Here is a 55,702-nt window from a genome sequence, read left to right on the forward strand (position 1 = left end):
GCTCGGCCCCTCCAAGCGGGCCGTGACGCCCGTGTGGTCCGGGGGCCGGGTGCGGGCCCTGGTCAGCGCGGGCATCACGATCGACCGGATCAGCGCCAGGCTGCGCGACCAGCTCGCCTGGAGCGGCCTGGTCGCCGCACTGGCGCTCGGCCTGGGCGCGGCCGGGACGTGGCTGGTCACCGTACGGCTGCGCCGCCAGACCCACGGGCTCGGCCCGGTGGAGCTGGGCCGCATCCACGACCACCACGACGCCGTCCTGCACGCCGTGCGGGAGGGCCTGCTGCTGGTCGGCGGCGACGGCACGCTGACGCTCTGCAACGACGCCGCCCGGCAGCTCCTGGACCTGCCGCCGGACGCCGAGGGCCGGCACGTGGCCGAGCTGGGCCTGTCGGCGCTGCTGGAGGGCCACGAGGAACGCGTGCACCTGGCCGGCGACCGGGTGCTGGCCGTCAACATCGCGGCCAGCAGGCTCGGCACGGTGGTGACCGTACGCGACCACACCGAGCTGCAGGCGCTGGCCGGGCAGCTCGACGCCGAGCGCGGCTTCGCCGACTCGCTGCGCTCGGCCGCGCACGAGGCCGCCAACCGGCTGCACACCGTGATCACGCTGGTCGAGCTGGGACGCACCGAGCAGGCGGTCGCGCTGGGCACGGCGGAGCTGCGCGCGGCGCAGGAGCTGACCGACCGGGTGGTGGGCGCGGTGCGCGAGCCGGTGCTGGCCGCGCTGCTGCTCGGCAAGAGCGCCGAGGCGGCCGAGCGCGGCGGCGAGCTGGTGCTGACGCCGGACAGCGACCTGGACGACCTGGGCCTGGACCCGCGCGACCTGGTGACGATCGTCGGCAACCTGGTCGACAACGCCCTCGACGCGGCCACCAGGGTCGAGGTGCGCCTGAGCGCGGACCGGGACGGGGTGGTGATCAGGGTGGCCGACGACGGGCCGGGGCTGACCGCGCCGGAGGCGTTCGCGAAGGGCTGGACCACCAAGGGCGACGGCCACGGGCTCGGGCTGGCGCTGGTCGGGCAGGCGGTGCGCCGCCTCGGCGGCACGATCGACGTGGCCGGATCGGCGTTCACCGTGCGCCTGCCGGTCCCGGAGCGGGTGCGATGAGCGGGCCGGGTGGGGCGGTCTCCGTGCTGATCGTGGAGGACGAGGGGATCACGGCCGAGGCCAACCGGGTCTACGTCGAGCGGGTGGCCGGCTTCGAGGTCGCCGGGGTGGCCCGCTCGGGCGGCGAGGCGCTGCGGTTCCTGCGCGGGCGGCCCGTCGACCTCATCCTGCTCGACCTGTACCTGCCCGACATGCACGGCCTGGAGGTGTGCCGCGCGGTGCGGGCCGGCGGGCTGCTGTGCGACGTCATCGCCGTCACCTCCGCGCGCGACCTGGCCATGGTCCGTTCGGCGGTGTCGCTGGGCGTCTCGCAGTACCTTCTCAAGCCGTTCACCTACGCGACCCTGGCCGAGAAGCTGACGCGTTACGCCCGGTTCAGGCAGGACACCGGCGTGATCGTCGCCCAGGGCGACGTGGACCGGGTGCTCGGCACCCTGCGCGGCCCCTCCGAGCTGCCCAAAGGGCTGGCCCGCGACACCCTCGACGCCGTGTCGGCCCGGCTGCGCGAGCGGCCCGGCGGCAGCTCCGCGCAGAGCGTCGCCGAGGCCGTGGGGGTGTCGCGGGTGACCGCCCGCCGCTACCTGGAACACCTGGTCGAGCTGGGGATGGCGGTGCGCGTGCCGCAGTACGGCGGGGTCGGCCGGCCAGAGTTGCTCTACCGGATCCCCATGGAAAGTTAATGGCGGTGACGCTGCCCGTTCAATCCCGGCCTCTAGCTTCTGGGTGCGATCCCACGCACTGAGGAGAAGACACTTGCGAGTCTTGGCCGTTGTTCCCGCCCGCGGAGGTTCGGCGGGCGTACCCCTGAAGAACCTCGCCCTGGTCGGGGGCGTCCCGCTGGTCACCCGCGCGGTACGGGCGTGCCTGCGGGCCGAGCTCGTGGACCAGGTCGTGGTCAGCACCGACCACCCGCAGATCGCCGAGACCGCCCGCGCGGCGGGGGCGGTCGTGGTGGAGCGGCCCGAGGAGCTGAGCGGCGCGACCGCCTCCAGCGAGTCGGCCGTGCTGCACGCCCTCGACGCCCTGGGCGAGGACCCCGAGGTGGTCGTTCTCGTGCAGTGCACCAGCGCGTTCATCGACCCGGCCGACCTGTCGGCCGCCGTGCGCAGGGTCCTGGACGGCGAGGCCGACTCGGTCGTGTCCGGGCTGCCCACTCACGAGTTCCTGTGGACGGCCGCGGGCGCGGGCGTCAACCACGACCCGGCCGTACGGCAGCGCAGGCAGGACCGCGAGCCGCAGTTCCGTGAGAACGGCGCGTTCTACGTCATGCGCACCGCCGGCCTGCGCGAGCACGGCCACCGCTTCTTCGGCGAGGTCGCCGTGCAGCCGGTGCCGCCGCAGCACGCCATCGAGGTCGACGACCCCGGGGACCTGGAGCTGGTGCGCGCCCTCGCGCCGTTCATCGACCAGCCCGAGCCGATCGACGTGGACGCGGTCATCACCGACTTCGACGGCGTGCACACCGACGACCGCGCCTACATCGACTCCGACGGCCGGGAGATGGTCCTGGTCAGCCGCTCGGACGGGATGGGCGTCTCGCTGCTGCGCCGCTCCGGGGTCAAGGTGCTGGTGATGTCCACCGAGCAGAACCCGGTCGTGGCCGCCCGCGCCCGCAAGCTGGGCGTGCCCGTGCTGCAGGGCCTGGCCGAGAAGCGCATCGTGCTGCGCGACTGGCTGGCCATCGAGGGCCTGGACCCGGCGCGCGTGGCCTATGTCGGCAACGACGTCAACGACCTGGGCCCGATGGCCGAGGTCGGCTGGCCGATCGCCACCCCCGACGCGCACCCGCGCGTGCGCGCCGCCGCCCGCGTGGTGCTGACCAGGCCCGGCGGCTCCGGCGCGGTGCGCGAGCTGTGCGACCTGGTGGTGGCGGCCCGCCCCGAGCCGCCGGTCGCCGAGGCCAAGGCCCGTCCGCGGCTCGGCCCGGTCGCGATCGGCGACGTGCTGGTCGGCGACGGCGAGCCCGTCTACATGATCGGCGAGATCGGCATCAACCACAACGGCGACCTCGACCTCGCCCGCCGGCTCATCGACGTGGCGGCCGAGGCGGGCTGCCAGGCGGTCAAGTTCCAGAAGCGCACCCCCGCGATCTGCGTGCCCGAGGAGCAGAAGGGCCAGATCAGGCAGACTCCGTGGGGCGAGATGACGTACCTGGAGTACAAGGAGCGCACCGAGTTCGGCTACGACGAGTACCGGCAGATCGCGAAGTACTGCGACGAGCGTGGCCTGCACTGGTTCGCCTCGCCGTGGGACGTGCCGTCCGTGGAGTTCCTGGAGAACATGGACGTGCTGACCCACAAGATCGCCTCGGCCAGCGTCGCCGACCACGAGCTGCTGCGCGCCCTGGCGGCCACCGGCAAGCCGCTCATCCTGTCCACCGGCATGTCCACGCTGTCGGAGATCGACCAGGCCGTCGAGATCCTCGGCACCGACCGGCTGATCATGATGCACGCCACCTCCACGTACCCGCTGCCGCCGGAGGAGGCCAACCTGCGCACGATCACCACGCTCAAGGAGCGCTACGGCGTGCCGGTCGGCTACTCCGGGCACGAGCGCGGCCTGCAGATCTCCCTGGCCGCGGTCACCCTGGGCGCGGTCTGCGTCGAGCGGCACATCACGCTCGACCGCACCATGTGGGGCTCCGACCACGCCGCCTCGCTGGAGCCGTCCGGGCTGGAGCACCTCGTCCGCGACATCCGCATCATCGAGCAGGCCATGGGCGACGGCGTCAAGCGCGTCTTCCCCGGCGAGGAGGCGCCCAAGGCCCGGCTGCGCCGGGTGACCGTCTGAGCCATGACGCCGACCACTCTCTCCGTCGTCGTGCCGGTGCGTGACGGCGAGCGCTTCATCGCCGACGCGCTCGCCTCGCTCGCCCGCAACGCCCGGCACGACTTCGAGTTCATCGTCGTGGACGACGGCTCCGTGGACGCCACCCCGGACATCATCGCCGACTTCGCCCGCGACCTGCCCGGCCTGGCCGTGCTGCGCAACCCCGCCCCCGTGGGGCTGGCCGACGCCCGCAACACCGGGCTGTCGGCCGCCTCGGGGCGGTTCGTCACGTTCATGGACGGCGACGACTGGCTGGCGCCCGGCTACCTGGCCGGGCTGGTGGCGGCCATCGACGGGCTCGGCTGCGACTTCGTCCGGGTGGACCACGTCCAGGTGGAGGGGCGCAAGCGGGTGGTGCACCGGGCCCCGCTGTCGCGCCGCGGCGTGGTGCTCGACCCCCGTGCGGCGATCCTGCCGGCGGGGGTGCGGACCATGGTGGACTACCCGTACGCGTGGGCCGGGGTCTACCGGCGTTCGCTGCGGGACCTGCTGCACTTCCCCGGCTCGCTGCACACCGCCGAGGACCGGCCGTGGATCTGGCGGCTGCACCGGGAGGCGGCCACGTTCGCGGTGGTGTCGATGGCCGGGGTGTTCTACCGGCGCCTGGTGTCCGGCTCGCTGACGCAGATCGGCGACGAGCGGCAACTGCACTTCTTCGACGCCTTCGAGCTGGTCCTCAAGGACCTGGAGCCGGAGTTCCTGCCCAAGGCGGCGCGCAACTTCTGCGCGCTGCTGGCCCACCACCTGGAGCTCGCGGGCCGGTTCACGCCCGCGCTGCGGGCCCGCTTCGAGGAGCGCGGCGCGCAGATGGTCCGCGGGCTGCCGTCCGCGCTGGTGGCCGACGCGGTGTCGCGGATGGCCGTCGAGCGGGAGGCCCTGCTGCGCGCCCTGGTGCCCGACATTCCCCCCAGCCCCCACGTCCGGATCCGCCGGGATCGGGAGGACTCCTGATGAAGGTCTTCTACGCCTCGACGCTGTTCGGCGCCATGTCGCTGGCCGCCGCGATCGACGACGGCCGCTTCGGCACGGGCCGGCGGGTGCTGATCGTGTCGAACAACGCGGCGATCCCCGAGGTGTCGGTGCCGCTCGACGCCGCGCCCGGCTTCGCCGTCCTGCGCTCGCGCTTCGACGAGGTGCACTCCTGGAACGACCTGATCGCCCCGCTGCACCCCTCCGACTGGCGGGCGCGGGTCATCGAGGTGCCGATGTTCGAGCGGCTGATCCGCTCCCACCTGGCCCTGGACGACGTCGAGGAGCTGGTGCTGGAGTCGATCGCGGTGCCGCCCGCGCGCACGATCGCCGGTCTGGTGCGCGACTGCCCGATCACCGTCTACTCCGACGGCCTGATGAGCTACGGCCCGACCCGCGACCCGCTGCCGGCCGAGATCTCCCGCCGCATCGAGCGGCTGCTGCACCTGGACCTGGTGCCCGGCCTGACCCCGCTGCTGCTCAGCGAGTACGGCGTGCCGCCCGTGGTGCTGCCCGAGGAGCGTTTCCTCGCGGTCGTGCGCGAGGTGGCCGCCACCGCGCCGGACATGCTCTCCGGGCAGGCGGTCATCCTCGGCCAGTACCTGTCGGCCCTGGAGATCGTCACGCCGGAGGAGGAGGCCGGGCTGCACGCCTCGATGCTGGGCGCGCTGGTCGCCCGCGGCTGCACCAGCGTGGTGTTCAAGCCGCACCCGGCCGCCGGACGCCGGCACGCGCAACTGCTGCGCGCGGCGGCCGAGCCCCTGGGGGTACGGCTGACGGTGGCCGGGGAGAGCGTGCCGGCCGAGGTGTGCTTCGCGGCGCTGCGGCCCGAGCTGGTCGTGGGCTGCTTCTCCACCGGCCTGGTGACCGCCATGCGCTACTTCGGCCTGCCGGTCGCCACCTTCGGCACCGGCCTGGTGCTGGACCGGCTCACGCCGTACGAGAACAGCAACAGGATCCCGGCCACGATCGTGGACGCCCTGCTGCCCCGGCTGGGCGCCGACGGAGTGATCGACCGGCCGCCGCGCACGGACCTGCCGGCGCTGGTGCGCGCGGTCGGCTACTGCATGCAGGCCGACGCCTATCCCGAGCTGCGCCCGTCGGGGGTCGCGTTCGACCCGCGCTACTTCAAGCGCAAGCGCCTGGAGACGCTGGGGCTGGCCGAGCCGCCCTCGGCGCTCTCCAGGCTGCGCAGGAAGATCAGGTCAGCGATCTGAGGTAGCGGCGCACCCGCCGCCTGGCCCGGTAGCCCGCCCGCAACATCGTGGGCGGCACCTCCACCCGCAACCTGGCCCGGCGGCGGGCCGCGGCGTGCTCCGGGCCGTCCAGCAGCGAGCGGGCGGGCGGCCGCCCCCCTTCCGCGGCCAGTCCGGCCAGCAGGTCCGCCCAGTCGTCGCGCCCGGCGGGGTGGAAGTAGTTGGCCTCGCACCACCGCGGCTCGGCCGGGCGGAAGTCGCCCAGGGCCAGGTCGTCGAGCGTGCCGAGCAGGCCGCTGCCCTCGAACACCAGGTTGATCATCTCGGCGCTGACGCCGAAGTCGCTCAGCACCAGCGACGGCACGCCCATGGCGACGGCCTCCAGCGCGGCCGTCGAGCTGACCGTGACGAACCCGGCCGCCCGCGAGAGCTGCTCGTGCATCGACCCGGCCGCGAACGTCAGCCGGCCCGGCTCGCCCATCTCGCGCCAGAGCCGCTGGTAGTGGTGGCGTTCGTTGTGCGTCTGGCGCTCGTGCTCCAGGGCGCGCAGCTTGACCACGACCTCCAGGCCGGGGCGGCGTCCGGCCAGCTCGGCCAGGGCCCGCAGCACCCGCTCGCGCTCCTCCCGCGCCCGCGGCACCTTGGCCTGGGTGGCGAACACCACCCGGTCGCCGCCGCCGGCCGCCGCGCCGGGCCGCAGGAACGGCAGCCGGGCCAGCCCGACCGCCCCGCCTCCGCCGAGCCGCCCGGCGATCTCGGAGAACTCGGCCACCTCGCGCTCGCTGTGGACCACGAACAGGTCGCAGCCGCTGCGGAACAGCCACGCCTTCTCCGTGGCCGGGACCGAGATGCCGGGCAGCCCGCTGACGAACACCGGCCGCGCCCGGCCGTCCGGCCGCAGCCCGGCCAGCACGTCGGCCACCAGCACGTCCACGACCGGGCCCGTGCAGCCGACCAGGATCGCGTCGGGCCTGGTGCGCTCGGCCAGGCGGCGCAGGGACCGCGCCGAGAGCACCGGGGGCGCCGCGCGCCCGCCCACCGCCGCCGCGATCTGCTCGGCCGAGGGCGCGATCGGGGTACGCACCACCACCAGCTCCGTGTCGCAGCCCGGGGGCAGGTCGTCGAGCAGGCAGGCCGCCCACTTCAGATACGAGTCGGAGTCGGCTACCGCCAGCACCCTCACCTGGAAGCTCCTGTCAAGTGCGATCGCAGGTCGGGGGCCGCCCTGCTCGTCCACCAGTCGTCGGGAACGTCCACCGGCTCGACCTCGACACCGCGCGGGCCGAGCAGCACCCGCAGCGAGGTGATCGCGGTCGAGGGAAGGCTGAGCACGCGCTGCCCCGCGTCAAGGCCGCGCAGCGTCAGCTCGGCCGGCACGCCCGCGTCGTGCACGGTGATGCCGGGACGCTCCCTGATCAGCGCGAGGTCGACGGGGTCCTCGCGGCGGTGCGGGTAGTAGGCCAGCGGCTCGCGGCCGGCCAGGTCGGTCAGCCAGCGCAGGTAGCGGTCGCGGTGCACCAGGCCGTTGCGGACCAGGGAGGTGCCGAGGACGACCGTGCGCTCGGCGGGGCCCTGCGTGCTCGGCGGCTGGGCGCGCAGCCAGGCGAAGTCGTGGTGCACGAGGTCGACGCCCGCCTCGCGGACGGCGTCGGCCAGCTTCTCGGGGACGGGCAGCGCGGTGAAGACCGAGACCCGGCTCATCCGCAGCCGCAGCGCGGCGGCCAGACCTAGCAGGGCCCGCGCCCGCGACGGCGTCGCCCGCGCCCGCAGCAGCGGCCGGTACGGCCCGGCGGCCAGCAGTTCGAGCAGCCTGAGCGTGGCCAGGCCGTCGTCCACGACGACGATGCGGCCGGGGTCGGAGGTCAGCCAGCGCACCTGGACCTTGCCGGAGAACGCGTCGCCCACCGCCTGGACGCGGCGCGGCATGCGCTCGCGCGGCTCGTCCAGCACCAGGCCTGGAGGCAGGTCGAGGCGGCGCAGCTCCTTGCGGGTGGCGCGCAGCGGGCGCAGGCCGGCGCGCGGCACGACCACGGTGTCCGGGCCGAGCAGCCCGGCATGGTGGGCCTCGACGGCGCACAGCATCTGGAGTGGAGACTCCACCCAGGCCGACGCCTGTCTGACCACTCTGTTCCCCCAGCCGGTGGAGCGCCTTGCACGACCCGTCACAAGCTAACCCGGCCTGCTTAAGCCGCAAGAAACGACACGTGAACAATGGAGGGTATGAACTCGCTGATGCTCAACACCGACGGTGTGCAGATACCACAGCTCGGCTTCGGCGTCTGGCAGGTCTCTGCCGACGACGCCGAGCACGCCGTGACGACCGCGCTGCGCGCGGGATACCGGCATGTCGACACCGCCGCCGCCTACGAGAACGAGGAGGGCGTCGGCCGGGCCGTGCGCGCCGCCGAGGTGCCACGGGAGAAGGTGTTCGTCACCACCAAGCTGTGGAACGGCGACCACGGGCGGGCCGAGCAGGCCTTCGACGAGAGCCTGGCCCGCCTGGGCCTCGACTACGTAGATCTTTTCCTGATCCACTGGCCGGTTCCGGAGCAGGACAAGTACGTGCAGGCCTGGCGGGCGCTGGAGAAGATCTACCGTGACGGCCGGGCCAAGGCCATCGGCGTCTCCAACTTCACGGTCGCCACCCTGACCCGGCTGATGGACGAGACCGACATCACGCCCTCGATCAACCAGATCGAGCTGCACCCGTACTTCCAGCAGCGCGAGATGCGGGCCTTCCACGAGGCCAACGGCATCCTGACCGAGGCGTGGAGCCCGCTCGGGCAGGGCAAGGGGCTGCTGGCCGACCCGGCGCTGCGCGTGCTGTCGGAGAAGTACGGCAAGACGCCCGCGCAGATCGTGCTCCGCTGGCATCTCCAGCTCGGCAACGTGGTGATCCCCAAGTCGGTCACCCCGGCGCGGATCGAGGAGAACATCGACGTGTTCGACTTCATCCTCGACTCCGAGGACCTGGTGGCCATCGGCGCGATGAACTCTGGGCGGCGCATCGGGCCCGACCCCGACTCGTTCAACCTGACCTGAGCGCTCTACGATCTCGGGCGTGCGAGATTTCACCTGGGGAATAGCGGCGACCGGCGGCATCGCGCGTACCGTGGGGGCGGCCATCGTGGCCGAGCCCGGCATGCGGGTGGCCGCCGTCGGCTCGCGGAGCCTGGTCAGGGCGCGGGCCCTGGCCGACGAGCTGGGCGCGGAGTCGGCCTACGGCTCCTACGAGGCCCTGTGCGCCGATCCGGCCGTCGACGCGGTCTACGTGGCCACGCCGCACGCCCAGCACCTGGAGGTGGCCGAGGCGGCCATCGCGGCGGGCAAGTCCGTGCTGTGCGAGAAGCCGCTGGCGGCCAGCGTGGCCGACGCCGAGCGCATGGTGGCGCTGGCCCGCGCGGCCGGGGTCTTCCTCATGGAGGCCATGTGGATGCGGTTCAACCCGCTCATCCAGCGGGTGGCGGCCGATCCGCGTTTCGGGGAGATCCGCTCGGTGCGGGCCTCGTTCGGGTTCGCGCTGCCCTACGACCCCGCCCATCGGCTGTGGGCGCCGGAGCTGGGCGGCGGGGCCCTGCTCGACCTGGGGATCTACCCGTTCGGGCTGGCGCAGCTCCTGCTCGGCATGCCGCGTGAGCTGCGGATCACCGGCTCGCTGGCGCCGAGCGGGGTCGACGCGGAGGCGGGCGGGGTGCTGCTCTACCCGGACGGACGGCGGGCGCTGGTGGACGTGTCCCTGCTCGCCCATCACGCCAACGACGCGAGCGTGGTGGGCACGTCGATGCGGGCCGACATCCTGGCGCCGTTCTGGGCGCCGCAGCGGGTGCTGCTGTCGGGGCCGTCGATGGAGACGGAGGAGCTGGTGCTCGACCCGGCCGACAACGGGTACGCCGGGGAGCTGCGCGAGGTGCGCGCCGCCACGGCCGAGGGCCGGACCGAGAGCGCCGTCATGCCGCTTGACGAATCCCTTGCCATGATGGGGCTTCTGGCCGACGCGCGGGGGCAACTCTCCTAGCTGCGCCTTTAGGCACTTGCCTTCTTCTTGCCCGATGTATTACCTTGTGGGGCATCTCGCGGCAGACGTCCGGTTTGTCCGGCTTTGTCCAACCATCGCAAGACATTTCGCAGGATCGTCCTGCGACCGCTGAATCCGCCTCCGGGCGGAACCGGGGACCCACGTCCTTTGGGGTGAATCGGCACTTCGGTGCCGTAGGGCAGCTTCCACGTCCGAACCCGTCAGCTAACCCGGTAAGCGGCATGGAAGCAAGGAGTAATGCCCTCGATGGCCAAGCACCGTCCCATCCGTGCCCCGAAGATCAACCACCTCCGCGCCGCGCTCGGCGCGACCATCATCGCCACCGCGATCGGCGCCCACGCCACCGCCGCCGGCGCCGACAGCGTCGACCCGGCCGCCTCCACCGGCCACTCGGCCGTCGCGCCGCAGGCCGCCGCCCAGACCGGCAGGGCCGGGGAGACCCAGGTCAACGTCACCGCCGCACAGGTCCTGGCCGTGGCCAAGGCCCAGGTCGGCATCTCCGAGAACGCCTACGGCGGCGGCACCAAGTTCCAGAAGTGGTACGCCGACTCCCAGCGCGCCGCCGAGACCGTCGCCCGCGACGGCGGCAGCCGCCAGGACTACGTGAACGCCGCCTGGTGCTCGATGTTCGTCTCCTGGGTCGGCGAGCAGACCGGCGCCCGCCCGCAGGTCGGCTGGGACGCCTGGACCGTGGCCCACGCCAAGTGGTTCGCCGCCAACAAGCGCTGGGGCACCGAGGCCAAGCCCGGCGCCGTCGTCTTCTTCTCCTGGGGCGGCAGCAAGAGCCTGGACGCCATCCAGCACGTCGGCTTCGTCGTCAAGGACAACGGCAACGGCACGATCTCCACGGTCGAGGGCAACACCGGCAACGGCAAGGTGGAGGAGCGCGTCCGGCCGAAGTCGCAGGTCGTCGGCTACGGCTACCCGCAGTACGCGGGCTGACCTCCCCTGCTTCGAGCGCGGCTTCGAGCGCGCGTCCCGCACGAGGGACGCGCGCTCGCCGCGTCTCAGGGCCGGACCGCCACCAGCGAGTACAGCACCGGCAGGTGCGAGTCCCCGAACGGCAGCCGGTAGCGGCCGTCCTCGCCCTCGGTCAGCAGCCCGCGCGGGTCCAGCTCGGCGGCGACGTGCTCGCCCAGCTCGGCCACCGTGAGCCCGGCGCGCGCCGCCGCCGTGACGATCTCGCCCGCCGAGTACGAGTACTGGACGGTCTCCTGGGCCTCGGTCACCACGCCGGCGTCGGCGTACGTGCCGGTCACCATCTCGCGGTGGGCCTGGCCGCCGCCGTAGGGCCAGTCGGCCACCAGCGGGTCGAGCGAGGCCACCGTCTGGTAGGCCGGATGCAGGTCGACCAGCACCAGCCGCCCGCCGGGCCGCAGCGCCATGGCCGCGCCGCGCATCCAGGCGGCCAGGTCGCCGATCCAGCACAACACGCCGTACGTGGCCACGGCCAGGTCGAAGCCCCCGGCCAGCGACTCGGGCAGCCGCTGCGTGTCGGCCTCCACGAACGTGGCCGCCAGCCCGGCCTCGGCCGCCAGGTCGCGGGCGCGCGCGACCGCCACCGGGGAGAAGTCGACGCCGGTCACCCGCGCTCCGAGCCGCGCCCAGCTCAGCGTGTCCATGCCGAAGTGGCACTGCAGGTGGAGCAGGTCCTTCCCGGCGACGTCCCCCGCCAGGCGGCGTTCGAGCGCGTAGAGGGTCTGCCGGCCGGCGAGGAAGGCGTCCACGTCGTAGAACCTGTCGGCGGGCGTGGAGCCGTGGACGCGGGCGCGCTCGTCCCAGAGGGCCCGGTTGGCGGGGAGGCCGGCTGCTGCGGGTTGGGGCATGGGCCGAGGATGGCACATCGGCCACGCGGTCGCACGACCGGTACCGTGCCCTGGACAACGAACGATCCGCCCCCCGCGTGTCGATCCGGCGGGCGCCCGTTCGACGCTCGGGTGAGACCGGCTCCGCGGCGCGATCGCGGGCGGAAGGGACGGCAGAGTGAAGTTCATGATCGTCGGCAAGGCCAGCGCGGAGACCGAGGCGGGGGCGGTGCCCAGCCAGGAGGTCGTCGACAACATGCACGCCTACAACGAGGCGCTGACCAGGGCGGGGGTGCTGCTGGCCGCCGAGGGCCTCTACCCGAGCTCACAGGGCGCGCAGATCGCCTACAGCGGCGGCCGGGCGAAGGTGATCGACGGCCCGTTCGCCGAGGCCAAGGAGCTGATCGCGGGGTTCTGGCTGATCCAGGTGAAGTCCAGGGAGGAGGCCGTCGAGTGGGCCCTGCGCGTGCCCGTCCCCGAGGGCTGCGACGGGATCGCGCTGGACGTGTGGCGGGTCTACGACGCCTCCGACGCGCCGGACGCGGCCTCGTCCGACCCGGTGGACGTCGAGCGGGAGCGGGCCATGCGCCGGCGCCTGGGCACGTGGGAGCCCTGACCGAGGCTTGCGGACCCCGGGCGGCGGCTGGTGTCATGTGCCGATGACGGCTTCCGAGGCACCCCGGACGATCGAGGCGGTGACGGCCTCCGACGCCCACCGGGCGGTCGAGGCCGTCTGGCGGATCGAGGCCGCGCGGCTCATCGCCGGCCTCGCCGGGCTGGTCCGCGACGTCGGCCTGGCCGAGGAGCTGGCCCAGGACGCGCTGGTCGCAGCCCTGGAGCAGTGGCCGGAGTCGGGCGTGCCACGCAACCCGGGCGCCTGGCTGATGACGGTCTCCAAGCGCCGCGCCGTCGACCTGATCCGCAGGAACGAGCGCATGTCCCGCAACCTGGCCGAGCTGGGCCACCGGCTGGAGAGCGCCGAGGAGCCGCCCGAGCCCGACGAGATCGAGGACGACCTGCTCCGGCTGGTCTTCACCGCCTGCCATCCGGCGCTGTCGATGGAGGCGCGGGTGGCTCTGACCCTGCGGGTGCTCGGCGGCCTGAGCACCGACGAGATCGCCCGCGCGTTCCTGGTGCCCGAGCCGACCGCCGCCCAGCGGATCGTGCGGGCCAAGCGCACCCTGGCCGACCGGGAGGTCCCGTTCGAGGTGCCGCAGGGCGCCGAACTGGCGGGACGGCTCTCGTCCGTGCTGGAGGTCATCTACCTGATCTTCAACGAGGGGTACTCGGCGACGGCGGGCGACGACTGGATGCGCCCCGGCCTGTGCGAGGACGCGCTGCGGCTGGGCCGGGTGCTGGCGGGGCTGATGCCCGCCGAACCCGAGGTGCACGGGCTGGTCGCGCTCATGGAGATCCAGGCGTCCAGGGCGGCGGCCCGGGTGGGGCCGTCCGGCGAGCCGGTGCTGCTGCTGGAGCAGGACCGCACCCGGTGGGACCGGCTGCTCATCGGGCGCGGGCTGGCGGCGCTGGCGCGGGCCGAGAAGCCGGGGGGCGCGTCCGGGCCGTACACGCTCCAGGCCGCCATCGCGGCCTGCCACGCCCGCGCGCTCGATCCCGGCGACACCGACTGGGTGCGCATCGCGAGCCTGTACGAGTCGCTGGCCCGGCTGGCCCGCTCCCCCGTCGTCGAGCTGAACCGGGCGGTGGCGCTGTCGATGGCCTACGGCCCGGCGGTGGGCCTGGAGCTGCTCGACCAGATCGTGGACGAGCCGTCGCTGAAGGGTTACCACCTGCTGCCGAGCGTCCGCGGCGACCTGCTGTTCAAGCTGGGCCGGCGCGGCGAGGCGCGGGCGGAGTTCGAGCGGGCGGCCTCGATGACCCGCAACTCCCGCGAGCGGGCCCTGCTGCGCGAGCGCGCCGCCGCCTGCTGAGGAACGGCGATCCCCTCTGCGGAGGGCGGACGTTGGAACGCGCCAGGCGGCCGTCACGCTCCGTGACAGCCGGGCCTGACCGGAGCAAGCACCCAGGGTCCGGGCGACATGCCCTTGATGCGGCACGAAAGACGTCTCTTGAGGTGGGAGCGCTCCCAAACGGCCTTTCGCGCCCTTTATGCCCTTGAATCCTGATTTTGGGGCGCAAAACGCACCATTGGTAACGGTTCCGTTTCGGTGGATTGACGGACACAGCCGGTAAGTGCACCCTTTGTGGGAGCGCTCCCAAACACTCCCACCGCGGCGGAGCGCGTGCCGCGGTGCACCTCCCCCACCATTCACCCGAGAAGGGGTCTCCCATGATGATCAGCAAGCGTCGCGGTCTGGCCGCGGCCTCAGCCCTGGCCGCGGCGGCGCTGACCGTCGCGTCGTGCGGCAGCGGCGACACGCCGGCCGCCGGCAGCTCCCCCGCTTCCTCCGCGGCGGCGGCCGAGCCCGTCACCATCCGGGTGCAGACCTTCGGCGGCGGCTCCAACTTCGGCTACAAGAACGCCATCGAGAAGTGGAACGCCGAGCACAAGGACATCCAGATCAAGGAAGAGCACCTGACCGACCAGTTCGAGCAGCAGTACTGGCCCCAGATGATCCAGTGGCTGCAGTCCGGCAACGGCGCCGGTGACGTCGTCGGCATCGACGAGGGCGGTATGGGCCTGGCCAAGGCGCACCCCGAGTGGTGGGCCGACCTGAAGGAGTACGGACTTGAGGGCCGCAAGGCCGACTACCCCGCCTGGAAGTGGGAGAACGGCGTCACCGCCGACGGCAAGATCTTCGGCCTCGGCACCGACATCGGCGGCATGAGCCTCTGCTACCGCGCGGACCTGTTCAAGAAGGCCGGGCTGCCCACGGACCGCGAGAAGGTCGCGGCGCTGTGGCCGACGTGGGACGACTTCATGAAGGTCGGCCAGCAGTTCCAGGCGAAGGTGAAGGACACCAAGTTCACCGACGGCACGAACACGCTCTACAACGTGGTGCTGTACCAGGAGGCGGCCAAGAACGGCAACGTCGCCTACTTCGACAAGGACAACAACCTCATCGTCGACAAGAACCCGGCGGTCAAGGCGGGCTTCGACTTCGCCTCCAAGCTCAGCCAGTCCGGCCTGACGGCCAAGCTGCGCAACTTCACCGACGAGTGGGCGGCGGGCACCCAGAAGGGCGCCTTCGCCACGGTCGGCTGCCCGTCCTGGATGCTCGGCGTGGTGTCGGGCAACGCCGGTGACGGCATGAAGGGCAAGTGGGACGTCGCCTCGGTGCCCGGCGGCGGCGGCAACTGGGGCGGCTCGTGGGTGGCCGTGCCCAAGCAGTCCAAGCACCCGAAGGAGGCCGCGCAGGTCGCCGACTACCTGACCAGCGCGCAGACCGAGGCGAGCATCTTCACCGACTTCGGCAACATGCCGAGCAACAGCAAGGCCCAGGCCGACACCGCCGTGCAGGGCGCGAAGAACGAGTTCTTCAGCGACGCCCCGATCGGTGAGATCTTCGCCAAGTCGGCGGAGAGCCTGCAGCCGGTCTTCCTCGGTGTGAAGCACGCGCAGGTCAAGAACGCGGTCGAGTCGGTCATCCAGGGCATGGACGACGGCTCGGTGGCCTACGACAAGGCCTGGCAGCAGCTGGTCGACGACGCGGTGAAGGCCGCGGGCTGATCTTGCTCCGCCCGGCCCGCGATCCGCGGGCCGGGCTTGCCGCCGAAAGGTCTGTTCATGAGCTTCGACTCCCATCCGCGGCCGGTGCGGACGAACCGCCGCCGTGCCCGCCCTCCCGGCCGCCTCTGGCGTTCACGACTTGACGTCAAGGCCATGCCGTACGCCCTGGTCTCCCCCTACTTCCTGCTGTTCGCCGCCTTCGGGCTGTTCCCGCTGGCCTTCACGCTCTACTACTCGCTCTACGACTACGACCTGGCCGGCGACACCAAGTGGGCCGGGCTGGGCAACTACGCCGCGCTGCTGACCGACGAGGACTTCTGGAACGCCGTCACCAACACCGTCGGCATCTTCCTGCTGGCCACGATCCCGCAGATGCTGATGGCCCTGTTCCTGGCCAACGCGCTGAACAAGAAGCTCCGCTGGCGCCTGCCGATCCGCATGAGCGTGCTGCTGCCGCTGGTCACCTCGGTGGTCGCGGTCGCGGTGGTGTTCACGCAGCTGTTCGCCCGCGACTGGGGCCTGGTGAACTGGGTCCTGGGCATGTTCGGCGGCGAGAAGATCAACTGGCGAGCCGAGCGCTTCCCGTCCTGGCTGGCCATCGCCGCGATGGTCGACTGGCGCTGGACGGGCTACAACGCCATCATCTTCCTGGCCGGCATGCAGACGATCCCCAAGGACCTGTACGAGGCGGCCGCCATCGACGGCGCGTCCCGGCGGCGGCAGTTCTGGCAGATCACGCTGCCGATGCTGCGCCCGACGATGATCTTCGTGGTGCTCAACTCCACGATCGGCGGCCTGACGCTGTTCTCCGAGCCGACCACCTTCTACAACGGCAACGTGGACGGCGGCTCCCAGGGCCAGTTCCAGACGGTGGCGATGTTCGTCGTCAAGCAGGGCTTCCGCGAGTTCGACTACGGCTACGCCGCGGCCGCCGCCTGGCTGCTGTTCCTGCTGATCCTCATCGGCGCGGCCGTCAACTTCCTGTTCGTCCGGCGGATCGGAGGCGCCAAGTGACCGCCTGGAAACCGACCGTCATGACGCGGGTCATGCTGGGGGTGGCCATCTTCCTGTCGGCGTTCCCGCTGTACTGGATGCTGGTCATCGCCTCGCGCACGAACTCCGACGCCGTGGCGGTGCCGCCGAAGTTCCTGCCCGGGGGCAACCTGGGCGAGAACATCGTGGCGGTGCTCAACAACGAGGACGCGCACTTCCTGCTCGGCCTGACCAACTCCTTCTTCAGCGCGGCGATCGTCACGGTCTCCGTGGTGATCATCTCGACCCTGGCCGGGTTCGCCTTCGCCAGCCTGCACTTCAAGGGCCGCAACATCCTGCTGCTGCTCGTGCTGCTGACGATGGCGGTGCCGTTGCAGCAGATGGGCGTGGTCCCGCTCTACCGCATGATGGTGAGCCTGGAGTGGACCGGCACGCTCAAGGCGATCATCCTGCCGTACCTGCTCAACGGGTTCGGCGTGTTCCTGATGACGCAGTACACGCGTCAGGCCGTGCCGAACGAACTGGTCGAGGCGGCCAGGGTGGACGGCGCGGCGACGCTGCGGATCTGGTGGAACGTCGTGCTGCCGGCCGTGCGTCCGGGCATGGCGGTGCTGGGCATCAACACCTTCATGCTCATGTGGAACGACTACATGTGGCCGCTGATCGTGCTGACCCCGGACAACCCGACCGTGCAGATCGCCATCAACTCGCTCAACGCGCGCTACTCGACCAGCTACTCGCTGATCTTCGCGGGTACCGCGCTGTCCATCATTCCGCTCATCGCGGTATTCGTCGCATTCGGCCGCCAGATCGTCGGCGGACTCATGGAAGGTGCGGTCAAGGCGTGACGACACAAGAGGAACAGATTCGTCCCGGGCTGCGCTTCCCCGCCGGCTTCGCGTTCGGCGCGGCGACCTCGGCGTACCAGATCGAGGGCGCGGTCACCGAGGACGGGCGCGGCCCGTCCATCTGGGACACCTTCACCAAGACGCCGGGCCGGGTGCTCAACGGGCACCACGGGGACGTGGCCATGGACCACTACCACCGCTACCGGCAGGACGTCGCCATCATGGCGGAGCTGGGCCTGACGGCCTACCGCTTCTCGGTGTCCTGGCCCCGGGTGCAGCCGACCGGCTCGGGCGCGGTCAACCAGAAGGGCCTGGACTTCTACAAGCGGCTCACGGACGAGCTCCGGCAGAACGGCATCGACCCCTGGCTGACGCTCTACCACTGGGACCTGCCCCAGGAGCTGGAGGACAAGGGCGGCTGGCCCAACCGCGACACGGCCTACCGCTTCGCCGAGTACGCCTCGATCGTCCACGAGGCGCTGAAGGACCACGTCCACACGTTCAGCACGGTCAACGAGCCATGGTGCGCCGCGTTCCTCGGCTACGCCTCGGGCGAGCACGCCCCGGGACGGCGTGAGCCGCGCAACGCGATCAGGGGCGCGCACCACCTCAACCTCGCCCACGGCCTGGCCGTCCAGGCGATGGACGCGCGCCGCGTCGGCGGCTGCGTCAACCTGTACGCGATCTCCCCCGAGACCGGCAGCGAGGCCGACCTGGAGGCGGCCCGCCGCATCGACGGCCTGCAGAACAGGTTCTTCCTCGACGCGCTGCTGACCGGCCGCTACCCCGAGGACGTCCTGAACGACATCCCGATCGACGACGACCTCGTGCAGCCGGGCGACATGAAGATCATCAACGCTCCGATCGACGTGCTGCTGGTGAACTACTACAGCCGCTTCACCGTCTCCGGCGCGCCCGGCGGCAAGGCGTCGGCGGCGGCGGCCCCCACGGACACGGCCTCGCCGTGGGTGGGCAGCGAGCACGTCTCGTTCGTCAACGGCGGCCGGCCGGTCACCGCGATGGGCTGGGAGATCGACGAGGGCGGCCTGGTGGAGGTGCTCACCCGGGTGGCGCGGGACTACCCGCCGATCCCGATGGTGGTCTCCGAGAACGGCGCCGCCTTCGACGACGTGCTGGCCGACGGCCGCATCCACGACGCGCAGCGGCAGGCGTACGTGGAGGCGCACCTCGGCGCGTGCCGGGAGGCGATCGACGCGGGCGTGCCCCTGCAGGGCTACTTCGCCTGGTCGCTGATGGACAACTTCGAATGGGCCTGGGGCTACGGCAAGCGCTTCGGCCTGGTCCACGTCGACTTCGACACCCAGGAGCGGCTGCTGAAGGACAGCGCGCACTGGTACTCGGAGATCATCCGGCACAATAGGCGACATGAACCGACCGACTCTTGAGGCAGTCGCGGCCCGGGCCGGTGTGGGCCGGGGCACGGTGTCGAGAGTCATCAACGGCTCGCCGAACGTCAGCGCCAAGGCCCGCGAGGCCGTCGAGCTGGCCATCCGCGAGCTGGGCTACGTGCCCAACAGGGCGGCGCGTGCTCTCGTCACGCGCCGCACGGACACGGTCGCCCTGGTGGTGTCCGAGTCGCAGTTCCGGGTCTTCGACGAGCCGTACTTCGCGGGCACCATCCGCGGCATCGGCTCGGCGCTGGCCGAGACCGGGCTGCAGCTGATCCTGGCGATGGCGCGCTCCCCCGAGGAGCACGAGCGGCTGGAGACCTACCTGACGGGGCAGCACGTCGACGGCGTGCTGCTGCTGTCGCTGCACGGCGCCGACCCGCTGCCGGGCAGGCTGGAGGAGATGGGCGTGCCGACCGTGCTCGGCGGCAGGCCCGTCGGCCTCGACCCCTACAGCTTCGTGGACATGGACAACCGGGCGGGGGCCAGGCAGGCGGTCAAACACCTGCTGGGCCTCGGCCGGGCCGCGATCGCCACGATCGCCGGCTCCCAGGACATGGGCGTGGGCGTCGACCGTCTGGCCGGCTACCGCGACGCCCTGCTGCCCTCGGGGCTGCCGGAGATCGTGGCCTTCGGCGACTTCTCCGAGGAGAGCGGCGCCACCGCCATGCAGGAGCTGCTGGAGAGCCATCCCGATCTCGACGCCGTCTTCGCCGCCTCCGACCCGATGGCCCTGGGCGCGATGCGCGTGCTCAAGGCCGCGGGCAAGGCGATCCCGGGCGACGTGGCGGTGATCGGGTTCGACGACTCCAAGGCCGCGCTGCACGCCGACCCGCCGCTGACCACCGTCCACCAGCCGACCGAGGCCATGGGCCGGCAGATGGCCCAGCTCCTCGTGGCCCGCATCAACGGCGAGGAGCTGCGCCAGCCCGTGGTGATCCTCGACACGCACCTGGTTCGCCGAGAGTCGGCCTGACCAGGGGATATCCTGGCCCGGCTGCTCGCAGGCCCGACGAAAGGACCTTCTCCGTGCCCCAGCTCGAAGGCGGCGGCTACACCGCGCAGATCAGCCCGCGTGGCGCCGCGGTCAGGACGCTCAGGCACGGCGGGCGCGACCTGGTGACGACCTGGCCCGAGCAGGGCCCGGTCCCGTACTTCGCGGGCACCGTCCTTGCTCCTTGGCCCAACCGGGTGGGCGGCGCCCGCTACACCTTCCAGGGCCGCCCGTACCAGCTGGAGGTGACCGAGCCCGACCGCGGTCACGCGCTGCACGGCCTGGTCGCCGTCGTCGACTGGAAGGTGGCCGAGGCCGAGGCCGATCGCGCGCGCCTGACGTACGAGCTGGCCGGGGCCCCCGGGTACCCGTTCACGCTGGCGCTGTCGGTCGAGCACCGGCTCGGCCAGGGCGGCCTGACCACGACGGTCACGGCCCGCAACGCCGGCGAGGCCGACGCCCCCTACGGCTGCGGGCCCCACCCGTGGCTGCTGGGCGAGGAGCTGGAGCTGCCCGCCGCCCGCTACCTGGAGACCGACGACCGGTTGCTGCCGGCCGGCCTGGCCGACGTCGCCGGCACCCCGTACGACTTCGGCAAGCCGCGCCCGGTCGGCGACACCGTGATCGACCACGCCTTCACCGGGCTCGACCGCGGGGAGGTGCGGGTCGGCGGGGTGCGGCTCGCCTGGGACCCGGCCGTGCTGCCCTGGGTGCAGGTCTGCACGAGCCGGCAGCTGGGTTACGAGGGCGTCGCGGTCGAGCCGATGACCTGCCCGCCCGACGCCTTCAACTCCGGCACCGACCTGGTCGTGCTGCGGCCGGGCGACGAACACGTGGCGAGCTGGACGATCAGCGCCGCCTGAACCCGGAAGGGGCCCACGTGGACAGTAGGACCAAGCGCCGCTTATCGCCCGCCGAGCTCGACGCGCTGGCCCGGCGGGCCGTGGGGGCGGGCGTCTTCACGGCCACCGAGCTGACCGACGGCTACGCCAACGCGGTGTGGCGGCTGACCCTGGAGGACGGCCGCGAGGTGGTGCTCAAGCTGTCGCCCTCGCCCGATCTCGACCAGCTCAGCTACGAGCGCAACCTGCTGCGCATGGAGGCCGCCGCCTACGAGCTGGCCGCCGCCGCGGGCGTGCCGATGGCGAAGCTGCTGGTGGCCGGGTTCGACGACCCGGTGCTGGGCGGCGACTACCTGATGCTGAGCGCCCTCGACGGCGTCTCCTGGAACGACGTCAAGCCCGAGGGCGAGCGGGCGCTGCGCCGGGAGCTCGGCCGCCACCTGGCCGCGTTCAACGCGGTGACCGGCGAGGTGTTCGGCTACCCGCACGCCGGGATCGTCGGCTCGACCTGGCGGGAGGCGTTCCTGGCCATGGTGGGCGCGCTGCTGGCCGACACCGAGCGCTACCCGACGCCGCTGCCCCGCCCGGCCGCCGAGATCATGGCGGCCTTCGAGCGGGCCGCGCCGGTGCTGGACGAGGTGACCACGCCCTGCCTGGTGCACTTCGACGTGTGGGCCGGGAACGTGTTCCTCGACCTGACCGGCGAACCGCGCATCCAGGCGATCATCGACCACGAGCGGGCGTTCTGGGGCGACCCGATCGCCGAGTTCGTCACCCCGACGATCTTCGACGAGCTGCGCGAGGACGACCCGCTGCTGGCCGGCTACCGCGAGGTGACGCCGCTGGAGCTGACCGCCTCGGCCCGCGCCCGGCTCGACCTCTACCGCGCCTACCTCTACCTGATCCTGCTGGTGGAGAACGGACCCCGGCAGTACCCGGAAGCCGAGTACGCCAGGGTCCGTGATCTGGCCGTCAGCTCACTGGCGGAGGTCCTGGACCGCCTCGTACGGCTTCCCCTTGACGCCCGCTGACAGCTTGCCGCACTGACCGCCGCCCGCGCCGTTCACCTGGTTCGGCACGCCGAGGTCGGCCGGCGCCGGGGTGTTGCCGGTGCAGGCGAGCGCGCCCTTGACCGCGACGCCCGACAGGATCGGCGCGGTGTTGCCGGTGAGCACGGCCGCGCCGCGCAGTTCGCCGCCCACGACGGTGAGCTGCCGCGCGCCCGTGACGCTGAGCGCGCCGTCCACGCGGGTCCTGATCAGGTGCACGGCGGCGGGCCCGGCGGCGGTGAGGGTGCCGCTGATCCGGCCGCCGTCGGTCACCAGCGAGGCGCCCGCCTTGACCGTGACCGGGCCGGTGACCTGGGCGTCCTTCAGGCAGGTGACGCCGTCGGCCACGGTGAGCGGGCCCCGGTGCGCGCCGGTGACCGTGCGGTCGCAGGCGGGCGGCGGGGCGATGGTGGTGACGGTGAAGCTCTTGGCCTGCCCGTAGTTGCCGGCGGCGTCGATCGAGCGGTATTCGACGGTGTGCCGGCCGCGCGGCAGCTTGCCGTAGACGAGGGAGTCGATGACCGTGCCCTCCTCGGTGAACGTCCAGGGCAGCTCGGAGGAGGTGGGCCAGCCGAAGTAGTTGAACCAGCCGTCGCCGTCCACCCGGGACTCCGAGACCACGTACCCGTCGCGGTCGTCGTCGCCGGTGAGCTTCATCGTGAACGGGGCGTTGTAGACGTAGGTGTCGCCGGAGCGGGCGAGCGGCTCGGACAGCTCGTACCCGGTGGTGGGATCGGCGGCGTCGACCTGCCAGGTCAGCGTCGTGCCGCCGAGGGTGGCCGTGAGGGTGTGCGCGCCGGGCGTCAGGCCGGCCGCGCCCAGGTCGAACTCGGCGCCGGTGCCCGCCTGCCTGTCACCGTCCAGCGTCCAGGTGACGGCGGGGACGGTCGCCGCCGGGTGGGTGGTCTCCACGTAGACGACGGCGGCGCGCCCGGCCGGGCGGTCCGTCGGCGTGGACGACACGATGCCCGCCTGGACGCCGTCGGGCGGCGTGGTGAGCGTGGTGTCCACGGTCCAGGTGCGCGTCCTGGTCATGGCGGCCCTGACCGCCGGGTCCCGGACGAACTCCGTGGGGTCGGCGACGGTGGCGGTGACCGTGTGCGTGCCGGGGGCCAGGCCCAGGGTGCGCAGGTCGAGGACGTCGGCGTCGCCGGGCAGGTTCTTGCCGTCCACGGCCCAGGTGGTGGTCAGCGAGTGCCCGGCCGGGCGCATCGGCTCGATCCAGAGCACCCGGTCGGCCCCGACGGGCGCGGACGTGGGCGCGGAGTCCTGGATCAGCATGGTCTTGGCGGTGATGCGCTGGGTCATGACCTCGCGGCTGACCTGGTCGAAGTAGTAGCCGAGGGTCTTCATCATGGAATGCCTGCTCGGCCGCCACACGCCGCTCGTGTAGTACATGCCGCCCTCGAAGCGGGCGATCGGGCCGCCGGACTCGCTGTCCTCGCCCAGCCACCGCCACCACTTCCTGCGCTGGTCGAGCATCTGCTGCTCGGTCAGCAGGCTGTGGTGCGCGCTGGACGGCTCGGAGCCGCCGTAGGTCCCGCCGGGGACGCCGCGCTGGTAGTAGTCGTACTCGTCCTGGAGGCCGCCCAGGGAGTGGCCGAGCTCGTGCGGGCTGATCAGGGCGGACATGGAGTTGCTTCCGGAGGCGGTGGCGTAGCTGCCGCCCGCGCCGCCGTAGGTGCCGCTGTTGGCCAGGGCGAGGATCTGCCGGTTGCCCGACGTCGTCCCGGTGACCAGGTTGGCGAAGCGGGTGGCGGCGGAGTTGTCCATGGTGATCAGGCGCTGCACGCTGCCCGGGTTGCACCCTCCCCAGAAGCCCATGCTCAGCGGGGTCGTACGGCGGGGCGCGTCCAGGCCGGGGTCGCAGCTCACGCCGGACTCGCCGGAGACGATGTCGATCCGGTAGACGTTGATGTAGTCCCGGTAGGTCTTGAACGGCTCGATCGACCACATCACGTTGAGGTGCCGGTCCACGTCGGCCCGGAACTTCGCCTGCTCGGCCTCGGTGTAGCCGTCGCCCATGACGATCAGGTTGAACCGCTTGGCGGGGGCGCCGGTGACCTGGACCGGCACGACCGTGGCCGCGCCGGGCCCGTCGGCGGCCGCGGACGCGTGGGCGGATGGGACATATAAGACGGCGGCGGCCAGCACCAGGGCCGCGAATTTACGCATGTCATGCACTATCGGCCCGAAAGGTGCAGGAGTCTCATCCCATAAGGGCATAACTCCGGAGTGATAGCTTCTGCGAGATGCAGCTCGAACTGAGACATCTCAGGACGCTGCGCGCCATCGCCGACCAGGGCAGCGTGACCAGGGCCGCGGCGGCGCTCGGCGTCTCCCAGCCCGCGCTCACCGCCCAGCTGGGGCGGATCGAGCGCCTGCTCGGCGGCGCGGTCTTCACCCGGGACCACCGCGGCGTGGCGGCCACCGCGTTCGGGGAGTTCGTGCTGGCCAGGGCTCGGGTGGTGCTCGCCGGGGTGGACGATCTGCTGGCGGCGGGGCCGTACGAGCTGGCCGGGCAGTCGATCCGGGTGGGCAGCTTCGAGAACCCCGTCGTCGTGCCCCTCGTCGCGAACCTGGCGGGCGCGCTGCCCGAGGCGCGCATCACGCTGCAGACCGAGCACTTCGTCCGGGTGCTGGTGGACATGGTGGCCAACGGGCGGCTCGACGTGGCCCTGGTGGCCGACTACCCCGACCACGAGCTGCGGCCCAGCCCCGCCATGGGCATGGGGGTGGTGGCGGTCGAGCCGGTGTTCGTGGCGCTGCCCGCCGCCCATCCGCTGGCCGGGCGGACGGAGGTGGAGCTGGCCGAGCTGGCGGGCGAGCCGTGGGTGCTGCCGCCGCCCGACGGCATGGGGTGGCCGGAGCACCTGCTGGAGGCGTGCGGGCGGGCCGGGTTCACACCGCGCGGGCGGTACCAGCTCGTGGAGGCCGGGGTGCGGCGGGAGCTGATCGCGGCCGGGCACGCGGTGTCGGCCTGCCAGGCGCTCTACGACCCGGGTGAGCGGGTGGCGGTGCTGCCGCTGCGCGGGAACCCGCTGTGGATGCGGCAGGTGCTCATCTGGCGGTCGTCGTTCGCGGCGCACGCGCCGGCCCTGCTGGAAAGCGCCCGCGCCGCGCACGCCGCCGTCGCGGCCCGCAGCACGGCGTACACCGCCTGGACCGCCCGCTACGGCCGCCCGCCCCTCACCTCCTGAGCCGCTCCTGACCCGCTCCTGACGCGCGGTGCCCTCCACCCTTCGGCACGCCGGAGGGGCGGAGGGCTTGCCCATTTCCCCGGACAGGGAGACAATCTCATTGGGTGATGAATTATGACGTGTGTAATAGCCGGAGGCGGTCCCGCCGGGGCCGTGCTCGCACTGCTGCTGGCCAGGGCCGGCGTCGAGGTCACGCTGCTGGAGAAGCACGCCGACTTCCTGCGTGACTTCCGAGGCGACACGATCCATCCCTCCACCCTGCGCGTGCTCGGCGAGCTCGGGCTGGCGGAGGAGTTCCTCAAACTGCCCCACCGCAAGGCGCACGAGCTGCGGCTGGCGACCGACGCCGGTGACATCAGGCTCGCGAGCCTGCGCGGCCTGCCGGGCGGCTACGACTACATCGCGTTCGTTCCCCAGTGGGACTTCCTCACGCTGGTCACGAAGGCCGCGAGCGCGTACCCGAACTTCCGGCTGCTGATGAACGCCGAGGCCTACGACCTGATCCGCGAGGACGGCGCGGTGCGCGGGGTGCGCTACCGCGACCCGTCCGGCGAGCACGAGCTGAGGGCGACCCTGACCGTGGCGGCCGACGGACGGCGCTCGGTGCTGCGCGAACGCGCCGGCCTGGTCCCCCAGGACCTGAAGGCGCCGATGGACGTGCTCTGGTTCAGGCTGCCCCGGCACGACGGCGACCCCGACGACACGTTCCTGCGTGTCTCCAGCGGCCACATGATGGTCGCCATCAACCGCGAGACCTACTGGCAGCTCGCCTACCTGATCCCCAAGGGCGGCTACGGGCCACTGACCGAGCAGGGCATCGACGCCCTCAGGCGCCCGGTGGCCACGCTGCTGCCGTACCTGGCGGACCGGGTGGGCCAGATCGAGGGCTTCGACGACGTCAGCGTGCTCACGGTCGCGCTCAACCGGCTGCGCCGCTGGCACCGCCCGGGGTTCCTGTGCATCGGTGACGCGGCGCACGCCATGTCGCCGGTCTTCGGGGTGGGCATCAACCTGGCCGTCCAGGACGCGGTGGCCGCGGCCAACCTGCTCGCCGCGCCGCTCGCCGCGGGCCGGCCGATCACGGAGGCCATGCTGCACCGGCTGCAGCGCCGGCGCATGCTGCCCACGCGGATCACGCAGGCGGCCCAGCGGGTGGTGCAGAACCGGGTGATCAGCGCCGCGCTGGGGCGGCGGTTCGACCCGTCCGGGCTGCCGCGCGACGTGACCAGGATCCCGCTGCTCAACCGGCTGCCGCGGCGTTTCATCGGGTTGGGCGTACTCCCTGAGCACGTAAAGTCTCCCGAAAGCTGATAAATGCATTCTCACAACGTGGACAAGGGGGTCAGTGGGGCCGGGTCAGTGGAATACCCTCGTATCTCGTGAGCAGCAATCTCGTGGATCTCGATTCCTGGCGAGCCCTTCCCGCGGCCCAGCAGCCCGACTGGCCCGATCGCGGTGAGCTCGACAAGGTCGTCGCCGAGCTCGGCGGCCTGCCCCCGCTCGTCTTCGCCGGCGAGTGCGACCAGCTCAAGAGGCAGCTGGCGGCCGTCTCGCGCGGGGAGGCGTTCGTCCTGCAGGGCGGCGACTGCGCCGAGACCTTCTCCGGCGCGACCGCCGACAACGTCCGCAACAAGCTCAAGACGTTGCTGCAGATGGCGATCGTGCTGACCTACGCGGCGAAGGTGCCGGTCGTGAAGATCGGCCGGGTGGCGGGCCAGTTCGCCAAGCCGCGTTCCAAGGGCACGGAGGTCCGCGACGGCGTGGAGCTGCCGGCCTACCGCGGCGACATGGTCAACGGCTTCGAGTTCACGCCCGAGTCGCGTCAGCCCGACCCGTGGCGGCTGCTCAAGGCGTACCACTCCTCGGCCGTGACGCTCAACCTGGCGCGTGCCTTCACCAAGGGCGGCTACGCCGACCTGCGCCAGGTCCACGCCTGGAACCAGGACTTCGTGGGCGAGTCGCCCGCCGGGCGCCGCTACGAGCAGCTCGCCCGGGAGATCGACCAGGCGCTGGCCTTCATGCGGGCCTGCGGGGCCGAGCCCGAGGAGTTCCACACGGTCGAGTTCTACGCCTCCCACGAGGCCCTCATCCTCGACTACGACCGGGCGCTCACCCGCATCGACTCGCGCACGGGCCTGCCCTACGACGTCTCGGCGCACATGGTCTGGATCGGCGAGCGCACCCGCCAGCTCGACGGCGCGCACGTCGACTTCTTCGCCGGCATCCGCAACCCGATCGGCGTCAAGCTCGGCCCGACGACCTCGCCGAAAGAGGCGCTGGCGCTGATCGAGAAGCTCAACCCGGACAACGAGCCGGGCCGGCTCACGTTCATCACCCGGATGGGCGCCTCGAAGATCCGCGAGCACCTGCCCGCGCTGGTCAAGGAGGTCACGGCCGCCGGCGCCCAGGTGGCCTGGATCTGCGACCCGATGCACGGCAACACGTTCGAGGCGCCGAGCGGGCACAAGACGCGCCACTTCGACGACGTGCTCGACGAGGTGGCCGGGTTCTTCGAGGTCCACCGCGAGCTCGGCACGCACCCGGGCGGCATCCACATCGAGTTCACCGGCGACGACGTCACCGAGTGCGTGGGCGGCGGCCACGAGATCGTCGAGGGCGACCTCGCCACCCGTTACGAGACCGCCTGCGACCCGCGGCTCAACCGCGGCCAGTCGCTCGACCTCGCCTTCCGCGTGGCCGAGCTGTACCGGGGCTGAGCACGACGCCTTCCCGGGGCTGACCGCGGTCTCCTCCCGAGGCTGACCGCGGTCTCCTGCCGGGTTCCGCGCGGCGTGTCTCTCCGGGACGCGCCGCGCGGGCAACCGAACCGAATTCCGGTGCGGGCGGGGTCGGCACGGCTATGATCACGCGAAAGACCGAAATTTCGGGAGAAAACGTGGACAGTGCCCCCGAGGGGGTCGACCCCAACGTCCCCAACGTCGCGCGGATGTACGACTACTACCTCGACGGCAAGGACAATTTCGCGGCCGACCGCGCCGCGGCGGAGCAGATCCTCAAGGTGTTCCCCAACACCAAGGAGGCCGCCCGCGCCAATCGCGCGTTCCTGCAGCGGGCTGTCCGGCACCTGGTGGACTCGGGCGTGCGGCAGATCATCGACCTCGGGGCCGGGCTGCCCACGCAGGGCAACACCCACGAGATCGCTCCCGAGGCGCGCGTGGTCTACGTCGACTACGACTCGGTCGTGTGCGTCCACGGCCGGGCGCTGCTGGCCCGTACGGACAACGTCGACTTCCTCCAGGCCGACATCCGCGAGGTCGACCTCCTGCTGGACAAGCTGGGCGCCCTGGTCGACTTCGACCAGCCGGTCGCCTTCCTCATGCTGGCGATCCTGCACTTCATCCCCGACGAGCAGGCCCACCCGATCGTGGCCGGGCTGCGCGAGGCCAGTGCCCCCGGCAGCCACCTGGTGATCAGCCACGCCATCGACGCCAGGCCCGACACCACCCCGCAGGCCCACCAGGTCTACAACCAGGCCACGGCCGCGCTGAGCCTCAGGACCGACAAGGAGATCCTGAGCTTCTTCGACGGTTACGAGCTGGTCGACCCGGGCCTGGTGTTCCCCCAGGACTGGCGGCCCACCGAGCCGCCCGCCCTGACGAGCGGCACGGACGTCGGCTACGTCGGCGTCGCCCGCAAACCCTGACGAACCCACCGGACCGCCCGGGTCGCGGCCTCCGTGGTCAGGGCAGGGCCGCCAGGAGCTGCCGCACCTTGGCCGTCGGCGGCCCGGACGGCACGGCGAGGTGGGTGAGCACCTCGGGCTCGTCCAGGCCGGCGTAGGCGACGCCGCGGATCGGCGGCAGCTCGTCGAAGACCGGGTAGAACAGCGTCCACGACGGCCGCCCCGAGGCCAGGTCGATGAGCGTGTCGTGCAGCCCGGTGAAGGCCGGGCCCCGCGGCGGGTCCACGCCCGCCCGCGCCAGCGCCCCGGTGACCAGGTCGTGGAAGGACGGGTTGCGCTCGCGGGGGGCGAGTCGTACGGGCAGGTCGCCCAGCTGGGCGAGGCCGAGCGTGCCGGCCGTGGCCAGCGGGTGGCCGGCGGGCAGCGCCACGACCAGCGGCTCGGTCCAGGCGGGGAAGAACTCCAGACCGGGCGCGCTGTCCACCAGCCGGACGAGGGCGGCGTCCAGGTCGCCCGAGCGGACCGCCGCCAGCCGCTCGGCGAGCCCCTGTTTGCTGAGCCGGACCCGCAGGCCGGGGTCGAGCCGGTCGAGCATCGGGTACAGGCGGGTGCCGGGCGCCCGCGACACGCCGAGCCGCAGGGTGGCTCCCTCCAGGTGGCCGGTGACCGCCCGGCGGGCGCGTTCGGCCGCGGCGAGCACCTCGCGGGCCTCGGGCAGCAGCCGCTCCCCCGCCTCCGTCAGCCGTACGTGCCGGGTCGAGCGGTCGAACAGGCGCGCGCCCAGTTCGCGTTCGAGCCGGCTCACCTGCTGGCTGACGGCGGGCTGCACGATGTGCAGCCGCTCGGCCGCCCGGCCGAAGCCGCCCTCGTCGGCGACGGCGACGAAGTAGGCGAGCTGGCGCAGCTCCACTGGGGCTCCATTCATCATGATCCGTGATGGCTGTCCAGGAGAACGTCTTCTGGTTCGCCCGCTCTTCCCGCGATGGACTGGCCCGCATGAACGGGAGTGGATTGATCGGGATCAGGCTGGGCGCGCTGTTCGGCCCGGCCGTGTTCGGCGTCACGGCGGCCGGGGTCGCCCTGCCGGACGTCGCCGCCGCGCTGGGGGCGCGTCCAGGCGCGGTGGTGTGGGTGCTGACCGCGCACGCCCTGGCGCTGGGCATCGGGACGGCGCTGTTCGGACGCCTGTCGGACGCGTGGGGGGTGCGCCGCACGCTGCTGCTCGGGTCGGCGGTGCTGGCATCGGGGGCGCTGGCCTGCCTGGTGGCGCCGTCGCTGGGCACGCTCGTGGCGGCGCGGGCGGTGCTGGCGGCCGGATCGGGCGCGCTGTCGGCGGTCGCGCTGAACCTGGCGGCCACGACCGAGCCGAAGCGGCGTCATGCGGTGCTGGCCTGGTTCGGCAGCGCGATGGCGGTCTTCTCGGCGGGCGCGACGCTGGCCGGAGGGCTGGTCACCCAGGCATTGTCGTGGCGGCTCACGCTCGCCTTGCCCGCGCTGGCGCTGGTGGCGGTGCCGTTCTGCCTGCCACTGGCGCGGCGGGCGGGGTCGGGCGGACGGGTGGACGTGGTGGGCGCCGGACTGCTGGCGGCGGCGGTGTCGGCGTTCCTCGTGCTCGTCCAGTCGGCCAATCTGGGGCTGACGTGGCCGGTGGCGGCGCTGGCCGGGGCGGTGGCGGCGCTCGCGGGGGCCGCGCTGGTCCGGCGCACCCGTACGGTCGCCGCCGGGTTCGTCCCGCCCGACCTGCCCGCCGACCGGGTCTTCCGCCGGGCCGCGCTGATCGGCGTCGGCGTGTACGGCGGCCTGTTCGCCACCATGTGGGCCGCCCCGCAGCTCCTGGCCGGCGTGCACGGGTGGAACGTGCTGACGATCGGGGCCTGGCTGCTGCCGGGCGCGCTGGTGGGCGTGGTGCTGGCCAGGATCGCGGGCGGCCGGGCCTGGCTGCTGCCCGCCGTGGCCGCCGCCTTCGCCGCCTGCCTGGTCGCGGCCGGGCTCGCCGAGATGCTCGGCGGCGCACGGACGGGCGCGGTGCTGGTGGTGGTGGCCGCCTCGCTCGGGTTCCCGGCGTTCTCGCTGGCCCAGGTGGTGATCACGGGCCGGATGTCGGCGAGCTTCCCGTTGGAGCGGCGCGGCGGCGCGATGGGCCTGCTGAACCTGACGTTCTTCGTCGGCGGCGGGATCGGGCTGGGCGTGGCGGGGGCGCTGTCACGCGTGCTCGGGCTGCCCGGCACGCTCGTGGTGCTCGCGGTGTTCCCGCTGGCCGCCGCCCTGACGCGGGCCGGGGGACGCGAGGGCCCCGCCGTGCAGGCGGGACCCGCCGGAGTCAGTTCTGCTCGGCGTTCTTCAGCTCCTCGCTGAGCTCGGTCCTGATCGCGTCCATGTCGAGGGCCCGGACCTGGCGGATGAGGTCTTCGAGGGCCGGGGCCGGGATCGCGCCGGCCTGGGCGAACACCACGATGCCGTCGCGGATCGCCATCAGCGTGGGGATCGAGGTGATGTCGAAGCCCTGGGCGAGCGCCTGCTCCGCGTCGGTGTCGATCTTGCCGAAGGTGATGTCGTCGTGCTTGTCGGAGGCCGCCTCGAAGATCGGCCCGAACTTCTTGCACGGCGGGCACCACGTCGCCCAGAAGTCGAGCAGCACGATGCCCTTGTCAGCGATGTCGTTGAAGTTCTTCTCTGTTACTTCGATGGTCGCCACAAGTGGCTCCTCGCTCTTCGGTGAAATTGCAACCGTGTCAACCACGTACCCCCCACCAGCATTCCATGCCGCGGCGGCCCTCAAGCCCGATACGGCGGGCGATCTGGAACGCCGAAGGCGCGGCCCCGCGGGCCGCGCCTTCGGCTCGGGCGACGCGTGCGTTCAGTGGCCGCCGGGCAGGGTCAGGCCGATGACCAGCGGGTCGTGGTCGGAGGAGCGGTAGGCGTCCGGCTGGTAGAGGCCGGGCGGGTTGAACTCGGTGTTGTAGTCGCGGATGCGCGGCTCGTCGGAGTTGATGTGCCAGATGGTGGTGCTGGTCACCCGCTTGAGCAGCTGCTTGCCGGCGAAGGCGTGGTCGAGCTCGCCGGCCAGGCCGTCGAACAGGTAGCTGTAGCGCTGCGGCTCGGGCACGAACCGCTTGGTGAGGCTGGTCAGGCCGCCGGCCTCCAGCGTGTCGATCGGGTCCTCCTCGCCGTAGGCGTTGAGGTCGCCGAGCACGAGCGGGTTGGGCAGGTCCTGGTCATCGATGATGCCCAGCAGGGTCTGGGCCTGCTTGACGCGGGTGGGGTTCCAGCAGCTCTGGCCGTCGCCCTGGTCGGTGTCGGGGCCGTCGGCCGGGCAGGAGCCCTTCGACTTGAGGTGGTTGACGATCATGGTGAACGGCTGGCCGCCGCCCTTCCTGCGGAAGGTCTGGATCAGCGGCGGGCGGCTGAAGACGGGGTCCTGGGAGGCCCTGGTCTCGCCGACCGGGGTCAGCTTGCCCGGCTTGTAGATGAGCCCGACCTGGATGAGGTCCGTGCCGGGGTAGGGGTGGGTGAGCGCCGCGTACGTACCGGCGCCGACCTCGGCGTTGACGGCGTCCACGAGCGCCTGCAGCGCGGTCTGGCCGTTGTTCTCGACCTCCATGAGGGCGACCGCGTCGGCGTCCAGGCCCTTCAGCGCGGCCACCAGCTTGGCGAGCTGCCGCTGCTGCTCGTTGGCGTTGCTCGCGCCGCGTGAGCCGATGGTGGTGAACCAGTTCAGGGTGTTGAACGAGGCCACCTTCACGTTGCCGACCACCGGGAACGGGCGCGGCGTGCGCGGGTTGGCGTCCAGGTAGGCGATCGGCTTGGTGGGCTGGAGGCGGTACTCGCCGAAGCCGTACCCGAGCACGCCGGTGATGCCCGCGGCCACGGTCCCCGCCCGCGTGACGGGCGGCAGGGTCGCCGGGTTCTCCCTGTTGGAGCCGTCGTCGACGAGCAGCGAGCGGCTCAGGTCGTGGGCGGGGTCCACGCCGGGCCGGTCGGTGGGCTGGTACAGGCGCCCGTGCGCCGACACCGTGACCTCGCCGAAGCGGCCCAGGTTGTAGTTGTCGTCCACGGTGAGCGGCTGCGGGAAGGTGAGCAGCATGTTCTCGACGGACTCCGGCCCCGCCCCACCCGTAGCCGGGGGCAGGGTGTACGGCTGCGCCGCCACGTTGCCGGAGCCGCAGACGTCCACGGCGGTGACCGGGGACAGCTCGGTCCAGCCGTTGTACTCGGTGGCCTTGCCGGTGACCAGGACGCGGTCGCCGACCTTGACGTCCTTGAAGGACTCGCGGGCGAAGACGAACAGGCCCTCGGAGGTCCTCGGGTCGGAGTCGGGCTGCGGGTCCTGGAGGAAGAAGCCGCTGAGCTGATCGGTCCGCTGGAAGTCGCCGGTCACGACGCCTTCGACCCGTACGGTCTGGCCGGCCAGAGGACTGGCGTCGCCGCTGCCCTGCACCTCGGCGACGCGGCGGTCGGCCGGGGTGTCGCAGGGCGCCGCCGCCGTCTCGGCGAGGGCCGGGGTGGCGGTCAGGGTGCTCGCCACGAGGGCAGCGAGTGCTGCTCGGGATAAAACGCGCATGACCGGCACTTTAGAGGGATTATTGTCCGCATATTTCCACACAAAAGTGGATAGAACATTAAATCATCTAACCTTGACATTGGCGCACTGCGGGTATGACCAGTGCATGGACTGGGTCACCTGCGCGTTTTCTGCTGCCTGCCCCGGAATCGCCCACCAGCCGTCCGGCCTGTGCCTGGCGCATCTGCCGGCCGAGGACCTGCCCGCCGTCCTCGCCCGGCTGTCCCCCGGCAGGCTGCTCGACCTCCGCGGCACCACCGTCACCGCCGACCTGCTCTCGCGGGTCCTGGAGGCGACGAGTCGCAGACCGGGCCGCGCCCGGCTCGACCGGGCCAGGTTCACCGGCGACGTCAGGCTGTCGGGCGTGACGTTCGCCGGTGACGTGTCACTCGACGGGGCCAGGTTCGAAAGGCTGGCCTCCTTCTTCGGGGCGTGCTTCGAGGGGAACGTGTCGCTGGCCGCGGCCAGGTTCACGCGCGAGCTGTCCTTCCACGGCGTACGCGTCCGGGGGCACGTCTCGCTCGACCGGGCCGTGATGTCCCGCGACGCGCTGTTCGGCCAGGCCGTCTTCGAGCACGGGCTCTCCTGCGAGGGCGCCCGGTTCGACGGGTACGCCACCTTCGACGACGCCCGCCTGGGCACCGGCGGCACGTTCCGCGGCGCCAGGTTCGGCCGTACCCTCTCCTTCCGCAAGGTGCGCGGGCAGGCGGGGTTCGAGTACGCGCACTTCGCCGGCGACGCGTACCTGTCGGCCACCGGCAGGCTGTCGGCCGCGCGCGCCCGCGCCGACGGCCTGCTCGACGTGACGGTCGCGCGCTGCGGGGTGGACCTGCGGCGGGTCGAGGTCTCGGGGGCCGCCACCGTACGGCTGACCGACTCCAGCGCCGACCTGGAGGGCGCCGTGCTGCACGGGCCCGCCTCGGTGACCGGCAAGGGCCTGTCGATGCTCAGCTCGCTGCGCCAGGTGGACGCCGACAGCCTCACGCTGACCGGCCTCGACCTGTCGGCGTGCGGCTTCACCGGGCTCATGCGTCCGGCCGGGGTGCGGGTCAGGAACTGCACGTTCGCGCTCACGCCGCGCGGCGTGCGGGTCAGCCTGCGCCGTCCGATGTTGCGCTGGTTCTCGCGGCGCAGCGCGCTGGCCGACGAGCACGCCCTGCGCGGCTGGGACGCCTCCGGCGGCTCGCCCACCACGCCCGACCGGCTGGCCGCCCTCTACGCCGAGCTCCGCGGCCGGGTCGAGGACCGCGACACCTCGGCGGACTTCGCCTTCGCCGCCATGGAGATGCGCCGCCAGGCCGGCGAGCACTGGTGGCTGTCGCTGTCGTGGCTGCTGTGGGGGTACGGCATGCGCCTCGGCCGCGCGGTGGCCTGGTGCACGCTGCTCGCGGCGCTGACGGCGGCGGCGGTGTTGTGGAGCTCCACCTCGCACGCGGCCCGCCAGGCGGTCCACCACAACCCGGTCATCCACCAGTAGCCGGGCGGAAATGCGGTGGCAGGCGGCGGATCGGGCTCGCTAGGGTCGCGCCGGTGAGCATCGATCCGCTTCCGCTGCTGTGGTTGTCGGGCCCCACGGGCGCCGGGAAGTCGTCGGCCGGGTGGGAGATCTTCGCCCGGCTCGGCCGCAGCGGCGTCAAGGCGGCCTTCCTCGACGCCGACCAGATCAGCCTCTGTCATCCGGCGCCGGATGACGGCACGCATCGCCTGCGGGCGCGCAACCTGGCGGCCCTGTGGCCGGGGTTCCGGCGCGAGGGGATGGACTGCCTGGTCCTGGCCGGTTTCGTGGACACGTCCGAGGAGGTCGGCCAGTACACCGCGCTGCTGCCCGGGGCGGCGTTCACCGTGTGCCGGCTGCGGGTCCCCCACGCGGAGCTGAGGGCGCGGTTCCTGGGGCGAGGCTGGCGTCCGGACCTGGTGGAGGAGGCCGTGGCCGAGGCCGCGGCACAGGACCGCAGCCGGTACGCCGACCTGTGCGTGGACACCGGCGGGCTGACGGCTCCGGAGACGGCCCGGCTGGTGCTCGACCGGCTCGGCGGGTGGCCGCCGACCGTGCCCGCTGCTTGTCCGGCGACCGTACCCGCTGGTTGTCCGCCGACCGCGCCCTCCGGCGAGGTTCCCCTGCTGTGGTTCTCGGGCGCGACGGCGGCCGGGAAGTCGACGGTCGGCTACGAGGTCTTCGGGCGGGTGCACCGGTCGGGCGTGCGGGCCGCCTACGTCGATCTCCGGCAGATCGCCGCGCTGCGCCCGTCCAGCGAGGACGAACGCCGCCGGCTCAAGGCGCACAACCTCGCCGCGCTCTGGGACGGGTACCGGGCGGCCGGGGCCGCCTGCCTGATCGTCTCCGGCGAGGCGGACTCCGACGAGACCGTCCGCGACTGCACCCGCCTGCTGCCCGGCCTGGCGCCGACCGTGTTCCGGCTGCACGCCTCCCCCGCCACGCTGCTCGAACGCGTCCTGCTGCGCGGCCGGGGAGGCGGCCCGGCGATCCCCGGCGACGAGCTGAGGGGGCTGGACGCGGACGCCCTGCGGGCCGTGGCCGCGCGGGCGGCTCGGGAGGCCGCGGCCCTGGAGCGGGCCGGGGCGGGCGACGTGCGCCTGGACACCGACGGCCGCGCCCCGGACGAGCTGGCCTCACAGGCCCTGGCCCACCTCCCGCCACCGGGCCCGAGCCCGCTCCGGTGACCGAGCCGAGTGGCCGCGAGGGAGTCGAACGCGGCGAAGCGCCGGAGCCGGGCGGCGGCGAGGGACTCGAACGCGGTGAGGCGCCGAGCCGGGCGGCCGGGATCAGAGGGTGGCGGCGAGGGACTCGATCGTGGTGAAGTGCCGGGGCCAGCCGCCGCCCATGATCCGGCGGGAGAGCTGCTGGGTGGGGTCGTCGGGGTCGAAGCCCTCGTGGTCGAGGAACAGCCGGGTCCCCCGCCCCTCGGGCACCAGCCGCCAGGTGACCGTCCAGTCGGCCTGCTTGCGGTCGCTCCAGCTGATCCGCAGCAGCTTCTCCTCCTCGAACTCCAGCACCTCGCAGTGGACGACGCCGTCGAACCCCACCGCCTTCCTGGGCTGGGTGGTGGAGGTGAACCGGTGGCCCACCTCCAGCCGGAAGTCGTTGGGCATGAGCCAGCGGGCCATCAGCTCGGGGTCGGTCAGCGCCCGCCACACCTTGCGCGGCGGGTGCGCGAGGAACTCGTCCAGCCGGATCGCGGTCCGGTCGTCAGCCATCTTCTTCTTCCATCTCGTCGAGCAGTGCGGAGAGTCCGGCCAGCTTCCCGCGCCAGAACCTCTCGTACGGGGTGAGCCAGTCGCGGATCTCCATGAGCGGCTCCGGCTCCAGCTGGTAGTGCCGTTCCCGCCCCTTGCGGGCCTCGACGACGAGCCCGGCGTCCTTGAGCACCTTGAGATGCTCCGAGACGCTGGGCCGGCTCAGGTCGAACCGCTCGGCCAGCCGCCCGGCGGGCTGGGGCCCCTCCTGGAGCAGCAGGCGCAGCAGCTCGCGCCTGGCCGGGCTGGCCAGCGCGGTGAAGACGTGGTCGGCGGTCATGCCTGGCTGACCACGAACCCGTTGCCGAAGGGGTCGCCGAAGAGCAGCTGGCGTCCCCATGCCTCGTCGCTCGGCCCTTCGAAGGCGATCTCGTGGGCGGCGAGCCGGGCGGCGAGCGCGTCGAGGTCGGGTGCGGCCAGCACGAGCCCGCCGACGGGGGCCATGGCGGGGAACCAGGAGGCCAGCAGGAGCGTGGTCGCCGTGCCCTTGGGCGCGACGGTGAGCCAGCGGCCCATCGGGAACGGATTGTCGGTGCGCACCTCGAAGTCGAGCACACCGGTGTAGAAGTCGAGCGCCCGAGCCTGGTCGGCGACGGGCACGGTGACGGTCAGAATCCCGGAAATCAGCATGTGGGCCACTATACGTAGGATTTTTCCGACATATCAAGCCGAGGCGCGAAATATCGGGGACTTCCCTGATAGGCCAACGGCGACCTGCTCCGTAGACTGGGATCATGCGGATCGACGACTACGTGGCCGACCTCGATCGCGTGCTGTCCGGCCCCGCCGGCGCGAAGCGCGACCTGGTCGTCGAGGCGCGCGACAGCCTGTCCGACACCGCCGACGCCCTGGAGGCCGACGGGCTCGAACGCGCCGAGGCCGAGCGGCTGGCGGTCGCGGAGTTCGGCCCGGTCACCGAGATCGCCCCGGGCTACCAGAGCGAGCTGACCGCCGTGGCCGGGCGGCGCCTGGGCCTGCTGCTGTTCATCAGCGTCCCGCTGACCGCGCTCATGTGGTCGCTGGTGTGGCGAATCTATCCCGCCGACCCGGCGCTGTGGGTGGGCAGGCCCGCCTGGTACCACCTGCTCTCGCGGCTGCTGGACATCTGCCAGCTCGCGACCGGCCTGTACGGCGGCCTCGCCCTGCTGGCGCTGGGCCGGGGCGCCCGCTGGATCCGCCGCCCGCGCCTGGTGACCAGGTCGCTGGGCATCCTCGTGTGGGGCATGCTGCCGGTCGCGGGCGCCATGAGCCTCGTGCTGTCCTACAGTTCCTCCGGGCCGGGCACGATGACCGACTACCTGCCCGCGTTCCTGGCGAACCTGGTCACGACCGCGTTCTGGGGCCTGCAGATCTACGGCGCGACGCGCTGCCTGCGGGTCACCCGCGCCGGCCGGACCGCCGCGGAACCGTCAGCCTGAGGCCCGCGTGTCGGCCTGGAGCACGCCGCCGATCACGCTGGTGAACTCCCGCCAGGCCGACCGCTCCCCTTCGAGCTGCTTCCTGCCCGAGTCGGTCAGCCGGTACGTGCGCCGCTTGCGCCCGCCCACGGTCGCCCATTCGCTGGCCAGGTAGCCGATGCGCTCCAGCCGCCGCAGCGCCGGATAGACGGTGCCGGTGGGCACGCTGAGCGCGCCTCCGCTGCGCTCCTGGAGCGCCTCGATGATCGCGTAGCCGTGCAGCGGCTCCCGCTCCAGCACCGAGAGCAGCAACGCGTCCATGTGCCCGCGCAGCGCGTCTGGATTCATGTCCTAGATCCTAGACAACCGTTTCGCATGTAGCCAGTCTACATGTAGGCTGCCTATATGTAGGTAGACACAACAACGGAGTCGAGGGAATGGACGTACTCGAACTCGCCCGCACGCAGTTCGCGGTGACGGGAAGCCTGCACTTCCTGTTCGTCGTGCTCACGCTCGGGCTGGCGCCGATCGTGGCGCTCATGCACACCCGCCACGTGATCTCCGGCAGCGCGCTGCACGGAGGCATGACCCGGTTCTGGGGTCAGATCTACGTCGTCAACTACGCCCTGGGCATCGTCACCGGCCTGGTGATGGAGTTCCAGTTCGGGCTGTCGTGGAGCGGGCTGTCCGACTACGCCGGAGGCGTGTTCGGCGCGCCGCTGGCCATGGAGACCCTGGTGGCCTTCTTCCTGGAGTCCACGTTCCTCGGACTGTGGATCTTCGGGTGGGGGCGGCTGCCCAAGTGGCTGCACCTGGCCTGCATCTGGCTGGTGACGCTGACCGCGTACGCCAGCGCGTTCTTCATCATGGTCGCCAACTCCTTCCTGCAGAACCCGGCGGGCTCGGTGCTCAGGGACGGCCGGCTGGAGCTGGTCGACTTCGGCGCCCTGCTCACGAACAAGACGCTGGTGTTCTCCTTCCCCCACGTCATCGGCGCGGGGTTGCTGACCGGCGGCCTGGTGCTGGCCGGGGCGAGCGCGTACCAGTTGCGGCGCCGCACGCGGGAGTCGGTGTTCTTCGGCAGGTCCCTGCGCATGGGGGTCGGTGTGGCGTCCGTCGGCGCCTTCCTGGCCCTGGGGTTCGGCTACGCGCAGTTCGGCGGCGTCCAGGAGGGCAAGTTCGACGGGAGCACGGGCGCCGCGGTGCCGCTCGGGTTCATGATCGAGATCGGCCAGCTCCTGGCGTTCGTGCTGCTCTTCATCCTCCTGCCGCTCATCTACTGGCTGCCGCGCTGGCGGTGGACGCACGTGGTGCTGATGCTCATGACCCCGGTGCCGTTCGCGCTGGCGATCCTGGGCTGGATGGCCAGGGAGATCGGCCGCCAGCCGTGGATGGTGTGGCAGAAGCTCACCGTCGCCGACGCCCTGACGCCGGGGCTGACCTCGGGCATGGTCACGGCCTCGCTCATCGGGTTCGCCGGGGTGCTGGGCCTGCTGGCGGTCGTCGACTACGTCCTCATCGCCCGGATCGTCCGGCGGGGTCCGCGCGACCTCGACCTCGGCGCGGTCCCCGCCGACGCCCGGCCCGCCCCGGCGATGACCTTCTAGGAGTGCTGGCATGGAAGTGATCTGGTTCCTGTTCTTCGCGGTGCTGCTGGCCGGGTACTTCGCGCTGGAGGGCTTCGACCTCGGCGTCGGCCTGCTGCTGCCGGTGCTGGGCAGGACGCGCGCCAACCGCGACCGCATGGTGGCCGCCATGGCGCCGTTCGTGCTGGCCAACGAGGTGTGGCTGGTCGCGGTGGCCGGGACGCTGTTCGGCGTGTACCCGCGCCTGGAGGGCGAGGTGCTGTTCGGGCTGTATCCGCTGGTGGTGGCCATGCTGCTGAGCTGGATCCTGCGCGACGCCGGGCTGTGGTTCCGGCGGCGGCTGGACGGCGCCCGGTGGCGCGGCTTCTGGGACGCGATGATCGCGTTCGGGTCGCTGGGGCTGTCGTTCGGCTGGGGCATGGCGCTGCACGCCGCCGCCACCGGGTTCACCTCCTCGCCGGTGCATCCGGTCGGGGTGCTGCTGGGCGTGCTGACGACCCTGCTGTTCGCCTTCCACGGGTGGACGTTCCTGGCCTGGCGGGAGCCGGGAGCCTTCGGGGGCGTGCGGTCGGGGCGGGCGCTGGTGGTCTCGGGGCTGGTCTCGGCGCTGCCGGTGATCGGCCTGCTCGTGGGGGCGATGCCGTTCTTGCTGGAGCACAGCGCGCCGGCGGCTACGTTGAATGTGCTCAGTGTCATGGCGTTGCCGTTCGCGCCGATCATGCTGGGCGCGCAAGTATGGGTATGGCGGACTTTCCGGCCAGGTAAGGGCGCCGTCCCGCTCCCCTCGTTCTTCTGAAGGCCACGTGCATAAGGATCTTCTGCGGCTCATGCGGGCCGAGCGCTCGGTGCGCCGCCATCTGACCGTCACCATGGTCGCGGCCGTGCTGGCCGGGCTGCTCGTGCTCGCGCAGGCCGAGTTGCTGGCCGGGGTGCTGTCCGGCCGGTTCACCGCCGCCGCGCTGGGCGCGCTGGCCGCCGTCGTGGGCGTACGGGCGCTGCTGGCCTGGACGCAGGGCGTCTTCGCCGGGCGCACGGCGACGGGGGTGAAGTCCGCGTTGCGCCACCGGCTGCTGGCCCGCCTGGGCGAGCTGGGCCCGTCCAGGCTGACCGGTCACCGGTCGGGCGAGCTGGTCACGCTGACCGGCCGGGGCCTGGACGGCCTCGACGCCTACCTGACCGGCTACCTGCCCTCGATCGCGGTGGCGGCCGTGGTGCCGGTGGCCGTGCTGGTCCGGCTGTTCGCCGCCGACCTGGGCAGCGCGGTGATCGTCCTGATCACGCTGCCGCTGATCCCCGTCTTCGGCGCGCTGGTCGGCATGACGACCAAGGCCGTCACCGAGCGGCAGTTCCACGCCCTGTCGCGGCTCGGCGGGCACTTCCTCGACGTCGTGCGCGGGCTGCCCACGCTGCGCGCCTTCGGGCGGGCCCGCTACCAGGCGACGGTCATCCGGCAGGTCGCCGACGCCCACCGGAGCGCGACCATGCGCACGTTGCGGGTGGCGTTCCTGTCGTCGCTGGTGCTGGAGCTGTGCGCGTCGTTGTCGCTGGCGCTGGTGGCGGTGCCGATCGGGCTGCGGCTGCTCGGCGGGTCGCTGGACCTGACGACGGCGCTGCTGGTGCTGCTGCTGGCTCCCGAGGCGTACCTGCCGCTGCGGGCCATGGGGACCCGGTTCCACGCCTCCATGGAGGGGGTGGCCGCCGCCGACGCCGCCTTCGCCGTCCTGGACGACGCCGCCGGCGACCCGCCGGGCGCGACCCGCCCGTACGCCGGGCACGGCGCGCCGGAGATCCGCCTGGAGAACGTGACCGTCCGTTACCCCGGCCGCGACGAGGCCGCCCTGGAGAACGTGACGCTCACCATCGCGCCCGGCGAGCGGGTGGCGCTGGTCGGCGAGAGCGGCGGCGGCAAGAGCACGCTGCTGCACCTGGTCCTCGGCTTCCTGCGCCCGTCCGAGGGGCGCGTCCTGGTCGACGGCGCCGACCTGACCGAGCTGGACCTGGACAGCTGGCGGGCGGCCCTGGCGTACGTGCCGCAGCGCCCCCACCTGTTCACCACCTCAGTGGCCGACAACATCCGGCTCGGCGCGCCCGGCGCCACCCTGGAGGAGGTCCGCCGGGCCGCGGCCGCCGCGCACGCCGACTTCGTGGACGGGCTGCCCGAGGGGTTCGACACCGTGGTCGGCGAGCGCGGCGCGAACCTGTCGGCGGGCCAGCGGCAGCGCGTGGCGCTGGCCCGGGGCTTCTGCCGCCCCGGCGCCACGGCGCTGCTGCTCGACGAGCCCACCGCCCGCCTCGACGGCCGCAGCGAGGCCGCCGTCGTGGCCGCCACGGTCGAACTGGCGCTGGGGCGGACCGCCGTCATCGTCGCGCACCGGCCCGCGATGATCGACCTGGCCGACCGGATCGTCCGGGTGCACGAGGGCCGCGTCGTCTCCGACACCACCCGCGACCGTCCGGCCCGCCCAGGAGGCGACGATCACAGGGAGCCGCAGGGCGTGGCCTCCCTTCCCGAGGGGAGCGCGCGATGAACCGGCGCATGGGCACCCGGCTGGCCTGGGCCGTGCTGGCCGGGGCGGCCGCCGATCTGGCCGGGCTGGGGCTGATCGCGGCCGCCGCCTGGCTGATCACCCGGGCCGCGCAGCAGCCGTCCCTGGCCGCGTTGAGCGTGGCCATCGTAGCTACCAGGGCGTTCGCGACAGGCAAGGGCGTCTTCCGCTACGCCGAACGGCTCACCGGCCACGACGTGGCCCTGCGCGCCCAGGCCGGCACCCGCGAGCGGCTCTACGAGGCGCTCGTCCCGCCCCAGCGCCCCCGCCACGGCGGCGCCGACCTGCTCAGCCGCATGGTGGACGACACCGAGGCCGTCCAGGACCTGCTGGTCCGCGCGCTGCTCCCGGCCGCCGCCGCTCTCCTGACCGGCCTGGCCGCGGTCGTCATCGGGCTGTTCGTGCTGCCGGTGACCGCGCTGGTGCTGGTGGCCGGGCTGGTGGTGGCGGGCGTGCTGCTGCCCGCCGCGACCGCCGCCGCCGCGCGCCGCTGGTCGGCACGGATCGCCCCGGCCAGGGCCGCGCTCGCGGCCCGCGTGGCCGACCTCGTGCACGGCTCGGCCGACCTGGCCGCCTACGGCGCGGGCGAGCGGGCACTGTCCGGCGCGCTGGCCGCCGACGAGTCGCTGGCCGCGCTGGAGCGCCGCCAGTCGCGCGTGCACGCCGCCGCCCTGGCGGTCGGCACGCTGGCCCAGGGCCTGACGGTGGCGGCCATCGTGCTGCTCGCCCAGGGCGCGGGCGCCGGCTCGGTCGCCACGGCGGTGCTCGCGCTGACCGCGCTGGTGTCGTTCGAGCCGGTGCTGCCGCTGGCCGCGGCGGGTGAGCGCATGGCCGGGATCACCGCCGCGATCCGGCGGCTGCGCGAGGTCCGCGCCGCCGCCCCGGCCGTCACCGAGCCCGCCGCGCCCGCGCCCGTGCCGTCCGCTCCCCTGACGGTCGAGGTCGAGGGCCTCGTCGTACGCCACCCCGGCGCCGCCAGGCCGGCCCTCGACGGCGTCTCCCTGCGCCTCACGCCGGGCCGCCGGGTGGCGATCGTGGGCCCGAGCGGCGCGGGCAAGAGCACGTTGCTGGCCGCGCTGATGCGCCTGGTCGAGCCCGAGTCGGGAAGCGTCCGCGTCAACGGGGCCGACCTGCGCGACCTGTCCGGCGACGACGTCCGCACGCTGATGACCGGGCTCACCCAGGACCCGTACATCTTCCGCACCACGCTGCGCGACAACCTGCGCCTGGCCGGGCCGGACGCCGATGACGAGCGGCTGACGGCGGCCGTACGGGAGGCCAGGCTCGGCCCGTGGGTCGAGCGCACCGGCTGGGACGCCGAGCTCGGCGAGGACGGCAGGACCGTCTCCGGCGGCCAGCTCCAGCGCCTGGCCCTGGCCAGGGCGCTGCTGTACGACCCGCCCGTCCTGCTGCTGGACGAGCCCGCCGAGGCGCTCGACGAGGAGACCGCCGACCGCCTGATGGCCGACCTGCTGGACGTCATCCGTGACCGCACCACCGTGCTGGTGACCCACCGGCTCAAGGGCCTGGAGTCGGTCGACGAGGTCGTGGTGCTCGACGAGGGCCGCGTCGTCCAGCGCGGGCGGCACGACGAGCTGGTGGCCGTGCCCGGCTATTACCGCGACCTGTGGGAGTCCGAGGCCCTGACCAGGCGGTAGCCGTCCCGCCCGCCCTGCTGTAGAGTTTGCGCCGTCATCAGGTTTAAGATACAAACCTGTTTGCGGGACAAGAGGGGCAGGCATGGTGGACGACGATCACGCGCGTACTCCGGAGGAGACGCTGCGGCTGATCGAGCAGCAGCGGACCGCCACGGTCAGGCGCCTGCACGGCGACCCCGTGCTGCTCTACGTGCCCTGGGGCGTGGCCTGGCTGCTCGGCTTCACGGCGCTGTTCCTGCACTACGGCCTCGACGGCGTGCCCTACGCGCCGATCTCCCGCCCGCTGGCGCTCACGGTGCTGTTCGCGGGCATGTCGCTGGCCGGGGCGATCGCCGTCTTCGGCATGGTGAAGATGGGGGCGCAGGTCCGCGGCGAGACCTCGGCCAAGGGCATGATGTACGGCTACGCCTGGGTGGCCGGCATGATCTCCATGACGGTGCTCGCCGTACGCCTGAGCCCCCAGCTCTCCGCCACCGAGAGCGGCCTGCTGTGGGGCGGCGGCTTCATGATGCTCGTCGCCCTGCTCTACATGGCCGGCGGCGCGATCTGGACGTACTGGCCGATGTTCTTCGTCGGCGTGTGGACGGCGGTCGTCAACGGGGTGGGCGTCATGCTCGGGGCCGGCTGGCACGCGCTGCTGACGGCCGTGCTGACCGGCGGCGGCTACATCGTGACCGGGATCGTGCTGCGGCGGCGGACGTGAGCCATGGCGGGGCCGTCCCCGAGCTCGACCCGGTCATCCACGCGCAGGCCAGGCTGCGGGTGGTCGCCACGCTCAACACCCTCGGCGGGCGCGACGAGATCGCCTTCCCCTCGCTGAAGGACCTGCTCGGGATGACGGCCGGCAACCTCTCGGTGCATCTGACCAAGCTGGAGGACGCCGGTTACGTCCGCATCACCAAGACCCACAAGGGCCGCACCCCCGTCACGTACGTCGCGCTCACCCAGCGCGGACGGCTGGCCTTCGAGGACTACACCAAGGCGATCCGCGCCTTGCTCGACAACGCTGGAGGAACCCCATGACGGCCCTCGCCAGAACGGTGGAGGTCACCCGCCGCTACGGGGACGTGCTCGCGCTCGACCGCGTCTCACTCGACATCCGGGCGGGCGAGCTGGTCGGCCTGCTCGGCCCGAACGGGGCGGGCAAGTCCACCCTGATCAACCTGTTCGTCGGGCTGCGCCGCCCGACCTCCGGCACGGTCGAGCTGTTCGGCGGCTCGCCCCAGGACCCCGTGACGCGCCGCGGCATCGGCGTGACCCCGCAGGAGACCGGCCTGCCGGAGTCGCTGCGGGTCGGCGAGATCACCGACTTCGTGCGCGCCCACTTCCCCGACGCGCTCGGCAAGGACGAGCTGCTCGACCGCTTCGGCCTGAGCGACCTGGTCAAGCGCCAGGTGGGCGGGCTGTCCGGCGGGCAGAAGCGGCGTCTGGCCGTGGCGCTGGCCTTCGCCGGCCGGCCGCGCCTGGTGTTCCTGGACGAGCCGACGACCGGCCTCGACGTCGAGGCCAGGCGCACGCTCTGGGACGGCATCCAGGCCTTCCACGCCGAAGGCGGCACGGTCGTCCTGACCAGCCACTACCTGGAGGAGATCGAGGCGCTGGCCCAGCGCGTGGTCGTGGTCGGCCAGGGGCGGGTGCTGGCCGACGACACCGTGCGGGCCGTGCGCGACATGGTGGGGGTGCGGCGCGTCTCGCTCGACGCCGAGGACCTGCCCGAGCTGCCCGGCGTGCTCAGCACCGAACGCCGGGACGGCCGGATCAGCCTGCTGACCACTGATCCCGACCGGCTGGTGGTCGAGCTGGTGCGCAGCGGCACGCCGTTCTCGGGGCTGGAGGTCAGGCCGACCACGCTGGAGGAGGCCTTCCTCACCATCACCGCCACCTCGGACACCTCGACCGCTTCCAAGGAGGACGCGAATGTCTAGCCTGATCGCGGCCCACACCCGGCTGCAGCTCGTCGAGCAGTTCAGGGTGCCCATCGGAATCCTGGCCAGCTCCATGTTCCCGGCCATCTCGATGCTGGCGTTCGTGGTGCCGTTCGCGGGCGGTGACCCGGCGGCGGCGACGACGGCGACGGGGGCGCTGATGTTCTTCGGCGCCATGTCCTCGGCGGTGATCGGGCTCAGCGCCTCGGTCTCCCAGGACCGCGAGCAGCCGTGGGACCCCTACACGCGCACGCTGCCCGCCGGGCCGTTCCCGCGCCTGGCCGGGCGGATGTTGTCGACGGTGGTCCTCATGCTGCTGTCGGTGGTCCCGGTGCTGGTGGTGGCGGCGCTGCTGACGGAGGCGGTCATCACGCCGGTGCGGCTGGCCCTGGGGCTGGCGGCGCTGGTCGGCGCGGGGGTGCCGTTCATGCTGATCGGGCTGTTCCTCGGCCTGACGCTGCCGTCGAAGGCGGCGCTCGCGGTGGCCCAGATCGTCTTCTTCCCCGTGGCGATCGTGGGCGGGCTGATCCTGCCGCCGCAGATCCTGCCGGACATCGTGGAGACCATCTCGCCGTACGTGCCGTCCAGGGGCGCGGCCGAGCTGATCTGGGCGGCCATCGCGGGGGCGCGGCCGGACGGGATCGCGCTCATCATGCTGGGCGTCTGGACGGTGCTCGCGGCGGCCGCCGCCACGTGGGCCTACCGCCGTGACGAGGGCCGCCGTTTCGCCTGATGGGGGGGTGTGCCGCCGAGTCCGCAGCGATCTCAACGGCACACCCGTCTCCGGGAGGGGGTCCTGGTGTTTACTTCTTCTCTTGGAGGGTGACGGTGACCTCGCCGGACTGTCCGCCCCTCATATATGTGATCTTGACCTGTTGGCCCGGTTTGAAACCTCTGACCTGTCCAACAACGGTATCGCCTGAGTCAACAGGTGTGTCCCCAATCTTGGTGATCAGGTCCCCCTCCTTCAGTCCGGCCTTGGCCGCCGGGCTTTCCGCGGTCACCTGACGGATAAGCGCGCCGGGCACGTCGCCGGTGGCGTCGGTGACGCTCACGCCGAGGAAGGCGTGGCTGACCTTGCCGCTCTTGATGAGCTGCTCGGCCACCTGCTTGGCGGTGTTGACCGGGATCGCGAAGCCGACGCCGCCGCCGGCCGCGTCGGAGGCGATGGCGGTGTTGATGCCGACGAGGGCGCCGGCCGCGTTCACCAGCGCGCCGCCGGAGTTGCCGGGGTTGATGGCGGCGTCGGTCTGGATGACGTCGCCGATGGTGGCGCTCGGCGCCTGGCTCTGCTGCTGCTCGCCGCCGAAACCGGGCGGAAGCTGCTGGCGCTGCTCGCCGCCCAGGTTGAGGGTACGGTTCAGGGCGCTGATGATGCCCCTGGTGACCGATCCGTCCAGGCCGAGCGGGCTGCCGATGGCCAGCACGTCGTCGCCGACCTTGAGCTGGTCGCTGTCGCCCAGCGTGACCTTGGTCAGCCCCGAGACGTCCTGGGCCTTGATGACCGCGAGGTCGGTGGCCGGGTCGGTGCCCACGACGCTGGCCTTGGCCGTCCTGCCGTCGCTGAACTTGACCGTCATCTGCCCCCCGCCCTGCGAGGCGCCGACGACCACGTGGTTGTTGGTGAGGATGAGGCCGTCCTCGGAGAGCACGACCCCCGAACCCTCGCCCGTCTGCCCCTGGATCATGACCACCGACGGCTGCACCCGCTCGGCCACCTCAGCGGTGGAGAGCTGGTTGGAGGCCGACCGCAGCACCGGGCTGGGCGCGCTGACCACCTGCTGCGGCTGCGGCTGGAAGGCGGTGGCGACGGCCGCTCCCACGACCCCGCCGCCGATGGCCATCGCGGCCAGCGCCAGGCCCGCGACGGCCTTCTGCCCGGCGCTGAAGCGCGCCTTGACCAGGGCGGACGGCGGAGGAGGAGGCGGCTGCTCCATGACGATCGTGTCCCGCCGGGGGAAGCCCCCGGCGGCCGGTGGCGTGGCGCCGAACTGGCTCCAACCACCGGTGCCCTGCTCGCGAGGCTCGTTCGCGTCCATCTGTCATCTCCCTCAAGTCCCTATGGCTCAAGGGTGCCAAGGACGGCGTAAGAGCTGGTTAAGGCGTTGATCGGAACTCTGTGAGACGACTCACTCACGCCTTATCTGCGCTGCTCGCAGGCCATGCCGCCGCGCCGAGAACGGGCAAAAAAAGGTGAAATACGTGCGTATCGGCCCGTCGCAGGGGGTGGTCAGGTGCGGGCGGGCCAGTATTCGTCCCTCAGGAGGCGCTTGTAGAGTTTGCCGGTCGGGTGGCGTGGGAGCTCGTCGCGGAAGTCGACCGACTTCGGGCACTTGTAGTGCGCCAGGCGGTCCCGGCAGTACGCGATCAGCTCCGCCTCCAGCGCCGGTCCCGCCTCGGCCGCCGTCATCGGCTGGACCACGGCCTTGACCTGCTCCCCCATCTCCTCGTCCGGTACGCCGAACACGGCCACGTCGGCCACCTTGGGATGGACCGCGAGCACGTTCTCGGCCTCCTGCGGGTATATGTTCACCCCACCGGAGATGATCATGTACGAGCGGCGGTCCGTGAGGTACAGGAAGCCGTCGGCGTCGAGGTAGCCGATGTCGCCGAGGGTGGTCCAGCCGCGGCCCTTCGGGTCCTGCGCCGAGCGGGTCTTGTCGGGGTCGCCGTGGTACTCGAAGCGGGCGCCGTTCTCGAAGTAGACCGTGCCGTGCTCGCCGGGCGGCAGGTCCTCGCCCTCCTCGTCGCAGATGTGCACGACGCCGAGCAGCGAGCGGCCGACCGTGCCCCTGTGCGCCAGCCAGTCCTGGGAGCCGACGTAGAGGAAGCCGTTGCCCTCGGTGCCCGCGTAGTACTCGTGGATCACCGGGCCCCACCAGTCGATCATCTGTTCCTTGACCGGCACGGGACACGGCGCGGCGGCGTGGATGGCACAGACCAGCGACGACAGGTCGTACTTCTTCCGGGTTTCTTCGGGCAGCTTGAGCATCTTGATGAACATCGTCGGCACGAGCTGCGAGTGCGTCACCCCGTACCGCTCGACCAGCCGCAGGTACTCCTCGGGGTCGAAGCGCTCCATCACCACCACCGTGGCGCCGAGCCGCTGGAAGGACAGGCAGTAGCGCAGCGGCGCGGCGTGGTACAACGGCGCGGGCGAGAGGTAGACGCTGTCCGCCGACGGCGCGAACAGCCCCTGGATGAGCCGGACCAGCGTGTTCGACTCGGTCAGCGGGGCCAGCGAGGCGGCCACCTTGACGCCCTTCGGACGGCCGGTCGTGCCGGAGGAGTAGAGCATGTCGGCGCCCTGGCACTCGTCGGCGATCGGGGTGACCGGGCGGCCGGCCACGGTCTCCTCGTAGGAGACGAAACCCTCGGCTACGCCGTCGAGCATGAGCCGCAGCTCCACGCCCGGCGTGGCGGCGGTGATCGAGGTGGCCACCTCGGCCAGGTCCGCGCTGGAGATGAAGACCCGGGCGCCGCAGTTGTCCACGATGTAGGCGAGTTCGTCGGTCCGCAGGCGGGAGCTGATCGGCGTGTAGTACAGGCCCGCGCGGTACGCGGCCCAGGCGACGGCCAGGAAGAGCGGGTGGTTGGCGAGCATGAAGGCGACGTGGTCGCCGGGCTTGAGCCCGGCCTCGCGGAAGGCGTGGGCCAGGCGGTTGGACTCCTCTTCGAGCTCGCGGTAGGTGAGGACCTGCCCGGAGCCCGCCATGATCACAGCGGGCTTGTCGGGGGTGACGGCTGCGATGGCTCCCGGGTACATATTAGAACAGTATTCGGTCCGTCGGCGGCGGCGCTAGGGCGCGCCGAAGCCGCGGCTCCCCGGTGGAGGGCCGCGGCTTCGGCGCCGATCGACGCCGGAGGTCACTCGGCGGGGATCACCGAGCCCTCGTACTTCTGCTTGATGAAGTCCTTGACCTTCGGGTGCTGCAGCAGCTTGCCGAGGGTGACGATGCCGGCGTCCTTCTCGTGGCCGGCCTGCACGACCAGCCCGTTGACGTACGGGTTGCCCTCGGTCTTCTCCAGCACGAGCGCCTGGCTCGCCGGCTTGAGCCCGGCCTCGATGGCGTAGTTGCCGTTGATCACCGCGGCGTCCACGTCGTCCAGCGCGCGCGGGAGCTGGGCCGCCTCAAGGGGCTTGAACTGCAGCTTCTTCGGGTTGTCCGTGACGTCGCGCTCGGTGGCCGCGGTGCCCGCGCCGTCCTTGAGCTTGACCAGGCCGTTGTCGGCGAGCAGCTTGAGCGAGCGGCCGAGGTTGGTGGCGTCGTTGGGGACGGCCACGGTGGCCCCGTCGGCCAGCGCCGACAGCGAGGTGATCTTCTTGGAGTACAGGCCGAGCGGCTCCAGGTGCACCGGGGTGACGAAGCTCAGCTTGGTGCCCTTGGAGGCGTTGAAGTCGTCCAGGTAGGGCTTGTGCTGGAAGAAGTTGGCGTTCAGCTGGCCCTCGTCGAGCTGCACGTTCGGCTGGACGTAGTCGGTGAACTCGACGATCTCCAGCTTCAGCCCGGCGGCCGGGGCCAGGTTGTCCTTGACGAACTTCAGGATCTCGCCGTGCGGGACGGGGCTCGCGCCCACCTTCAGCACCGTGTCGGCCGACTCGGCGGCGGGGGTGCTGGTCGCGGACTGCGACGTACCGCATGCGGCGAGCAACAGGGACAGCGCGGCAGCACCCAAGATCGAACGGATCTTCATGTTTTTTCCTTACTTATGTGAAATGCGCCGAGCGACCCAGTCGCCCAGACTCTGCAGAACTTGCACGATGACGATGAGCAGGACGACGGTCACGATCATCACGAGCGTCTCGAACCGCTGGTAGCCGTAGCGCACGGCCAGGTCCCCGAGCCCGCCGCCGCCGACGGTGCCGGCCATGGCCGAGTACCCGATGAGCGCGACGATCGTGACGGTCAGCCCCGACACCAGGCCCGGCAGCGCCTCGGGCAGCAGGACCTTGCGCACGACGGCGGTCCGGCTCGCGCCCATGGCCTGCGCCGCCTGCACGACGTCGGTGCCGACCTCGCGCAACGCCGTCTCGACCAGCCGGGCGAAGAACGGCACGGCCCCCACGGTCAGCGGCACCACCACGGCCGCGGTGCCGATCGTGGTGCCGATGACGAACCGGGTGAACGGGATGATCGCGATCATCAGCACGATGAACGGCAGCGACCGCCCGACGTTGACGACGATCCCCAGCGCGGACTTCAACGCGGGCAGCGGACGCAGCCCGTCCCGGTCGAAGGCCACCAGCGCCACGCCGAGCGGCAGCCCGAACAGCACGGTGAACAGCGTGGCCCACCCCACCATCTGGGCGGTCTCCCAGGTGGCCGGCCACAGCAGCGGAACGATCTCTTCCCAGGTCATGCGGCCTCCCCCGCGACTTCGACGATCAGCTCGGAAGCCCGCAGGAACGACAGCGCCGAGGACGACTCCGCGCCGGTCAGCGACACCCGCAGGCGCCCGACCGAGCCGCCGGCCAGGTCCTCGATCGAGCCGCCGAGGATGTTGACGTCCACGTCGAACTTGCGCACCATCTCCGAGACCAGCGGGCGGCCCGGGTCGCCGGTGAAGGTGAGCGTGACCGCGCCGGCCGGGGCGGGCTCGGGCAGCGGGAAGATCTCCCTGGTCAGACGGGATCCGGGGGTCCTGATGAGGTCGGCGATCGCACCCGACTCCTCGACGCGTCCGCCGGACATGATGGCGACCGAGTCGCAGACGCTCTTGACCACGTTCATCTCGTGGGTGATGAGCAGGATCGTCAGGCCCAGCTCGGCGTTGAGCCGCTTGAGCAGGGCGAGGATGGACTGGGTGGTGGCCGGGTCGAGCGCGGAGGTGGCCTCGTCCGACAGCAGCACCGACGGGTTGCCCGCCAGCGCCCTGGCGATGCCGACGCGCTGCTTCTGGCCGCCGGAGAGCTGGTGGGGGCGGTCGCCGCCGCGTCCCTGGAGGCCGACGAGTTCGAGCAGCTCGGCCACGCGCCGCTGCCGTTCGGCCCTGGGCACGCCCATGACCTCCAGCGGGAAGGCGACGTTGCCGGCCACCGTGCGCGAGGACAGCAGCGCGAAATGCTGGTGGATCATGCCGATGCGCTGCCTGGCGCGGTTGAGCTCGCGGCCGGGCAGCGCGGTCAGGTCCTGCCCGGCGACGGTGACCGTGCCCGCGGTGGGGCGTTCGAGCAGGTTGACGCAGCGCAGCAGCGTGCTCTTGCCGGCGCCGCTCTGACCGAGCACGCCGTAGATCTCGCCCTCGCGCACATGCAGGTCGACGCCGTCGAGCGCGACGGTCTGGCCGTACTGCTTGCGCAGGCCGGAAGCCTGGATCACGAAAAATTCCCCACGACTGAGAGCGGCCGGCGACGGGCCGCTTCCTGACACGAACATCACCGTCGAAACGGTGGGATCTAGTGGCTGCCCGGAGGGAACGGCAGGTGACTCAGCCTGCGCAGCACGAAGCAAAAGGTGTGGATCATGGTGACCTTCGAGGAGAACGGGCGGGATCTGGTCTCTAACGGGCCGGCATTCGCCCCATACGCAGGCGACAACACATGGCGTCCCGGTGGGCGCGGTGGTCGTTCGCGTATGCCTCGTTCACGCCGTTGCTAACACCGCTTTTACATACTCCTATTCCGGGGAATTGTGGTGATCTGCGTCACTGCGGGTGGCGGTGAGGAAGGCGCCGCCCGGGGCGCGGCGGCCGTAGCGGGCGGCCAGGGCGGACGCGTCGACGATACGCGCCCGCCAGCCGCGGGCATTCAGCCGCGCGACGGCGTCCTCGCCCAGGCCGCCCTTCCACAGCGTGGCGATCCGGCGCAGCTCGGGCATCGTCCGCGCCCGTTCGGCCAGCGCGGCGGACGCGGCCGGGTCGTGCTCGAAGGCCAGCCCGCTGCACGCCGCCGACAGCGCGCCGATGCCGTCGAGCAGCCGTGCGGCCTCGGCCGGGCTCAGGTAGATCAGCAGGCCCTCGGCCAGCCAGGCCGTCGGCCGCGCCGGGTCGAACCCGGCCGCGCGCAGGCTTCCCGGCCAGTCCTCGCGCAGGTCGACCGGCACCGGGACGCGCTCGCACCGCGCCGTCGCGCCCAGCCCGCGCAGCACGCCGTCCTTGAACGCCAGCAGTTCGGGCAGGTCGAGCTCGAACAGCCGCACGCCGGGCGGCCAGTCGAGGCGGTAGGCGCGGCTGTCGAGCCCGGCGGCCACCAGCACGACCTGGCCGCAGCCGGACTCGCTCAGATAGTCGTCGAAGAACCTGGTCCTGAACACCAGGTGGTCACCGAAGAGCCCAGCCGCCCCGCTCCCCCGCCCCGCATCCGCCCGCTCGGTCTCGGCCGCCGCCACGAAGGCCGCCGCGTACGGGTCGTCGAACAGCCGGTCGGGCCGCTCGCTCTCGCGCGCCCGCAACCACGCCGCGCCCACCGCCGTCTTCGCCACCCCATTCATATCGCTGACGATACATCTCCAGCGATACAATCGACGACCATGAACGTGGCGCGGATGCGAAGGCTCGGACGGCGGCTCGTGGAGCTGTCGAAGACGGCGGCCGGCGAGACCAAGGGCCCGCCCCTCACCCCCGGCGAGGAGGCCGTCTTCGAGGACGCGCTGCGCCACCCGGGCAGCACCGTCGGCGAGATCCAGGCCAGGACGGGCTTCGTCCAGAGCCACGTGTCGGCGTCGGTGGCCAGGATGCGCGAGCGGGGCCTCGTCCGGACCGCGCCCGACCCGGACGACGGGCGGCGCACCCAGGTCACGGTCACGGAGCCGGCGCTGAACGCGGTCCACCGCCGGGCGGCCAGGCCGGTGGCGGAGGCGGTGCGGGCGGCGGTGGGCGACGACCCCGAGCGGGCCGCCCGGGTCGTGGCGCTGCTGGAGGAGCTGGAGACGCTGCTGGTCGCGGACTGAGGCCCTCTTCCGGCCACACATGGGGCCGCCCCGCCGCCCCCGGAAGGAACCGGGTGCGGCGGGGCGGTGTCGGAGGGAGCGGGCCGGGTCAGGCCGCGACCGTGGTGGCGACCTCGGCCGGGGTGAGCGCGATGTCGAGCACCTCGCGCACGTCGCTGACCGCGTGGATGGTCAGCTCGTTGCGGACCTCCTCGGGCACGTCGTCCAGGTCGGGCTCGTTGCGTGCCGGGATGAGCACCGTGGTGATGCCCGCCCGGTGGGCGGCCAGCAGCTTCTGCTTGACGCCGCCGATCGGCAGGACCCGCCCGGTCAGCGAGATCTCACCGGTCATGGCCACGTCGGAGCGGACCTGGCGGCCGGACAGCAGCGAGGCCAGCGCGGTCGTCAGCGTCACGCCCGCCGAGGGACCGTCCTTGGGGACGGCGCCCGCCGGGAAGTGCACGTGCACCGACCGGTCCTTCAGCGCGGTGACCGGCAGCTCCAGCTCCGCGCCGTGCGAGCGCAGGTAGGACAGCGCGATCCGGGCCGACTCCTTCATCACGTCGCCGAGCTGGCCGGTCAGGGTCAGGCCGGTCTCGCCGGTCTCCGGGTCGGCCAACGACGCCTCCACGTAGAGCACGTCGCCGCCGGCCCCGGTCACCGCCAGGCCCGTGGCCACGCCCGGCACCGAGGTGCGCTGGGTGGACTCGGGCAGCGACGACTCCGGCACGAACCGCGGCCGGCCGATGTAGCCGACCAGGTCGTCGGCGCCGACCGTGACGGGCAGCTCGTCCTTGGCCGCCACCTTGCGCAGGATCCGGGCGACCGCCCGCTCCAGCGAGCGGACCCCGGCCTCGCGGGTGTACTCCCCGGCCAGCCGCCGCAGCGCGGCGTCGTCGACCTTGACCTCCTCGGGGGTCAGCCCGGCGAGCTCCAGCTGCCGGGGCAGCAGGTGGTCGCGGGCGATCGAGACCTTCTCGTCCTCGGTGTAGCCGTCGAGGGTGACGACCTCCATGCGGTCGAGGAGCGGGCCGGGGATGGCCTCCAGCACGTTGGCCGTGGCCAGGAACAGCACGTCGGACAGGTCGAGCTCGACCTCCAGGTAGTGGTCGCGGAAGGTATGGTTCTGGGCCGGGTCGAGCACCTCCAGCAGCGCCGCCGTGGGGTCGCCGCGGTAGTCGGCGCCGACCTTGTCGACCTCGTCGAGCAGGACGACCGGGTTCATCGAGCCGGCCTCGCGGATGGCCCGGACGACGCGGCCCGGCAGGGCGCCGACGTAGGTGCGCCGGTGTCCGCGGATCTCGGCCTCGTCGCGCACGCCGCCGAGGGCGACCCGGACGAACTTGCGGCCCATGGCGCGGGCCACCGACTCGCCCAGCGACGTCTTGCCGACCCCGGGAGGGCCGGCGAGGGCCAGGACGGCGCCGCTGCGCCGGCCGCCCACCACGCCGACGCCCTTGTCCTGGCGGCGCTTGCGCACGGCCAGGTGCTCGATGATGCGGTCCTTGACGTCGTCGAGGCCCGTGTGGTCGGCGTCGAGCACGGCCCGCGCGCCCGCGATGTCGTAGTTGTCCTCGGTACGCTCGTTCCACGGGATGTCGAGCACCGTGTCGAGCCAGGTGCGGATCCAGCCGCCCTCCGGCGACTGGTCGGAGGTCCGCTCCAGCTTGTCGACCTCCTTGAGCGCGGCCTCGCGCACCTTCTCCGGCAGGTCGGCGGCCTCGACGCGGGCCCGGTAGTCCTCTTCCTCGCTCTCGGCCGTGTCGCCGTTGAGCTCCTTCAGCTCCTTGCGGACGGCGGCGAGCTGCTGGCGCAGCAGGAACTCGCGCTGCTGCTTCTCCATGCCCTCCTGGACGTCCTTGCGGATCGTCTCGGCGACGTCGAGCTCGGCGAGGTGCTCGCGGGACCACTCGATCAGCCTGGCCAGGCGGTCGGCCGGGTCGGCGGCCTCCAGCAGCTCGACCTTCTGGGCGGTGGTCAGCCACGGGGTGTAGCCGGAGCTGTCGGCCAGCACGGAGGGGTCGTCGATCTGGTTGACCTGGTCGACGACCTGCCAGGCGCCGCGCTTCTGCAGGATGGTGGTGGCCAGGGCCTTGTACTCCTTGGCCAGCTCCTGGGCGCGCTCGCCGGCCGGAACCGTGTCGACCGTGTCCGCCTCGACCCAGAGTGCGGCGCCGGGGCCGGTGGTGCCGGTGCCCACGCGGACGCGGTCGACACCGCGGACCACGGCGGCGGGCTCACCGCCGGGCAGCCTCCCGACCTGCTCGACCACGGCCTGGACGCCGACGGCGCCGTAACGGCCGTCGATCCGGGGAACGAGGAGGACCCGCGGCTTGTTACCACCGGACGCGCGG

General features: G+C 72.3%; 52 protein-coding genes and 1 riboswitch (2 of these 53 cut by a window edge). Of the genes, 34 read left to right on the forward strand and 18 right to left on the reverse strand.

The features are described 5' to 3' along the window. From ACIA8R_RS38425 to ACIA8R_RS38445, 5 genes are all read left to right on the forward strand, one after another. Window positions 1-1,108 carry the 3' portion of an ATP-binding protein gene (locus ACIA8R_RS38425; protein WP_397042479.1) on the forward strand. 386 nt of this gene lie to the left of the window's left edge, so the window shows 1,108 of its 1,494 coding nt (coding positions 387-1,494); its start codon lies beyond the left edge, outside the window; the stop codon is at window positions 1,106-1,108. Further along, the gene (locus tag ACIA8R_RS38430; protein ID WP_357695889.1) at window positions 1,105-1,788 is read left to right on the forward strand and encodes a response regulator; all 684 of its coding nucleotides are present in this window, start codon (window positions 1,105-1,107) and stop codon (window positions 1,786-1,788) included. Before ACIA8R_RS38425 ends, ACIA8R_RS38430 begins: the two co-directional genes overlap by 4 nt. Window positions 1,789-1,870: 82 nt before the next feature. Next, window positions 1,871-3,898 (forward strand): N-acetylneuraminate synthase family protein, encoded by a 2,028-nt coding sequence (locus tag ACIA8R_RS38435; protein WP_364094458.1) that lies wholly within the window; start codon window positions 1,871-1,873, stop codon window positions 3,896-3,898. A gap of 3 nt (window positions 3,899-3,901) precedes the next feature. After that, window positions 3,902-4,888 carry a glycosyltransferase family 2 protein gene (locus tag ACIA8R_RS38440; protein WP_357695885.1) on the forward strand — a complete coding sequence of 329 codons (987 nt, stop codon included), beginning with the start codon at window positions 3,902-3,904 and terminating at the stop codon, window positions 4,886-4,888. Continuing rightward, window positions 4,888-6,123, forward strand: coding sequence for a polysialyltransferase family glycosyltransferase (locus ACIA8R_RS38445; protein ID WP_397042480.1), 1,236 nt, complete (start codon window positions 4,888-4,890; stop codon window positions 6,121-6,123). Before ACIA8R_RS38440 ends, ACIA8R_RS38445 begins: the two co-directional genes overlap by 1 nt. Here ACIA8R_RS38445 and ACIA8R_RS38450 read toward each other — a convergent pair. Both ACIA8R_RS38450 and ACIA8R_RS38455 read right to left on the reverse strand, forming a co-directional pair. Continuing rightward, window positions 6,107-7,285 (reverse strand): DUF6716 putative glycosyltransferase, encoded by a 1,179-nt coding sequence (locus ACIA8R_RS38450; RefSeq protein WP_397042481.1) that lies wholly within the window; start codon window positions 7,283-7,285, stop codon window positions 6,107-6,109. The two genes, ACIA8R_RS38445 and ACIA8R_RS38450, sit on opposite strands and share 17 nt — an antisense overlap. After that, on the reverse strand, window positions 7,282-8,202 hold the full coding sequence (locus ACIA8R_RS38455; protein WP_364094468.1) for a hypothetical protein: 921 nt from the start codon (window positions 8,200-8,202) through the stop codon (window positions 7,282-7,284). The genes ACIA8R_RS38450 and ACIA8R_RS38455 overlap by 4 nt, the downstream gene beginning before the upstream one ends. A gap of 120 nt (window positions 8,203-8,322) precedes the next feature. Between ACIA8R_RS38455 and ACIA8R_RS38460 the strand changes: the two genes are divergently transcribed. From ACIA8R_RS38460 to ACIA8R_RS38470, 3 genes are all read left to right on the forward strand, one after another. Beyond that, window positions 8,323-9,144 (forward strand): aldo/keto reductase, encoded by an 822-nt coding sequence (locus ACIA8R_RS38460; RefSeq protein ID WP_397042482.1) that lies wholly within the window; start codon window positions 8,323-8,325, stop codon window positions 9,142-9,144. Between the two features lie 19 nt (window positions 9,145-9,163). Then, window positions 9,164-10,117 (forward strand): Gfo/Idh/MocA family protein, encoded by a 954-nt coding sequence (locus ACIA8R_RS38465; RefSeq protein WP_397042483.1) that lies wholly within the window; start codon window positions 9,164-9,166, stop codon window positions 10,115-10,117. A 117-nt stretch (window positions 10,118-10,234) separates the two neighbouring features. Next, window positions 10,235-10,372: riboswitch (cyclic di-AMP (ydaO/yuaA leader) on the forward strand. Window positions 10,373-10,384: 12 nt separating this feature from the next. Continuing rightward, window positions 10,385-11,080 carry a CHAP domain-containing protein gene (locus ACIA8R_RS38470; RefSeq protein WP_397042484.1) on the forward strand — a complete coding sequence of 232 codons (696 nt, stop codon included), beginning with the start codon at window positions 10,385-10,387 and terminating at the stop codon, window positions 11,078-11,080. A gap of 65 nt (window positions 11,081-11,145) precedes the next feature. On the opposite strand, the gene ACIA8R_RS38475 is transcribed toward ACIA8R_RS38470, so the two are convergent. Then, window positions 11,146-11,964 (reverse strand): class I SAM-dependent methyltransferase, encoded by an 819-nt coding sequence (locus ACIA8R_RS38475; RefSeq protein WP_397042485.1) that lies wholly within the window; start codon window positions 11,962-11,964, stop codon window positions 11,146-11,148. A 166-nt stretch (window positions 11,965-12,130) separates the two neighbouring features. Between ACIA8R_RS38475 and ACIA8R_RS38480 the strand changes: the two genes are divergently transcribed. The 9 genes from ACIA8R_RS38480 to ACIA8R_RS38520 all read left to right on the forward strand — a co-directional run bounded on the left by ACIA8R_RS38480 (window position 12,131) and on the right by ACIA8R_RS38520 (window position 21,691). Beyond that, window positions 12,131-12,559: a YciI family protein gene (locus tag ACIA8R_RS38480; RefSeq protein ID WP_364094772.1), complete on the forward strand. Its 429-nt coding sequence runs from the start codon at window positions 12,131-12,133 to the stop codon at window positions 12,557-12,559. A 43-nt stretch (window positions 12,560-12,602) separates the two neighbouring features. After that, window positions 12,603-13,874 carry an RNA polymerase sigma factor gene (locus ACIA8R_RS38485; RefSeq protein WP_364094485.1) on the forward strand — a complete coding sequence of 424 codons (1,272 nt, stop codon included), beginning with the start codon at window positions 12,603-12,605 and terminating at the stop codon, window positions 13,872-13,874. A 359-nt stretch (window positions 13,875-14,233) separates the two neighbouring features. Continuing rightward, complete coding sequence (locus tag ACIA8R_RS38490) at window positions 14,234-15,574, forward strand: extracellular solute-binding protein (protein WP_364094488.1); 1,341 nt, start codon at window positions 14,234-14,236, stop codon at window positions 15,572-15,574. Between the two features lie 57 nt (window positions 15,575-15,631). Next, window positions 15,632-16,588, forward strand: a complete 957-nt coding sequence (locus ACIA8R_RS38495) for a carbohydrate ABC transporter permease (RefSeq protein ID WP_397042486.1) — start codon at window positions 15,632-15,634, stop codon at window positions 16,586-16,588. Next, complete coding sequence (locus ACIA8R_RS38500; protein WP_397042487.1) at window positions 16,585-17,415, forward strand: carbohydrate ABC transporter permease; 831 nt, start codon at window positions 16,585-16,587, stop codon at window positions 17,413-17,415. Before ACIA8R_RS38495 ends, ACIA8R_RS38500 begins: the two co-directional genes overlap by 4 nt. Next, entirely contained in the window at window positions 17,412-18,821 is a 1,410-nt protein-coding gene (locus ACIA8R_RS38505) for a GH1 family beta-glucosidase (RefSeq protein ID WP_397042488.1), read from the forward strand. The genes ACIA8R_RS38500 and ACIA8R_RS38505 overlap by 4 nt, the downstream gene beginning before the upstream one ends. Beyond that, a complete protein-coding gene (locus ACIA8R_RS38510; RefSeq protein ID WP_357695859.1) occupies window positions 18,802-19,800 on the forward strand; it encodes a LacI family DNA-binding transcriptional regulator in 999 nt (332 codons plus the stop codon). The genes ACIA8R_RS38505 and ACIA8R_RS38510 overlap by 20 nt, the downstream gene beginning before the upstream one ends. A gap of 53 nt (window positions 19,801-19,853) precedes the next feature. Continuing rightward, window positions 19,854-20,681 carry an aldose 1-epimerase family protein gene (locus ACIA8R_RS38515; RefSeq protein ID WP_364094499.1) on the forward strand — a complete coding sequence of 276 codons (828 nt, stop codon included), beginning with the start codon at window positions 19,854-19,856 and terminating at the stop codon, window positions 20,679-20,681. A gap of 17 nt (window positions 20,682-20,698) precedes the next feature. Further along, complete coding sequence (locus ACIA8R_RS38520; RefSeq protein ID WP_397042489.1) at window positions 20,699-21,691, forward strand: phosphotransferase family protein; 993 nt, start codon at window positions 20,699-20,701, stop codon at window positions 21,689-21,691. Here ACIA8R_RS38520 and ACIA8R_RS38525 read toward each other — a convergent pair. After that, window positions 21,638-23,884 (reverse strand): M64 family metallopeptidase, encoded by a 2,247-nt coding sequence (locus tag ACIA8R_RS38525; RefSeq protein ID WP_397042490.1) that lies wholly within the window; start codon window positions 23,882-23,884, stop codon window positions 21,638-21,640. The genes ACIA8R_RS38520 and ACIA8R_RS38525 overlap by 54 nt on opposite strands. Window positions 23,885-23,961: 77 nt before the next feature. On the opposite strand from ACIA8R_RS38525, the gene ACIA8R_RS38530 reads away from it, so the two are divergent. The 4 genes from ACIA8R_RS38530 to ACIA8R_RS38545 all read left to right on the forward strand — a co-directional run bounded on the left by ACIA8R_RS38530 (window position 23,962) and on the right by ACIA8R_RS38545 (window position 28,573). Beyond that, window positions 23,962-24,909 carry a LysR family transcriptional regulator gene (locus ACIA8R_RS38530; RefSeq protein WP_357695850.1) on the forward strand — a complete coding sequence of 316 codons (948 nt, stop codon included), beginning with the start codon at window positions 23,962-23,964 and terminating at the stop codon, window positions 24,907-24,909. A gap of 114 nt (window positions 24,910-25,023) precedes the next feature. Further along, window positions 25,024-26,220, forward strand: coding sequence for an FAD-dependent oxidoreductase (locus tag ACIA8R_RS38535; protein ID WP_397042491.1), 1,197 nt, complete (start codon window positions 25,024-25,026; stop codon window positions 26,218-26,220). 68 nt (window positions 26,221-26,288) lie between these two features. Beyond that, entirely contained in the window at window positions 26,289-27,626 is a 1,338-nt protein-coding gene (locus tag ACIA8R_RS38540) for a class II 3-deoxy-7-phosphoheptulonate synthase (protein ID WP_357695846.1), read from the forward strand. A gap of 179 nt (window positions 27,627-27,805) precedes the next feature. Further along, window positions 27,806-28,573 carry an SAM-dependent methyltransferase gene (locus ACIA8R_RS38545; RefSeq protein WP_397042492.1) on the forward strand — a complete coding sequence of 256 codons (768 nt, stop codon included), beginning with the start codon at window positions 27,806-27,808 and terminating at the stop codon, window positions 28,571-28,573. A gap of 37 nt (window positions 28,574-28,610) precedes the next feature. On the opposite strand, the gene ACIA8R_RS38550 is transcribed toward ACIA8R_RS38545, so the two are convergent. Further along, window positions 28,611-29,462, reverse strand: coding sequence for a LysR family transcriptional regulator (locus ACIA8R_RS38550; protein WP_397042493.1), 852 nt, complete (start codon window positions 29,460-29,462; stop codon window positions 28,611-28,613). 26 nt (window positions 29,463-29,488) lie between these two features. On the opposite strand from ACIA8R_RS38550, the gene ACIA8R_RS38555 reads away from it, so the two are divergent. Beyond that, window positions 29,489-30,907: an MFS transporter gene (locus tag ACIA8R_RS38555; RefSeq protein ID WP_364094517.1), complete on the forward strand. Its 1,419-nt coding sequence runs from the start codon at window positions 29,489-29,491 to the stop codon at window positions 30,905-30,907. On the opposite strand, the gene ACIA8R_RS38560 is transcribed toward ACIA8R_RS38555, so the two are convergent. Both ACIA8R_RS38560 and ACIA8R_RS38565 read right to left on the reverse strand, forming a co-directional pair. Next, complete coding sequence (locus tag ACIA8R_RS38560; RefSeq protein ID WP_357695838.1) at window positions 30,873-31,247, reverse strand: thioredoxin family protein; 375 nt, start codon at window positions 31,245-31,247, stop codon at window positions 30,873-30,875. The two genes, ACIA8R_RS38555 and ACIA8R_RS38560, sit on opposite strands and share 35 nt — an antisense overlap. A gap of 162 nt (window positions 31,248-31,409) precedes the next feature. After that, window positions 31,410-33,113, reverse strand: coding sequence for an ExeM/NucH family extracellular endonuclease (locus ACIA8R_RS38565; protein WP_397042494.1), 1,704 nt, complete (start codon window positions 33,111-33,113; stop codon window positions 31,410-31,412). A 106-nt stretch (window positions 33,114-33,219) separates the two neighbouring features. Here ACIA8R_RS38565 and ACIA8R_RS38570 point away from each other — a divergent pair, with 106 nt between their 5' ends. Then, entirely contained in the window at window positions 33,220-34,590 is a 1,371-nt protein-coding gene (locus ACIA8R_RS38570) for a pentapeptide repeat-containing protein (RefSeq protein WP_364094524.1), read from the forward strand. A 53-nt stretch (window positions 34,591-34,643) separates the two neighbouring features. Continuing rightward, window positions 34,644-35,795: a hypothetical protein gene (locus tag ACIA8R_RS38575; RefSeq protein ID WP_397042495.1), complete on the forward strand. Its 1,152-nt coding sequence runs from the start codon at window positions 34,644-34,646 to the stop codon at window positions 35,793-35,795. A gap of 102 nt (window positions 35,796-35,897) precedes the next feature. Here ACIA8R_RS38575 and ACIA8R_RS38580 read toward each other — a convergent pair whose 3' ends face one another. From ACIA8R_RS38580 to ACIA8R_RS38590, 3 genes are read right to left on the reverse strand one after another with little or no spacing between them, the layout of a single operon-like run. Then, window positions 35,898-36,329 carry an SRPBCC domain-containing protein gene (locus tag ACIA8R_RS38580; protein ID WP_397042496.1) on the reverse strand — a complete coding sequence of 144 codons (432 nt, stop codon included), beginning with the start codon at window positions 36,327-36,329 and terminating at the stop codon, window positions 35,898-35,900. Further along, window positions 36,322-36,648 (reverse strand): ArsR/SmtB family transcription factor, encoded by a 327-nt coding sequence (locus tag ACIA8R_RS38585; RefSeq protein ID WP_397042497.1) that lies wholly within the window; start codon window positions 36,646-36,648, stop codon window positions 36,322-36,324. The genes ACIA8R_RS38580 and ACIA8R_RS38585 overlap by 8 nt, the downstream gene beginning before the upstream one ends. Then, window positions 36,645-36,998 carry a VOC family protein gene (locus tag ACIA8R_RS38590; RefSeq protein ID WP_364094532.1) on the reverse strand — a complete coding sequence of 118 codons (354 nt, stop codon included), beginning with the start codon at window positions 36,996-36,998 and terminating at the stop codon, window positions 36,645-36,647. Before ACIA8R_RS38590 ends, ACIA8R_RS38585 begins: the two co-directional genes overlap by 4 nt. Before the next feature lie 104 nt (window positions 36,999-37,102). Here ACIA8R_RS38590 and ACIA8R_RS38595 point away from each other — a divergent pair, with 104 nt between their 5' ends. Further along, window positions 37,103-37,786: a permease prefix domain 1-containing protein gene (locus ACIA8R_RS38595; RefSeq protein WP_357695825.1), complete on the forward strand. Its 684-nt coding sequence runs from the start codon at window positions 37,103-37,105 to the stop codon at window positions 37,784-37,786. Here the strand turns inward: ACIA8R_RS38595 and ACIA8R_RS38600 are convergent. Then, entirely contained in the window at window positions 37,778-38,113 is a 336-nt protein-coding gene (locus ACIA8R_RS38600) for a helix-turn-helix transcriptional regulator (protein WP_364094536.1), read from the reverse strand. The genes ACIA8R_RS38595 and ACIA8R_RS38600 overlap by 9 nt on opposite strands. An 89-nt stretch (window positions 38,114-38,202) precedes the next feature. Between ACIA8R_RS38600 and ACIA8R_RS38605 the strand changes: the two genes are divergently transcribed. The 8 genes from ACIA8R_RS38605 to ACIA8R_RS38640 all read left to right on the forward strand — a co-directional run bounded on the left by ACIA8R_RS38605 (window position 38,203) and on the right by ACIA8R_RS38640 (window position 46,213). Next, a complete protein-coding gene (locus tag ACIA8R_RS38605; RefSeq protein ID WP_397042498.1) occupies window positions 38,203-39,372 on the forward strand; it encodes a cytochrome ubiquinol oxidase subunit I in 1,170 nt (389 codons plus the stop codon). Window positions 39,373-39,382: 10 nt separating this feature from the next. Beyond that, window positions 39,383-40,147, forward strand: coding sequence for a cytochrome d ubiquinol oxidase subunit II (locus ACIA8R_RS38610; RefSeq protein WP_364094542.1), 765 nt, complete (start codon window positions 39,383-39,385; stop codon window positions 40,145-40,147). Between the two features lie 7 nt (window positions 40,148-40,154). Next, the gene (gene cydD / locus ACIA8R_RS38615) at window positions 40,155-41,879 is read left to right on the forward strand and encodes a thiol reductant ABC exporter subunit CydD (protein ID WP_397042499.1); all 1,725 of its coding nucleotides are present in this window, start codon (window positions 40,155-40,157) and stop codon (window positions 41,877-41,879) included. Then, complete coding sequence (gene cydC / locus ACIA8R_RS38620; RefSeq protein WP_397042500.1) at window positions 41,876-43,555, forward strand: thiol reductant ABC exporter subunit CydC; 1,680 nt, start codon at window positions 41,876-41,878, stop codon at window positions 43,553-43,555. The genes cydD and cydC overlap by 4 nt, the downstream gene beginning before the upstream one ends. A gap of 82 nt (window positions 43,556-43,637) precedes the next feature. Continuing rightward, entirely contained in the window at window positions 43,638-44,258 is a 621-nt protein-coding gene (locus ACIA8R_RS38625; protein ID WP_357695814.1) for a hypothetical protein, read from the forward strand. Further along, a complete protein-coding gene (locus tag ACIA8R_RS38630; RefSeq protein ID WP_357695812.1) occupies window positions 44,255-44,578 on the forward strand; it encodes a transcriptional regulator in 324 nt (107 codons plus the stop codon). The genes ACIA8R_RS38625 and ACIA8R_RS38630 overlap by 4 nt, the downstream gene beginning before the upstream one ends. Then, a complete protein-coding gene (locus ACIA8R_RS38635) occupies window positions 44,575-45,480 on the forward strand; it encodes an ABC transporter ATP-binding protein (protein ID WP_364094552.1) in 906 nt (301 codons plus the stop codon). Before ACIA8R_RS38630 ends, ACIA8R_RS38635 begins: the two co-directional genes overlap by 4 nt. Continuing rightward, window positions 45,473-46,213: an ABC transporter permease gene (locus tag ACIA8R_RS38640; protein ID WP_357695808.1), complete on the forward strand. Its 741-nt coding sequence runs from the start codon at window positions 45,473-45,475 to the stop codon at window positions 46,211-46,213. Before ACIA8R_RS38635 ends, ACIA8R_RS38640 begins: the two co-directional genes overlap by 8 nt. Window positions 46,214-46,283: 70 nt before the next feature. On the opposite strand, the gene ACIA8R_RS38645 is transcribed toward ACIA8R_RS38640, so the two are convergent. From ACIA8R_RS38645 to ACIA8R_RS38670, 6 genes are all read right to left on the reverse strand, one after another. Then, the gene (locus ACIA8R_RS38645; RefSeq protein ID WP_364094555.1) at window positions 46,284-47,519 is read right to left on the reverse strand and encodes a trypsin-like peptidase domain-containing protein; all 1,236 of its coding nucleotides are present in this window, start codon (window positions 47,517-47,519) and stop codon (window positions 46,284-46,286) included. A 191-nt stretch (window positions 47,520-47,710) separates the two neighbouring features. Beyond that, window positions 47,711-49,246, reverse strand: a complete 1,536-nt coding sequence (locus ACIA8R_RS38650; RefSeq protein ID WP_397042501.1) for an AMP-binding protein — start codon at window positions 49,244-49,246, stop codon at window positions 47,711-47,713. A gap of 101 nt (window positions 49,247-49,347) precedes the next feature. Next, window positions 49,348-50,175 (reverse strand): MetQ/NlpA family ABC transporter substrate-binding protein, encoded by an 828-nt coding sequence (locus tag ACIA8R_RS38655; RefSeq protein WP_397042502.1) that lies wholly within the window; start codon window positions 50,173-50,175, stop codon window positions 49,348-49,350. 9 nt (window positions 50,176-50,184) lie between these two features. Continuing rightward, on the reverse strand, window positions 50,185-50,841 hold the full coding sequence (locus tag ACIA8R_RS38660; RefSeq protein WP_397042503.1) for a methionine ABC transporter permease: 657 nt from the start codon (window positions 50,839-50,841) through the stop codon (window positions 50,185-50,187). Continuing rightward, window positions 50,838-51,800 carry a methionine ABC transporter ATP-binding protein gene (locus tag ACIA8R_RS38665; protein ID WP_397042504.1) on the reverse strand — a complete coding sequence of 321 codons (963 nt, stop codon included), beginning with the start codon at window positions 51,798-51,800 and terminating at the stop codon, window positions 50,838-50,840. Before ACIA8R_RS38665 ends, ACIA8R_RS38660 begins: the two co-directional genes overlap by 4 nt. A gap of 297 nt (window positions 51,801-52,097) precedes the next feature. After that, entirely contained in the window at window positions 52,098-52,910 is an 813-nt protein-coding gene (locus ACIA8R_RS38670) for an SAM-dependent methyltransferase (RefSeq protein WP_397042505.1), read from the reverse strand. A gap of 39 nt (window positions 52,911-52,949) precedes the next feature. On the opposite strand from ACIA8R_RS38670, the gene ACIA8R_RS38675 reads away from it, so the two are divergent. Then, window positions 52,950-53,369, forward strand: coding sequence for a helix-turn-helix domain-containing protein (locus ACIA8R_RS38675; protein WP_364094569.1), 420 nt, complete (start codon window positions 52,950-52,952; stop codon window positions 53,367-53,369). Window positions 53,370-53,457: 88 nt separating this feature from the next. On the opposite strand, the gene lon is transcribed toward ACIA8R_RS38675, so the two are convergent. Continuing rightward, a protein-coding gene (gene lon, locus ACIA8R_RS38680; protein ID WP_357695792.1) for an endopeptidase La crosses the window boundary here: on the reverse strand, window positions 53,458-55,702 show its 3' portion. 116 nt of this gene lie beyond the right edge of the window; only the last 2,245 of its 2,361 coding nucleotides appear in the window; the start codon falls outside the window, past its right edge; it ends in the stop codon at window positions 53,458-53,460.

The sequence above is a fragment of the Nonomuraea sp. NPDC051191 genome (assembly GCF_044455665.1).
GTDB lineage: Bacteria > Actinomycetota > Actinomycetes > Streptosporangiales > Streptosporangiaceae > Nonomuraea.

Bases quoted from the DNA above. Each gene is read 5' to 3' on its own strand.
- ACIA8R_RS38535 (WP_397042491.1), top strand. From the start codon at position 25,024: ATGACGTGTGTAATAGCCGGAGGCGGTCCCGCCGGGGCCGTGCTCGCA.
- ACIA8R_RS38610 (WP_364094542.1), top strand. From the start codon at position 39,383: ATGGAAGTGATCTGGTTCCTGTTCTTCGCGGTGCTGCTGGCCGGGTAC.
- ACIA8R_RS38605 (WP_397042498.1), top strand. From the start codon at position 38,203: ATGGACGTACTCGAACTCGCCCGCACGCAGTTCGCGGTGACGGGAAGC.
- ACIA8R_RS38570 (WP_364094524.1), top strand. From the start codon at position 33,220: ATGGACTGGGTCACCTGCGCGTTTTCTGCTGCCTGCCCCGGAATCGCC.
- ACIA8R_RS38490 (WP_364094488.1), top strand. From the start codon at position 14,234: ATGATGATCAGCAAGCGTCGCGGTCTGGCCGCGGCCTCAGCCCTGGCC.
- ACIA8R_RS38430 (WP_357695889.1), top strand. From the start codon at position 1,105: ATGAGCGGGCCGGGTGGGGCGGTCTCCGTGCTGATCGTGGAGGACGAG.
- ACIA8R_RS38580 (WP_397042496.1), bottom strand. From the start codon at position 36,329: ATGGCTGACGACCGGACCGCGATCCGGCTGGACGAGTTCCTCGCGCAC.
- ACIA8R_RS38555 (WP_364094517.1), top strand. From the start codon at position 29,489: ATGGCTGTCCAGGAGAACGTCTTCTGGTTCGCCCGCTCTTCCCGCGAT.
- ACIA8R_RS38525 (WP_397042490.1), bottom strand. From the start codon at position 23,884: ATGCGTAAATTCGCGGCCCTGGTGCTGGCCGCCGCCGTCTTATATGTC.
- ACIA8R_RS38440 (WP_357695885.1), top strand. From the start codon at position 3,902: ATGACGCCGACCACTCTCTCCGTCGTCGTGCCGGTGCGTGACGGCGAG.
- ACIA8R_RS38510 (WP_357695859.1), top strand. From the start codon at position 18,802: ATGAACCGACCGACTCTTGAGGCAGTCGCGGCCCGGGCCGGTGTGGGC.
- ACIA8R_RS38650 (WP_397042501.1), bottom strand. From the start codon at position 49,246: ATGTACCCGGGAGCCATCGCAGCCGTCACCCCCGACAAGCCCGCTGTG.
- ACIA8R_RS38625 (WP_357695814.1), top strand. From the start codon at position 43,638: ATGGTGGACGACGATCACGCGCGTACTCCGGAGGAGACGCTGCGGCTG.
- ACIA8R_RS38600 (WP_364094536.1), bottom strand. From the start codon at position 38,113: ATGAATCCAGACGCGCTGCGCGGGCACATGGACGCGTTGCTGCTCTCG.
- ACIA8R_RS38445 (WP_397042480.1), top strand. From the start codon at position 4,888: ATGAAGGTCTTCTACGCCTCGACGCTGTTCGGCGCCATGTCGCTGGCC.
- ACIA8R_RS38565 (WP_397042494.1), bottom strand. From the start codon at position 33,113: ATGCGCGTTTTATCCCGAGCAGCACTCGCTGCCCTCGTGGCGAGCACC.
- ACIA8R_RS38675 (WP_364094569.1), top strand. From the start codon at position 52,950: ATGAACGTGGCGCGGATGCGAAGGCTCGGACGGCGGCTCGTGGAGCTG.
- ACIA8R_RS38470 (WP_397042484.1), top strand. From the start codon at position 10,385: ATGGCCAAGCACCGTCCCATCCGTGCCCCGAAGATCAACCACCTCCGC.
- ACIA8R_RS38595 (WP_357695825.1), top strand. From the start codon at position 37,103: ATGCGGATCGACGACTACGTGGCCGACCTCGATCGCGTGCTGTCCGGC.
- ACIA8R_RS38660 (WP_397042503.1), bottom strand. From the start codon at position 50,841: ATGACCTGGGAAGAGATCGTTCCGCTGCTGTGGCCGGCCACCTGGGAG.
- ACIA8R_RS38495 (WP_397042486.1), top strand. From the start codon at position 15,632: ATGAGCTTCGACTCCCATCCGCGGCCGGTGCGGACGAACCGCCGCCGT.
- ACIA8R_RS38640 (WP_357695808.1), top strand. From the start codon at position 45,473: ATGTCTAGCCTGATCGCGGCCCACACCCGGCTGCAGCTCGTCGAGCAG.
- ACIA8R_RS38645 (WP_364094555.1), bottom strand. From the start codon at position 47,519: ATGGACGCGAACGAGCCTCGCGAGCAGGGCACCGGTGGTTGGAGCCAG.
- ACIA8R_RS38480 (WP_364094772.1), top strand. From the start codon at position 12,131: ATGATCGTCGGCAAGGCCAGCGCGGAGACCGAGGCGGGGGCGGTGCCC.
- ACIA8R_RS38485 (WP_364094485.1), top strand. From the start codon at position 12,603: ATGACGGCTTCCGAGGCACCCCGGACGATCGAGGCGGTGACGGCCTCC.
- ACIA8R_RS38590 (WP_364094532.1), bottom strand. From the start codon at position 36,998: ATGCTGATTTCCGGGATTCTGACCGTCACCGTGCCCGTCGCCGACCAG.
- ACIA8R_RS38475 (WP_397042485.1), bottom strand. From the start codon at position 11,964: ATGCCCCAACCCGCAGCAGCCGGCCTCCCCGCCAACCGGGCCCTCTGG.
- ACIA8R_RS38585 (WP_397042497.1), bottom strand. From the start codon at position 36,648: ATGACCGCCGACCACGTCTTCACCGCGCTGGCCAGCCCGGCCAGGCGC.
- ACIA8R_RS38670 (WP_397042505.1), bottom strand. From the start codon at position 52,910: ATGAATGGGGTGGCGAAGACGGCGGTGGGCGCGGCGTGGTTGCGGGCG.
- cydC (WP_397042500.1), top strand. From the start codon at position 41,876: ATGAACCGGCGCATGGGCACCCGGCTGGCCTGGGCCGTGCTGGCCGGG.
- ACIA8R_RS38530 (WP_357695850.1), top strand. From the start codon at position 23,962: ATGCAGCTCGAACTGAGACATCTCAGGACGCTGCGCGCCATCGCCGAC.
- ACIA8R_RS38460 (WP_397042482.1), top strand. From the start codon at position 8,323: ATGAACTCGCTGATGCTCAACACCGACGGTGTGCAGATACCACAGCTC.
- ACIA8R_RS38635 (WP_364094552.1), top strand. From the start codon at position 44,575: ATGACGGCCCTCGCCAGAACGGTGGAGGTCACCCGCCGCTACGGGGAC.
- ACIA8R_RS38655 (WP_397042502.1), bottom strand. From the start codon at position 50,175: ATGAAGATCCGTTCGATCTTGGGTGCTGCCGCGCTGTCCCTGTTGCTC.